The sequence below is a fragment of the Stenotrophomonas sp. AGC87 genome, assembly GCF_057333975.1.
In genome coordinates, this window is record NZ_JBHFHW010000004.1 from 1 (window position 1) to 56406 (window position 56406).

General features: G+C 66.0%; 51 protein-coding genes, 2 tRNA genes, 1 pseudogene and 1 riboswitch (1 of these 55 only partly in view). Of the genes and pseudogenes, 27 read left to right on the forward strand and 27 right to left on the reverse strand.

What is annotated here, in order from left to right:
* Window positions 1–118: 118 nt before the first annotated feature.
* From ACE026_RS00930 to ACE026_RS00945, 4 genes are all read right to left on the reverse strand, one after another.
* A tRNA-Glu gene (locus tag ACE026_RS00930) sits at window positions 119–194 on the reverse strand.
* 53 nt (window positions 195–247) lie between these two features.
* Window positions 248–323, reverse strand: a tRNA-Ala gene (locus tag ACE026_RS00935).
* An 82-nt stretch (window positions 324–405) separates the two neighbouring features.
* Window positions 406–2667 (reverse strand): heavy metal translocating P-type ATPase, encoded by a 2262-nt coding sequence (locus ACE026_RS00940; protein WP_486037667.1) that lies wholly within the window; start codon window positions 2665–2667, stop codon window positions 406–408.
* Between the two features lie 68 nt (window positions 2668–2735).
* Window positions 2736–3134, reverse strand: a complete 399-nt coding sequence (locus ACE026_RS00945) for a heavy metal-responsive transcriptional regulator (RefSeq protein WP_486037147.1) — start codon at window positions 3132–3134, stop codon at window positions 2736–2738.
* A 211-nt stretch (window positions 3135–3345) separates the two neighbouring features.
* Between ACE026_RS00945 and ACE026_RS00950 the strand changes: the two genes are divergently transcribed.
* The 7 genes from ACE026_RS00950 (at window position 3346) to ACE026_RS00980 (ending at window position 12740) form a co-directional block, all read left to right on the forward strand.
* The gene (locus ACE026_RS00950) at window positions 3346–4410 is read left to right on the forward strand and encodes a helix-turn-helix domain-containing protein (RefSeq protein ID WP_486037149.1); all 1065 of its coding nucleotides are present in this window, start codon (window positions 3346–3348) and stop codon (window positions 4408–4410) included.
* A gap of 114 nt (window positions 4411–4524) precedes the next feature.
* Window positions 4525–5325, forward strand: a complete 801-nt coding sequence (locus ACE026_RS00955) for a TlpA family protein disulfide reductase (protein WP_486037151.1) — start codon at window positions 4525–4527, stop codon at window positions 5323–5325.
* Window positions 5326–5364: 39 nt separating this feature from the next.
* A complete protein-coding gene (dsbG, locus tag ACE026_RS00960; RefSeq protein ID WP_486037153.1) occupies window positions 5365–6177 on the forward strand; it encodes a thiol:disulfide interchange protein DsbG in 813 nt (270 codons plus the stop codon).
* Window positions 6178–6664: 487 nt separating this feature from the next.
* Window positions 6665–8098, forward strand: a complete 1434-nt coding sequence (locus ACE026_RS00965; protein ID WP_486037155.1) for a DcaP family trimeric outer membrane transporter — start codon at window positions 6665–6667, stop codon at window positions 8096–8098.
* A gap of 51 nt (window positions 8099–8149) precedes the next feature.
* Window positions 8150–9499 (forward strand): arginine/agmatine antiporter, encoded by a 1350-nt coding sequence (gene adiC / locus ACE026_RS00970; RefSeq protein WP_121037144.1) that lies wholly within the window; start codon window positions 8150–8152, stop codon window positions 9497–9499.
* A gap of 21 nt (window positions 9500–9520) precedes the next feature.
* Entirely contained in the window at window positions 9521–11809 is a 2289-nt protein-coding gene (locus ACE026_RS00975) for an Orn/Lys/Arg family decarboxylase (protein ID WP_486037157.1), read from the forward strand.
* A gap of 28 nt (window positions 11810–11837) precedes the next feature.
* On the forward strand, window positions 11838–12740 hold the full coding sequence (locus ACE026_RS00980) for a cation diffusion facilitator family transporter (protein ID WP_486037159.1): 903 nt from the start codon (window positions 11838–11840) through the stop codon (window positions 12738–12740).
* Window positions 12741–12755: 15 nt separating this feature from the next.
* On the opposite strand, the gene ACE026_RS00985 is transcribed toward ACE026_RS00980, so the two are convergent.
* Window positions 12756–13223, reverse strand: a complete 468-nt coding sequence (locus ACE026_RS00985) for a DUF3806 domain-containing protein (protein ID WP_486037161.1) — start codon at window positions 13221–13223, stop codon at window positions 12756–12758.
* A gap of 146 nt (window positions 13224–13369) precedes the next feature.
* Here ACE026_RS00985 and ACE026_RS00990 point away from each other — a divergent pair, with 146 nt between their 5' ends.
* The 3 genes from ACE026_RS00990 to map all read left to right on the forward strand — a co-directional run bounded on the left by ACE026_RS00990 (window position 13370) and on the right by map (window position 14852).
* On the forward strand, window positions 13370–13801 hold the full coding sequence (locus tag ACE026_RS00990) for a RidA family protein (protein ID WP_486037163.1): 432 nt from the start codon (window positions 13370–13372) through the stop codon (window positions 13799–13801).
* Between the two features lie 74 nt (window positions 13802–13875).
* Window positions 13876–14088, forward strand: coding sequence for a ParD-like family protein (locus ACE026_RS00995; RefSeq protein WP_088433419.1), 213 nt, complete (start codon window positions 13876–13878; stop codon window positions 14086–14088).
* Window positions 14085–14852 (forward strand): type I methionyl aminopeptidase, encoded by a 768-nt coding sequence (gene map / locus ACE026_RS01000; RefSeq protein ID WP_486037165.1) that lies wholly within the window; start codon window positions 14085–14087, stop codon window positions 14850–14852. Before ACE026_RS00995 ends, map begins: the two co-directional genes overlap by 4 nt.
* A 28-nt stretch (window positions 14853–14880) precedes the next feature.
* On the opposite strand, the gene ACE026_RS01005 is transcribed toward map, so the two are convergent.
* Window positions 14881–15657, reverse strand: a complete 777-nt coding sequence (locus ACE026_RS01005; RefSeq protein ID WP_486037167.1) for a LytR/AlgR family response regulator transcription factor — start codon at window positions 15655–15657, stop codon at window positions 14881–14883.
* Entirely contained in the window at window positions 15654–16790 is a 1137-nt protein-coding gene (locus ACE026_RS01010) for a sensor histidine kinase (RefSeq protein ID WP_486037169.1), read from the reverse strand. Before ACE026_RS01010 ends, ACE026_RS01005 begins: the two co-directional genes overlap by 4 nt.
* Window positions 16791–16973: 183 nt before the next feature.
* Between ACE026_RS01010 and ACE026_RS01015 the strand changes: the two genes are divergently transcribed.
* Window positions 16974–17351: a hypothetical protein gene (locus tag ACE026_RS01015; RefSeq protein WP_486037171.1), complete on the forward strand. Its 378-nt coding sequence runs from the start codon at window positions 16974–16976 to the stop codon at window positions 17349–17351.
* Window positions 17352–17387: 36 nt separating this feature from the next.
* Here the strand turns inward: ACE026_RS01015 and ACE026_RS01020 are convergent, their stop codons facing one another.
* Window positions 17388–18305: a LysR family transcriptional regulator gene (locus ACE026_RS01020; RefSeq protein WP_486037669.1), complete on the reverse strand. Its 918-nt coding sequence runs from the start codon at window positions 18303–18305 to the stop codon at window positions 17388–17390.
* A 139-nt stretch (window positions 18306–18444) separates the two neighbouring features.
* Between ACE026_RS01020 and ACE026_RS01025 the strand changes: the two genes are divergently transcribed.
* From ACE026_RS01025 to pnuC, 5 genes are all read left to right on the forward strand, one after another.
* Complete coding sequence (locus ACE026_RS01025; RefSeq protein WP_486037173.1) at window positions 18445–18834, forward strand: RidA family protein; 390 nt, start codon at window positions 18445–18447, stop codon at window positions 18832–18834.
* Window positions 18835–18906: 72 nt separating this feature from the next.
* Window positions 18907–21105 carry an AsmA family protein gene (locus ACE026_RS01030; RefSeq protein ID WP_486037175.1) on the forward strand — a complete coding sequence of 733 codons (2199 nt, stop codon included), beginning with the start codon at window positions 18907–18909 and terminating at the stop codon, window positions 21103–21105.
* 102 nt (window positions 21106–21207) lie between these two features.
* Window positions 21208–22344, forward strand: coding sequence for a phosphotransferase enzyme family protein (locus ACE026_RS01035; RefSeq protein ID WP_486037177.1), 1137 nt, complete (start codon window positions 21208–21210; stop codon window positions 22342–22344).
* A gap of 39 nt (window positions 22345–22383) precedes the next feature.
* Window positions 22384–22479: riboswitch (TPP riboswitch) on the forward strand.
* Window positions 22480–22546: 67 nt separating this feature from the next.
* Complete coding sequence (locus ACE026_RS01040) at window positions 22547–24712, forward strand: TonB-dependent receptor (protein ID WP_486037179.1); 2166 nt, start codon at window positions 22547–22549, stop codon at window positions 24710–24712.
* Window positions 24709–25305 (forward strand): nicotinamide riboside transporter PnuC, encoded by a 597-nt coding sequence (pnuC, locus tag ACE026_RS01045; RefSeq protein ID WP_486037181.1) that lies wholly within the window; start codon window positions 24709–24711, stop codon window positions 25303–25305. Before ACE026_RS01040 ends, pnuC begins: the two co-directional genes overlap by 4 nt.
* 49 nt (window positions 25306–25354) lie before the next feature.
* Here pnuC and ACE026_RS01050 read toward each other — a convergent pair whose 3' ends face one another.
* The 4 genes from ACE026_RS01050 to ACE026_RS01065 form a co-directional block, all read right to left on the reverse strand.
* Window positions 25355–27409 (reverse strand): TonB-dependent receptor domain-containing protein, encoded by a 2055-nt coding sequence (locus tag ACE026_RS01050; RefSeq protein ID WP_486037183.1) that lies wholly within the window; start codon window positions 27407–27409, stop codon window positions 25355–25357.
* A 191-nt stretch (window positions 27410–27600) separates the two neighbouring features.
* Window positions 27601–28530, reverse strand: coding sequence for a hypothetical protein (locus ACE026_RS01055; RefSeq protein WP_486037185.1), 930 nt, complete (start codon window positions 28528–28530; stop codon window positions 27601–27603).
* An 80-nt stretch (window positions 28531–28610) separates the two neighbouring features.
* Window positions 28611–29027 carry a hypothetical protein gene (locus tag ACE026_RS01060; protein WP_486037187.1) on the reverse strand — a complete coding sequence of 139 codons (417 nt, stop codon included), beginning with the start codon at window positions 29025–29027 and terminating at the stop codon, window positions 28611–28613.
* Window positions 29028–29102: 75 nt separating this feature from the next.
* Entirely contained in the window at window positions 29103–30344 is a 1242-nt protein-coding gene (locus ACE026_RS01065) for an FG-GAP repeat domain-containing protein (RefSeq protein WP_486037189.1), read from the reverse strand.
* 263 nt (window positions 30345–30607) lie between these two features.
* On the opposite strand from ACE026_RS01065, the gene ACE026_RS01070 reads away from it, so the two are divergent.
* A complete protein-coding gene (locus ACE026_RS01070) occupies window positions 30608–30946 on the forward strand; it encodes a glycine zipper 2TM domain-containing protein (RefSeq protein WP_486037191.1) in 339 nt (112 codons plus the stop codon).
* Window positions 30947–31056: 110 nt separating this feature from the next.
* Here the strand turns inward: ACE026_RS01070 and ACE026_RS01075 are convergent, their stop codons facing one another.
* Window positions 31057–31797, reverse strand: coding sequence for a hypothetical protein (locus ACE026_RS01075; protein WP_486037193.1), 741 nt, complete (start codon window positions 31795–31797; stop codon window positions 31057–31059).
* Between the two features lie 254 nt (window positions 31798–32051).
* Window positions 32052–35528, reverse strand: a complete 3477-nt coding sequence (locus ACE026_RS01080; protein WP_486037195.1) for an autotransporter family protein — start codon at window positions 35526–35528, stop codon at window positions 32052–32054.
* 602 nt (window positions 35529–36130) lie between these two features.
* Between ACE026_RS01080 and ACE026_RS01085 the strand changes: the two genes are divergently transcribed.
* Window positions 36131–37459: a hypothetical protein gene (locus ACE026_RS01085; RefSeq protein ID WP_486037197.1), complete on the forward strand. Its 1329-nt coding sequence runs from the start codon at window positions 36131–36133 to the stop codon at window positions 37457–37459.
* 35 nt (window positions 37460–37494) lie between these two features.
* Here ACE026_RS01085 and ACE026_RS01090 read toward each other — a convergent pair whose 3' ends face one another.
* The 4 genes from ACE026_RS01090 to ACE026_RS01105 form a co-directional block, all read right to left on the reverse strand.
* Window positions 37495–38496, reverse strand: coding sequence for an NADP-dependent oxidoreductase (locus ACE026_RS01090; protein ID WP_486037199.1), 1002 nt, complete (start codon window positions 38494–38496; stop codon window positions 37495–37497).
* Between the two features lie 64 nt (window positions 38497–38560).
* Window positions 38561–39424 carry an alpha/beta fold hydrolase gene (locus ACE026_RS01095; RefSeq protein ID WP_486037201.1) on the reverse strand — a complete coding sequence of 288 codons (864 nt, stop codon included), beginning with the start codon at window positions 39422–39424 and terminating at the stop codon, window positions 38561–38563.
* A gap of 26 nt (window positions 39425–39450) precedes the next feature.
* Window positions 39451–40239, reverse strand: coding sequence for an SDR family NAD(P)-dependent oxidoreductase (locus tag ACE026_RS01100; RefSeq protein ID WP_486037202.1), 789 nt, complete (start codon window positions 40237–40239; stop codon window positions 39451–39453).
* A gap of 59 nt (window positions 40240–40298) precedes the next feature.
* Window positions 40299–41396 carry an alkene reductase gene (locus tag ACE026_RS01105; RefSeq protein WP_486037204.1) on the reverse strand — a complete coding sequence of 366 codons (1098 nt, stop codon included), beginning with the start codon at window positions 41394–41396 and terminating at the stop codon, window positions 40299–40301.
* A gap of 180 nt (window positions 41397–41576) precedes the next feature.
* On the opposite strand from ACE026_RS01105, the gene ACE026_RS01110 reads away from it, so the two are divergent.
* From ACE026_RS01110 to ACE026_RS01130, 5 genes are all read left to right on the forward strand, one after another.
* Window positions 41577–42158 carry a TetR/AcrR family transcriptional regulator gene (locus ACE026_RS01110; protein ID WP_486037206.1) on the forward strand — a complete coding sequence of 194 codons (582 nt, stop codon included), beginning with the start codon at window positions 41577–41579 and terminating at the stop codon, window positions 42156–42158.
* 258 nt (window positions 42159–42416) lie between these two features.
* A complete protein-coding gene (locus ACE026_RS01115; protein WP_121037094.1) occupies window positions 42417–42686 on the forward strand; it encodes a hypothetical protein in 270 nt (89 codons plus the stop codon).
* 156 nt (window positions 42687–42842) lie between these two features.
* Complete coding sequence (locus tag ACE026_RS01120; protein ID WP_486037209.1) at window positions 42843–43523, forward strand: hypothetical protein; 681 nt, start codon at window positions 42843–42845, stop codon at window positions 43521–43523.
* Window positions 43524–43545: 22 nt separating this feature from the next.
* On the forward strand, window positions 43546–43719 hold the full coding sequence (locus tag ACE026_RS01125) for a hypothetical protein (RefSeq protein WP_486037211.1): 174 nt from the start codon (window positions 43546–43548) through the stop codon (window positions 43717–43719).
* Between the two features lie 61 nt (window positions 43720–43780).
* Window positions 43781–44593, forward strand: coding sequence for a S1 family peptidase (locus ACE026_RS01130; RefSeq protein ID WP_486037212.1), 813 nt, complete (start codon window positions 43781–43783; stop codon window positions 44591–44593).
* A gap of 92 nt (window positions 44594–44685) precedes the next feature.
* On the opposite strand, the gene ACE026_RS01135 is transcribed toward ACE026_RS01130, so the two are convergent.
* Together ACE026_RS01135 and ACE026_RS01140 are read right to left on the reverse strand one after the other, a co-directional pair.
* Entirely contained in the window at window positions 44686–45600 is a 915-nt protein-coding gene (locus tag ACE026_RS01135) for a tyrosine-protein phosphatase (RefSeq protein WP_486037214.1), read from the reverse strand.
* A 17-nt stretch (window positions 45601–45617) separates the two neighbouring features.
* Window positions 45618–47900, reverse strand: a complete 2283-nt coding sequence (locus ACE026_RS01140; RefSeq protein WP_486037216.1) for a TonB-dependent receptor — start codon at window positions 47898–47900, stop codon at window positions 45618–45620.
* Between the two features lie 129 nt (window positions 47901–48029).
* Here ACE026_RS01140 and ACE026_RS01145 point away from each other — a divergent pair, with 129 nt between their 5' ends.
* On the forward strand, window positions 48030–48674 hold the full coding sequence (locus tag ACE026_RS01145; RefSeq protein WP_486037218.1) for a TetR/AcrR family transcriptional regulator: 645 nt from the start codon (window positions 48030–48032) through the stop codon (window positions 48672–48674).
* A gap of 86 nt (window positions 48675–48760) precedes the next feature.
* On the forward strand, window positions 48761–49747 hold the full coding sequence (acuI, locus tag ACE026_RS01150; RefSeq protein ID WP_486037220.1) for an acrylyl-CoA reductase (NADPH): 987 nt from the start codon (window positions 48761–48763) through the stop codon (window positions 49745–49747).
* 13 nt (window positions 49748–49760) lie between these two features.
* Here acuI and ACE026_RS01155 read toward each other — a convergent pair whose 3' ends face one another.
* The 3 genes and pseudogenes from ACE026_RS01155 to ACE026_RS01165 form a co-directional block, all read right to left on the reverse strand.
* Window positions 49761–51068, reverse strand: coding sequence for a chloride channel protein (locus tag ACE026_RS01155; protein ID WP_486037222.1), 1308 nt, complete (start codon window positions 51066–51068; stop codon window positions 49761–49763).
* Window positions 51069–51175: 107 nt separating this feature from the next.
* Window positions 51176–51381, reverse strand: a pseudogene (locus ACE026_RS01160) (nuclear transport factor 2 family protein); the annotation flags it as partial.
* 18 nt (window positions 51382–51399) lie between these two features.
* A complete protein-coding gene (locus ACE026_RS01165; RefSeq protein ID WP_486037224.1) occupies window positions 51400–52470 on the reverse strand; it encodes an aldo/keto reductase in 1071 nt (356 codons plus the stop codon).
* 159 nt (window positions 52471–52629) lie between these two features.
* Here ACE026_RS01165 and ACE026_RS01170 point away from each other — a divergent pair, with 159 nt between their 5' ends.
* Window positions 52630–53514 carry an AraC family transcriptional regulator gene (locus ACE026_RS01170; RefSeq protein WP_486037226.1) on the forward strand — a complete coding sequence of 295 codons (885 nt, stop codon included), beginning with the start codon at window positions 52630–52632 and terminating at the stop codon, window positions 53512–53514.
* A gap of 100 nt (window positions 53515–53614) precedes the next feature.
* Here the strand turns inward: ACE026_RS01170 and ACE026_RS01175 are convergent, their stop codons facing one another.
* The 3 genes from ACE026_RS01175 to ACE026_RS01185 all read right to left on the reverse strand — a co-directional run bounded on the left by ACE026_RS01175 (window position 53615) and on the right by ACE026_RS01185 (window position 54841).
* Complete coding sequence (locus tag ACE026_RS01175) at window positions 53615–53770, reverse strand: hypothetical protein (RefSeq protein WP_167390404.1); 156 nt, start codon at window positions 53768–53770, stop codon at window positions 53615–53617.
* Window positions 53771–53840: 70 nt separating this feature from the next.
* Window positions 53841–54077: a hypothetical protein gene (locus ACE026_RS01180; RefSeq protein ID WP_486037228.1), complete on the reverse strand. Its 237-nt coding sequence runs from the start codon at window positions 54075–54077 to the stop codon at window positions 53841–53843.
* Complete coding sequence (locus ACE026_RS01185) at window positions 54074–54841, reverse strand: YggS family pyridoxal phosphate-dependent enzyme (protein WP_486037230.1); 768 nt, start codon at window positions 54839–54841, stop codon at window positions 54074–54076. Before ACE026_RS01185 ends, ACE026_RS01180 begins: the two co-directional genes overlap by 4 nt.
* 88 nt (window positions 54842–54929) lie before the next feature.
* Between ACE026_RS01185 and ptsJ the strand changes: the two genes are divergently transcribed.
* Window positions 54930–56222: a MocR-like B6 salvage transcription factor PtsJ gene (gene ptsJ / locus ACE026_RS01190; RefSeq protein ID WP_486037232.1), complete on the forward strand. Its 1293-nt coding sequence runs from the start codon at window positions 54930–54932 to the stop codon at window positions 56220–56222.
* Window positions 56223–56224: 2 nt separating this feature from the next.
* Here ptsJ and ACE026_RS01195 read toward each other — a convergent pair whose 3' ends face one another.
* Window positions 56225–56406: the 3' end of a hypothetical protein gene (locus ACE026_RS01195; RefSeq protein ID WP_486037671.1), read on the reverse strand. Its footprint extends 325 nt past the window's final position; 182 of the gene's 507 nt are visible here — the last part of the coding sequence; the start codon falls outside the window, past its right edge; its stop codon occupies window positions 56225–56227.

The window sequence follows — 56406 nt, forward strand, 5'->3', positions numbered from 1 at the left end:
CCTTTGCCTGAGCGAGTGCATCAACACGCACGCGATAAACAGGCGGCCAATGCCAACCGTTGAACGATGCGTAACAAACAAACAGCCCCGACCGAAGTCAGGGCTGTTTGTTTGTAACTGGCGTCCCCACGGGGATTCGAACCCCGGTCGCCACCGTGAAAGGGTGATGTCCTAGGCCTCTAGACGATGGGGACGCACGAAAACTTCAAATTTTGTCACTGCAATCTGATCGGCCTAATGATCGGATTGGTGGAGCCAGGCGGGATCGAACCGCCGACCTCCTGCATGCCATGCAGGCGCTCTCCCAGCTGAGCTATGGCCCCACGTCGTGAGGAGCGAAATCATAGCGACGACGTTTTCGATTGGCAAGAAAAAAGTGAAGAAATAGCGTGATGCAATCCGCTGTCACTCTCCGGGCAGTCGTTGATGGCGCAGCCGCAGTGCATTGCTGATCACCGAGACCGAACTCAGACTCATCGCCACCGCCGCCAACATCGGCGACATCACGATGCCCAGCGGGTACAGAACGCCGGCCGCAACGGGAATGCCGAGCCCGTTGTAGAGAAACGCAAAGCCCAGGTTCTGCCGCATGTTGCGCACGCTCGCGGTGGACAGCTGGCGCGCACGCAGGATGCCGCGCAGATCGCCTTTGACCAGCGTGACCTGTGCGCTCGACATCGCCACATCGGTGCCGTTGCCCATCGCGATACCAACGTCCGCACTCGCCAGCGCGGGCGCGTCGTTGATGCCATCGCCGGCCATCGCCACCTTGCGGCCCTGCGCCTGCAGCGAACGGATCAACGCGGCCTTGTCGGCGGGGCGCATCTCGCCGTGGACGTCATCCAGGCCGAGTTCCCGAGCGACGGCTTCTGCAGTGGCCGCGCCGTCGCCGGTGGCCATGACGATGCGCAGGCCATCGCGGTGCAGCTGCACGATCGCTTCGGCGGTGGAGGCCTTGATCGGGTCAGCCACCGCGAGCAGGCCGCCAAGCTGGCCATCGACGGCGAGGTACATCACGCTGGCCGCGGTGCTGCGCAAGTGCTCGGCACGTTCGCGCAGGGCATCCAGCGCGATACCGTGTTCGTCCATCAACGCGGTATTGCCAAGCAGCAGCTGCCTGCCATCCACCACGCCCTGCACACCCATGCCGGTCAGGGAATCGAAATCGTCCACGCTGGCCAGCGGCATCCTGCGCGCGTGTGCTTCGGCCACGATCGCGGCCGCCAACGGATGCTCGCTGCCCTGGTCCAGGCTGGCCGCCCACTGCAGGATCTGATCGGCAGCGAAGGGCGCCACCGCCTGCACGTCGCGGAACGCTGGCCTGCCCTCGGTCAACGTGCCGGTCTTGTCGACCACCAGCGTGTCGATCTGGCGCAGTGCTTCGATCGCCTCGGCATCGCGGAACAGCACCCCGTGCTGCGCGGCGCGACCGGTGGCGACCATGATCGTCATCGGTGTGGCCAGCCCCAATGCGCACGGGCAGGCGATGATCAGCACCGCTACCGCGCTCAGTACCGCATGCGTCCATGAGGGCGCCGGACCGAACAGTCCCCAGCCGAAGAACGTCAGCACCGCAATCGACAACACCGCCAGCACGAACCAGTACGCGACGGTGTCGGCCATGCGCTGCATCGGGGCGCGTGAGCGCTGCGCCTGCGCCACCAACTGCACGATCTGCGCCAGCATGCTGTCATCGCCAAGGCGATCGGCGCGCACGACCAGGCTGCCAGTGCCGTTGAGTGTCGCGCCGATCACCGCGTCGCCCACGGCCTTTGCCACCGGCACCGGTTCACCGGTGAGCATCGATTCATCGATGGAGGAGCGGCCTTCGACGACCGTGCCATCCACGGGCACCTTCTCTCCCGGGCGCACGCGCACGCGGTCGCCGGGCTGCAGCGCGGCAATGTCGAGGTCTTCCTCGCGGCCATCCTCGCGCAGCACGCGCGCGGTCTTCGGTGCCAGGCCGAGCAGCGCCTTGATCGCGGCGGATGTTTTTGCCCGTGCGCGCAGCTCCATCAACTGGCCGAGCAGCGTGAGCGAGATGATCATCGCCGCCGCCTCGTAGTAGACGCCGACATGCCCGTGCTGCTGGAACGACGGCGGGAACAGACCCGGCGCGACGGTGGCGACCACGCTGTAGCCGTACGCAGCGAGCACACCCGTCCCGATCAGGGTCCACATATTCGGGCTGCGGCTGCGGATCGACTGCGCCCAGCGCTGCAGGAACGGCCAACCGGCCCACAGCACCACCGGCGTCGCCAGGGCCAACTCGATCCACACCCGCAGATCGGGCGCCAGGCCATGCAGCACGGGGGTCATCGCCAGCATCGCCAGGCCCATCGTCGCCACACTCAGCGGCAGGCTCCACCAGAAGCGGCGGCGGAAGTCGGTCAACTCGGGATTCTCGCCCTCATCCAGGCTGGGCATCTTCGGCTCCAGCGCCATGCCGCACAGCGGGCAGGTGCCGGGGCCTTCCTGCACGATCTGCGGGTGCATGGGGCAGGTGTACAGCGTGCCGGTGGGAGCTGGTTCGGCGCTGTGCGATGCCGGATCCAGATAGCGCTGCGGGTCTGCAATGAATTTTCGCCGGCATCCATCGCTGCAGAAGTGGTAGGCGCTGCCGTCATGATGGGCATGGTGGGTCGTGGCGGCCGGGTCGACTGTCATGCCGCAGACCGGGTCGGTGGTCATCCCGGCGCCCGCACGGGAGGCCTTGCTGTGGCCGTGGGTGGCGTTCATTGGCGTGACCCGGTCAATGCGGTCAGGATCGGGCACTGTTCCTGATCGCCATGCCCGGGGCAGGCGTCGACCAGCTGTTTGAGCGCGCCGTGCATCCGCTGCAGTTCGTTGATGCGTTGTTCGATGTCGGTGAGCTTGTTCACCGCACTGTCGCGGATCTGCGCCATGTCCTGGCCACGTTGATCGCTGAAGCCAAGCAGATCGGCGATTTCATCCAGGCTGAAACCCAGTGCCTTGGCGCGGCGGATGAATTGCAGGCGGGTCAGATCGCTCTCACTGAAGATCCGGTAGCCGCCGGCGCTGCGCCGTGCGGCGGGCAGCAGCTGCTGCCGTTCGTAGTAGCGCACCGTGTCGATGGGCACGCCGGCCTGGCGCGCGAGCTGTCCAATGTTCATGAGCACCTCGTGGATGACCGCTCCATTCTGAACCCTGGAGTCTGCTCCAGAGTCAAGCCTTGCTGGAAACCCACTGGGAATTCAGTTGGCGTGAAATTTACAACTAGTTGCATGGTCGTCCCCCCGGGACGCCCGTAGCCTCAGGCCATCTTATGTATCGACCTGTTCTGCCCGGCCCCACGCCGGCAGACACTGTCCCAGGAGAATGGCCATGGACGCACCCCGCAACACGTTGCAGCCGGACCGCCGGCCGGACACGCCGACCCTGATGGAAGTCGCCGTGGTGGAATTCCCCGGCAGCCTGCGTGCCGCCGCCCCGGTCCTCTCCGAGCTGGCCCAGCGGTGCAACCGCACGGTAGCCGCCGGCCGCCGTACCGGCGCACGAATGCTGGTCACCCGGTGGACGATGTCCGCCCGCGGCATGCAGCGGGTTGCCGGGGTGGAACTGTTCGGCGATGCGCTGCCTGCGATCATCGTGGTGCCCGGCAGTGAATCCAGCTGGACCATGGCGCCGCCGGATGAGCGCCTGCTGGCCTGGCTGCGGGAATGCCACGATGGCTGCAGCCTGCTCGCCGGCTGCGACGAAGGCGGGCTGCTGCTGGCCGCTGCCGGCGTGCTGGCTGGGCGCTCGGTCAGCGTTCCCGAACCCGCGCGCTGCCCGGCGTTGCGCACGATGGTGCCCAGCTGGCTGCCCAGCGAACGCACCCTGGTTGATGATGGTGACCTGCTGACCGCCGCGGGCCAGGATGCCTGGAAGTACCTCAGCCTGCGCCTGCTGGCACGGGTGTACGGGCAGAGTGTGATGAACACCGTCATCCAGCAGCTGCAGCTGGTGATCCCGCGCACCGAGCTGGATGATCTGGAACGTTTCAGCCCGAATTTCGCCCACGGCGACCGCTGCATCCTCAAGGCACAGCGTTGGCTGCACGGCATCGCCGCACGCGGTGTGGGGCTGGACGACATCTGCGCACAGGCCGGCCTGGAGCCGCGGACCCTGCAGCGCCGGTTCCTCAAAGCGACCGGCATGCGTCCGATCGAGTACTGCCAGCGCCTGCGCATCGCCAAGGCGCAGTTGTTGCTGCAGGCGGGCGGGCTGGTCGACCAGGTGGCGTGGGCCGTGGGCTACTCCGACCAGAGCGCGTTCCGGCGGCTGTTCCTGCGGATCGTCGGGCTCACGCCGGCCCGCTATCGGCGCCAGGTGGCCGCGCAGCAGCGTGAGCGCGCAGCGGCGCGACCGGGCACCCGGGTACTCGAGCCGATCCGCTCGGCGGCCTGAATCGCGCAACACCGGCACGCTTGATCCATTGACGCCTTGCTGGGACCATGCCGGCGGGCCCGATGCAACAGCCGTCGCCGCGTGGCAGGTCCTGGGCGATGGCGGAGAGAAACGATGATCAGCAGTGTAGGCCCGGTACCGCTTGCGGTCGTGTGGGTGTTGGTGGGTCTGGGCATCGCGATGCTGGTGGCCAGTGTGGTGCGTGCTCCGGCAATCGAGGGCGCACCGCGACCGCGATCGGTGGTGGTGGACATGCTGCTGCTGGGCCTGCTCGCCGGGCGGGCAGGGTTCGTGATCTGGCATGCAGGCGACTATGTGGCCGATCCCTGGGCGGTGCTGCGTGTGGGCGATGGCGGGTTCCTGCTGTGGCCTGCGCTGCTGGTCGGGCTGGGGTGGGGCGGGTGGCGCCTGCGTCGCTGGCCCACACTGCGCCGCCCCGTGGGTGCCGCTGCACTGGCAGGCCTTGTCGGTTGGGCCGTGCTGTCCACGGGCGCCCGCTGGCTGCAGCAATCGCGGGTGTCATTGCCGGCGATCACGCTGACATCGCTGCAGGGCGCGCCCGTCGCGCTTGACGAGACCCGCGGCGAGCCCGTGGTGATCAACCTCTGGGCGAGCTGGTGCGGCCCCTGCCGCCGCGAAATGCCGGTACTGGCACGCGCACAGCAGCGCCATCCTGATATCCGCTTCCTGTTCGTCAACCAAGGCGAGACGCGCGACGAAGTGGATGCCTTCATGGCGGCCGAACGCCTGTCGCTGCGCAATGTGCTGCTCGACGAAGAGGCACGTGTTGCCGAACGGCTGCAGGTACATGCGTATCCGACTACCCTGTTCTTCGATGGGCAGGGCCGGTTGCAGCACCTGCACCTGGGCGAGCTGACAGCCGCCGGCCTCCAATCCAAGCTCGACGACCTGTAAGGGTCGCGGGTCGTTTGTTCCATGAATCCAGGAGTCTCCATGACGTTGAAATCCTCGCGCACGCTGATCACCGCGCTGTCCGCCGCGCTGCTGATCGCACTGGCCGGCTGCAGCCAGGCGCAGACGCCGAAGGCCACGGCAGAGAACGCTGGCGGTGACCGGCCGGCGGTGCTGAAGGGCATCGAGAAGCATGGGTTCGAGGTGATCGGCGAGTTCGACGCACCCGGCGGCCTGCGCGGCTTTGCCGGCGTGGTGGGTGGGCAGCAACCGGCGGCGGCGTATGTGACGGCCGATGGGAAGAACGTCGTGGTGGGCAGTCTGTTCGATGCCAACGGTGAGGATGTGGGCGCCGCGCCGCTGGAGAAGCTGGTGGCCAAGCCGATGTCCGAGCGCTCGTGGAAGAAGCTCGACGAGAGTGCGTGGGGGCGTGACGGCAAGGCCGACGCGCCGCGCGTCGTCTATACCTTCAGCGATGCGAACTGCCCGTACTGCCATCGCTTCTGGGAGGCCGCGCGGCCGTGGGTGGACGCGGGCAAGGTACAGCTGCGCCATGTGATGGTCGGTGTGATCCGCGAAGACAGCCCCGCCAAGGCGGCTGCCATCCTCACCGCGCCCAACCCCAGCGCCGCGCTGCTGGAGAACGAGCGTCTGTTCGACAAGGGAGGCATCAAGCCGGCGGCATCGTTGACGGCGGAGGTCGCCAACAAGCTCGATGCCAATCAGGTGCTGATGATCGAGCTCGGTTTCCAGGGCACACCGGGCATTCTGTTCAAGGATGCCCAGGGAATGGTGCAGCGCCGTTCCGGCATGCCGCAGGGGGATGATATGACCGTGGTGCTCGGCCCGCGCTGAGCACTGACGACCGTAGTGTCACAGCGCGCCGGGCATTGCCCGGCGCGTTGCGTTTGGGTGGCCGGATACCCGCCTGGTAACGGGGGGTGCGACGCGCTGTCGCGTTCGACTTGATTTGGATCAAGGCTGAAAACGCCTGCGCCGCTACGCTTCCCTGCATGCGCTATCTCCTGGATTACCCCGCATGTAGCGGACGCGTGGCCGCCCAGTCAGAAAACTGCCTGAGAACGTTCACGGCACTCTCACTTTTCGATTGTTACTCAGAGCGCTGGCTGCCGCGCCTCAACGCGGCGGTCATCAGGGATGAGGGGATCCCGTGCGAGCGTACCCATGCAGGCGATGTGTCCGATGGCGTGACCGCCACCGACCCACGCGTCGGCAGAGGTCGCGCGCATTGCAGTGCCGGGCTGCGTGCTCACCACCTGCGGCGTTCTGGACGTCAGCCGGTGTGGACCCGCGGGACTGTGTACGGTTCAAGGAGGACGTGATGCGCTTGGCTGTGTTGACGGTCGCATGCGTGGCAGCGTTGGCTGCGGCGCCGGTATATGCGCAGGATTCGGCTGCCGCGTTGCGGCAGGATATCCAGACGCTCCGGCAGACGCTGGAACAGATGGAGCAGCGCCTGCAGGCGATCGAATCGGGGAAACCTCCACCCACCCAGGCGCGGATCGCCGCCCCCGTGGTACCTGGCACGACCGATCTTCCCGCTGCACCCCCGGCCTCGTTGACGGCGCAGGCACAGGTGCCTGGCATGGGCCAGGCCATCCTTCCGCAACGTGACTCCGTTGCTGATCCGTCCACCGCCGCATCCCGCCCGGACAGCGCCGCCGGCCCGACCGATCCCGAGCTGAAAGGCTTCTTCGCGATCCCCAACACCGATACCCTGATCCGCATCGGCGGCTACGCCAAGCTCGATGCGATCGCCGATTCACGCGCGGCCGGCGATCAGGAGCAGTTCATTACCTCCTCGATCCCGGTCGGCAGTGCGCACCGGGATGTCTCCAACTTCACCCTGCATGCCAAGCAGACCCGCTTCAGCTTTGAAGCGCGGCGGCCGACCACCCATGGCAACCTGCGCTTCTATCTGGAGAACGACTTCTTCGGCAGCAGCGACAGCTATCAGTTCCGCCTGCGCCATGCTTACGGGCAGCTCGGCAATACCTACGCCGGCTATGGCTATTCGACCTTCATGGATGCCGACAGCCTGCCCGACACCCTGGATTTCGCCGGGCCGGGTGGGGCGGGCTACCTGCTGGTAGCCGGCATCCACCACAGTTTCGCGATGGGCAAGGGCAACACGCTGACCGTGGCTGCCGAAGATCCGGATACCCAGTTGAGCAACCCTGCCGAGGGGGTCATGCCGGTCGATCAACTTCCGGATATCACCGTTACCGCCCGCATGGAGCGCGACTGGGGCCATCTGCAGTTGGGCGCGGTCGCCCGCAGCCTGGGTTACGACGGCGATGCAGGCGACGGCCGTCGTTTCGCCGGCGGTCTGCAACTCAGTGGCTCGGCCGCGGTGGGCGAGCAGGACCTGCTGCTGTTCGGGATGCTCGGTGGCAAGGGCCTGGCCCGCTATACAGCCGACCTGACCGGTTCGGGCATGGACGCCGTGGTGACCGCCGATGGCCGGCTGCAGGCGCTGTCGCTGTACGGCGGTTTCGTCGGGTACACGCACTACTGGTCGCCGCTCTGGCGTTCCAACCTGATCTACGGCCAGCTCACCAGCGGGCGCAACGAGGCGCTGGCCGCCGATGCGTTCCGGCAGAGCCGCTATGGCGTCTTCAACCTGCTCTGGAGCCCGGCACCGTCCTGGACGATGGGTATGGAACTGCTCTACGGACAACTGGAACAGCAAAGCGGGCAACGCGGCGACACCATGCGGCTGCAGGGCAGCCTGCAATACAACTTCATCAAGTAACTCCCACCGCCCGGCACGACCGGGTCCCTGCCTGGCAAAGGAGCAAACGTCATGGCACAAGCAAAGAAAATCGGGGTCGTCGGCGCCACCTTCCTGGTGGCCGGCAACATGATGGGGTCGGGGGTGTTCCTGCTGCCCTCCAGCCTGGCCAAGATCGGCACCGCCTCCATCTGGGGCTGGCTGATCACCACGGCAGGCGCACTGCTGCTGGCGTTCGTGTTCGCCAAGCTCGGCAGGCTCGCGCCCAAGGCCGGTGGCCCGTATGCCTATGCACGCGATTGGTTTGGCCCCTACATGGGCTTCCAGACCAACACCATCTACTGGTTCGCCAACTGGATCGGCAACGTTGCCATCCCGATCGCGGCCGTGGGTTATTTCAGCTATTTCTTCCCGATCCTGTCCGAGCCGCTGCCGCGCTGCATCGCGGTGCTGGCGCTGGTGTGGGCGCTGAGCTTCGCCAACGTCATCGGCCCATCGTTCGTCAGCAAGCTGCAGACGGTGACCACCAGCTTCGCCCTGGTACCCATCCTGGGTATCGCGATCTTCGGCTGGTTCTTCTTCGATCCGACCATTTTCAAGGGCGCCTACAACGTGTCCGGAGAGTCCAACTTCGGCGCGATCTCCAGTGCGGCGGCGTTGACCCTGTGGGCCTTCATCGGCGTGGAATCGGCGTCGGTGACCGCTGGTGTGGTCGAGAACCCGGAGAAGAACGTGGCCCGCGCGACGCTGGCCGGCGTGTTCCTGGCGGCGATCGCCTACATCGCCAGCTCCTCGGTGATCATGGGCATGGTGCCCAATGGCGACCTGCAGGTGTCCGATGCGCCGTTCGCGCTGGCTGCGGCCAATGCCGTGGGCGGGTGGGGCGGGGCGCTGGTCAGCCTGTGCGCCTTCGTGGGGGCGGCCGGCTCGCTCGGCGGCTGGATCCTGCTGACCGCGCAGAGCGCCAAGGCGGCCTCGGACGATGGTCTGTTCCCGAGCATCTTCAGCAAAACCAACAAGGATGATGTGCCGGTCAAAGGCGTACTGATCGTGGCCGTGCTGATGACCCTGGCGGTGCTGGTCACGTCCACCTCCAAGACCGCCTCGGCCCAGTTCGATGTGATCACCTCCGCGGCGGTCGTGCTGACGCTGCTGCCGTACATCTACTCCTGCGTGGCCTGCTATTTCGTGGTGGAGCGCTCGCACACGCTGGTGCATACCGGCGCGTTCTGGCTGCTGACCAGTGTCACCGTCGTGTACTGCCTGTGGGCGATCTTCGGCTCGGCCGGCAACATCGTGCAGTACGCCTTCCTGTTCGTGTTGTTCATCACGGTGTTCTATCCGTTCTTCAGCGAGGAGCGTCGCCGCCAGCGCGGCCAGCTGCCCGCCCTCGACGCTGCCGTCCGCACGACGCTTTCGTGATCTTCCCCCAGGAGAATCCCTGTGTACTTCAAGTCCCTTGACTACCCGATCATCGTCATCGACGACGACTACGAATCCCCGCGCATCGGCGGCATCCTGATCCGTGCGCTGGTGGACGAGCTGCGCAAGAGCGACCAGCGCGTGCTGTGCGGTCTGACCCTGGCCGATGCCCAGGCCGGTGCGCGCACCTATGTGGCGGCCTCGGCGGTGTTGATCTCCATCGATGGCACCGAGGAGAACCCGGAGCAGTTCCAGCGCCTGCTGGGCTTCCTGCGCGAACAGACGGCCCGCCGCGCCAACCTGCCGGTGTTCCTGTACGGCGAACGGCGCACGATCGAGAAGGTGCCGAGCAAGCTGCTCAAGTTCGTGCACGGCTACATCTTCCTGTTCGAAGACACCAAGAGCTTCATCTCGCGCCAGGTGATGCGTGCGGCCGAAGACTACATGGCCAACCTGCTGCCGCCGTTCTTCAAGGCCCTGATCCACCACACCGCCGAATCCAACTACTCCTGGCACACGCCGGGGCATGCCGGCGGCGTGGCGTTCACCAAATCACCGGTCGGGCGTGCGTTCCACCAGTTCTACGGTGAGAACACCCTGCGCAGCGACCTGTCGATCTCGGTGCCGGAGCTGGGTTCCCTGCTCGACCACACCGGCCCGATCAAGGAGGCCGAGAACGAGGCGGCGCGCAACTTCGGTGCCGACCATACTTTCTTCGTCACCAACGGTACTTCCACCGCCAACAAGATCGTCTGGCACGGCACCGTCGGTCGCGGCGATGTGGTGTTCGTCGACCGCAACTGCCACAAGTCGCTGCTGCACGCGTTGATCATGACCGGCGGCATCCCGGTGTACTTCACGCCGAGCCGCAACGCGCACGGCATCATCGGTCCGATCAGCCTGGATCAGTTCACGCCCGAATCGCTGCAGCAGGCCATCGCCGCCAACCCGCTGGCAAGCAAGGCGTACAAGGCCGGGTCAAAGCCGCGCATCGCGGTGGTGACCAACTCGACCTACGACGGGCTCTGCTACAACGCCGAGAAGATCGCCGAGGAGATCGGCAGCGCGGTCGATTTCCTGCATTTCGACGAAGCCTGGTACGCCTACGCTGCCTTCCATCCGTTCTACGAGAATCATTACGGCATGGCCAAGGGCAAGCCGCGCGAGCAGGATGCGATCATCTTCACCACGCACTCCACGCACAAGCTGCTGGCTGCGTTCTCGCAGGCCTCGATGATCCACGTGCGCAATGCGGCCTCCCGAGAGCTGGATGCGGAGCGCTTCAACGAAGCCTTCATGATGCACACCACGACCAGCCCGCATTACGGGGTGATCGCGGCCTGCGATGTGGCCTCCAAGATGATGGAGGGCGCTGCCGGCGAATCGCTGGTGCAGGAGATGCATGACGAAGCGATCGCCTTCCGCCGCGCGATGCTGCACGTGCGCGAGGACCTCGGCCGCGATGACTGGTGGTTCAGCGTCTGGCAGCCGGACAAGCTGGAGCGCTCGCTGGCCAAGGGCGACGCGCCGGCCCCGATGGTGGCCAAGCGCAGCGAGTGGTACCTGCAGCCGGACGCGCACTGGCACGGTTTCGAGGGCCTGGTCGAGGACTACGTGCTGATCGATCCGATCAAGGTGACCCTGCTGACCCCCGGGCTGTCGATGGACGGCGAAATGGGCAAGCGGGGTATTCCGGCCGCGGTGCTGAGCAAATTCCTGTGGACCCGCGGCATCACCGTGGAAAAAACGAACCTGTACTCGGTGCTGTTCCTGTTCTCGATGGGCATCACCAAGGGCAAGTGGAGCACCCTGGTGACCGAGCTGATGGCGTTCAAGGAGTTGTACGACAGCAACGCGCCGTTGACCCGTGCACTGCCGCAGCTTGCCGCCGAGTTCCCGATCGCCTACGCCGGCTGGGGTCTGCGCGATCTGTGCGATGCACTGCACGCCTTCAACACCGAATTCGGCGTGGCCCAGGTGATGCGCGAGATGTACGTGGACCTGCCCGAGCCGGTGATGACCCCGGCCGAGGCCTACGATCATCTGGTGCGCGGGCAGATCGAACGGGTCGACATCGAGCAGATCAGCGGTCGCATCGCCGGCACCATGCTGGTGCCATACCCGCCGGGCATCCCGACCATCATGCCGGGCGAGCGCTTCGGCGCCAGCGATGAGCCGATCATCCAGTCGCTGCGGATCGCCCGTGAGCAGAACGCGCGCTTCCCGGGCTTCGAGTCGGATGTACACGGGCTTATCATCGACACCGACGGCGATGCGCCGAGCTACAAGGTGGAGGTGCTGAAGGTCTGACGCCCGCGCGGAGGACCCTCGGCCAGCGATGGATACAGCACGCGAGCAGCGGGTCCTCACATTCTCCATCGGGGTGACGATGGCGGTCAGCGCCGTCGGCTTCATCGGCGGCCTGCTGGTGGGGTCGCAGGCCATCCTGTTCGACGGCGTCTACAGCCTGGTGGATGTGGCGCTGACCCTGGTGGCGCTGTCGGTGCTGCGGCTGGTGGCGCGGGAAGAAAGCCCGCGCTTCCAGTATGGGTACTGGCACCTGGAGCCGATGGTGGAGGCGCTTGGCGGGGCGATCCTGTCGCTGGCCTGCATTTATGCGTTGGCCAACTCGGTGATCGGACTGACCACCGGGGGGCATGAGGTCAAGGCCGGGCCTGCGCTGCTGTGGGCCGCCGTACTGTGCGTGAGCAACCTGGCCATGGCGGCGTTCGTGCGTACCCGTGCGAAGCAGCTGCATTCGGCACTGCTGTGGCTGGACGTGCGGGCCTGGCTGCTGAGCGGGTTGATGAGCCTGGCCGTGGTGCTGGCCTTCGCGATCGCCTTGCTGCTGCGCGGTGGCGAGCACGCCCATTGGATTCCCTATCTGGATCCGCTGGTGCTGGCCGCGATCAGTGTCGCGGTGCTGCCGGTACCGCTGCGCAGCGCCTGGAAGGCCATGCGCGAAGTGCTGCAGGTGGCGCCGGATACGCTGGATGCGCGCGTGCAGGCAGTGATGAAGGACTTCGTCGCCGAGCACGGCTATCTGGATTTCACCAGCCATGTGGCCAAAATGGGCCGCATGCGGTTCGTCGAAATCCACATCCTCACTCACCCGGAAACGGTCATCGGCAACATCGGCAATGTGGATCGGCTGCGTGATGAGATCGCCGAGCGCCTGGATGCGCGCGGCAGTGAGTTCTGGTTGACCATCGATTTCACGGCCGATCCGGCCTGGACCTGAGGCCGGGGACGGAACTCAGGGTCGCCCCAACAGGCGGCGCCACCAGGGCACGGGCGGCGTCGGGTCGGGCAGGTGGGCCGGGGGCAGGCTGGCCCAGATGGGCTCGAAGAAGGCGATGTCCCCGTTGTCCGGGGCCATCCGCTTGGAGACCGAAGCCACCGGGAACAACTTGAGCTTGGCGGGGCCGACCACCACCGCGTCGGTGCCGTAGGCGTCGGTCTGCATGCGCCAATCGCCGCCGCGATGGGCTATTACGTAATCACCGAAGAGGATGCCCAGGCCGCACGCCACGACGTTGTCGGCAGGGCGCTGGGCGACATCGTCGGCCTTCCAACGCCGGAAGGCCGTGTCCAGCGCGTTCGGGGTGACCTCGCTCGTGCCGGCATAGATCGTCAGCAGTTGTCGGCCCAGATCCCTGGATTCCTGTGCCCACGCGCTTTCCCGGTCCGAAAACCCGGCCAATGCCACGTCCTTGTCGCTCATGCGGTTCTCCGGATGCCCGGTCGCGATTCTGGCAGCTCTTTACGGGCAATGCGACGGCGCATCGCAGCGTTGCAAGACGCGCCGTTGACCTCAACCGCAGTTGAGGCCGGAGACTGCGCACTCACTCCCCGACGACATCTCCCCCCATGTTGACCGATGCCCCTGTTGCGCCCGCCGGCCTGTTCGGCTTCATCAATCCGTCCGGTTTGTACGACCCGACCGCGAACGGCTATTCCCACGTTGCCGTGGTGCGGCTGCCGGCCCGCGTGATCCACATCGTCGGGCAGGGCGGGGAGACCGCCGATGGCGCACTGTCGCCGCGCTTCGAGGCGCAGGTCGCCCAGGCGCTGGACAACCTCAGCCTCGCACTGGCGTCGGCCGGTGCCACCCTGGCCGACGTGGCGAAGCTGACCGTGCTGGTGGTGGATCACGATCAGGACCGGCTCGGCATTCTGTCGGATCAGATCGGCCGCCGCTGGCCGCTGGGCCGTGCGCCGACCTGCACGCTGATGCCGGTGCCGCGGCTGGCACTGGAGGGCATGCTGTTCGAGATCGAGGCGACGGCGTACACCGCCTGAGCGATCCGGGGCGGGTCTTTTCATGCGATATACGAAACATATATGATGTGTATATCACTTCAGAGGGCTCGCCCATGGGCATCGTCAACATCGACGACGAACTACACGACAACCTGCGCCGCGCCAGCGGCGTCTCGGGTCGCTCGATCAATGCCCAGGCGGGGTTCTGGATCAAGATCGGGATGCTGTGCGAGATGAATCCTGGTATGAGCTACCAGGAGATCGTCAGCCGTGAACTGCGTGCCGCCGGTGTCGAGCCCGGCGCGTTGCGGGTGGCCGAAGCATGATCAAGACCGCTGAAGAACAGGCGCTGATGCGCGCATCCGGACGCCTGCTGGCACAGGTGTTCGAAGCGCTGGACGAGCTGTCGCTGGAGGGCATGAGCACGCTGCAGGTGAACGACTGGGTCGAGCATTTCATCGTCGATCAGCTGCACGCCCGCCCGGCGAGCAAAGGCCAGTATGGCTTCGCTTACGTGCTCAATTCCTCCATCGACAACGTGGTCTGCCACGGCGTGCCCTCAGCGGATGTGATCCTGCGCAGCGGCAGCATCGTCAATCTGGACATCACCCTGGAGAAGGGCGGCTACATCGCCGATTCCAGCAAGACCTATCTGATCGGCGAGGTGGACTACGCGGCCAAGCGGCTGGTGCGTGTGACCCGCGAAGCGATGTGGAAGGGGATCGGCGTGGTGCGCCCGGGCGCGACGCTGGGCGACATCGGTTTTGCGATCCAGCAGCATGCAAAAGCGCATGGCTACAGCGTGGTGCGCGAATTCTGCGGTCATGGCATCGGCCAGGAGATGCACGAAGAGCCGCAGGTCCTGCACTACGGTCGGCGTGGCGATGGGCTGGAACTGGAGGAAGGCATGACCTTCACCATCGAGCCGATGATCAACCAGGGCCGCGCGGCGATCGACATGAGCGACGACGGTTGGACCGTCACCACGCGTGATGGAAAGCTCTCGGCGCAGGCCGAGCACACGGTGCTGGTGACCGCCGATGGAGTCGAAGTACTGACGTTGCGGGCAGACGAGCGCATGGTGCGCTGACGCGGCCGCCGTACCTGGCTCGGCGGCCTCATTCGCTACGTGTGGACACCAGCTTGAGGAACGCCTCGTTCTGATACCGGCTCATGCGCAGCTGCTGGCCGGTGTCCATGGTCACCACGTGGTGGCCGTTGAACCACGGATGGATCGCCTTGACCCGGCGCACGTTGACGATCGCCGAGCGATGCACGCGCGCGAAATGCCGCGGATCCAGCCGCGCGGCGAGGGTGGTCATGGTCTCGCGCAGCTCGTGCACGCGGTCCACCAGATGGATCTCGACCGTGTTGCGTGCCGCCTTGATCCAGACGATCTCCTCCACCGCCACCAGCACCACATGCTCATCGACCCGCACCGGGATGCGCTGCAGGTAGTCGTCCCGTTGGCGCAGTGCATCCAGAGCCTGCAGGATCTGCGCCGAGGCCTGCGTGCCCATCGCGCTTGACGCCGACACCCGGGTTTTGGCCCGCTCAAGCGTTGCGGCAAAGCGCTCGCGGCTGAACGGCTTGACCAGATAATCCACCGCATTGGTCTCGAAAGCCTTCACGGCGTACTGCTCGTAGGCAGTGACGAACACCGTGGCCGGCATCCGCGCCGCGCCGATGGTGGCCACCACGTCCATGCCGTTGATCGCCGGCATCTGGATGTCCAGGAACACCAGGTCCGGTGAGTGGCTGCGGATCGCGCCGACCGCCGAGATGCCATCGCCGCATTCGCCGACGATGTCGATCTCGGGATCATCGCGCAGCAACCGCACGATCGCGTGCCGCGCGATGGGCTCATCATCGACCACCAGCACGGTCAGGCTCATGCTGGCGCGATCCCCGGTGTTGTACCCGGGGTGAATTCGGGTGCCTCGTCGGGACTGTCCAGTTCACGGAACGGCACGCGGATGCGGCAGGCCACGCCCTCTGGCCAGAGCATGTCCAGCCGGACATCGGCGGCATCGCCGTACAGTTCCTTCAGGCGCAGGCGTGTGTTGGACATGCCGATGCCGTGCCCGGCCGATGCGGTCGGTTCGGCCGAGAGGGTGCTGTTGCGGTTGCGCACTTCGATGCACAGCGTGTCGCCATCGCGGCGGGCCTCGATCTCGATGGTGTCGCTGCCCACGCGCTGGCCGATGCCATGGCGTAGCGCGTTCTCCACCAGCGGCTGCAGGATCAGGCTGGGCACCGCGCAGGCCAGCGTGTCCGGGGCGATATACGTGCGGGTGGTGAGCCGATCCTTGAAGCGGGTGCGCTGGATGCCCAGGTACAGCTCGATCAGGTCCAGTTCCTGGCGCAGGCTGATTTCCTGGCCGTCGTAGTCTTCCAAGAAGGCGCGCAGCAGTTCGCTCAGGCGCAACAGCATGTCTTCGGCCGAGACCTTATCCTCGTCGAGCAGGGTAATGATCGCGTGCAGCGTGTTGAACAGGAAATGCGGCTGCAGCTGGGATTTGAGCGAGAGCAACCGCGACTGCGCCAGCTCGGTGGCCAGCTGGCTCGCCTCCAGTTCGCGGCGGGCCTTCTCGCCGTGGAAGTGGATGGCCTGCTGGATCGCGAACAGGGTCCAGTAGGTCAGCAGCCCGATGGCGAAGTGCTGCTCCAGGAAGTAGCCCAGCTGCTCGAAGAAACCGCTGGGCTCGAACAGGGTGGAGACCATCGCGCCCACGACCATGGCGATGAACGTCATGCCGACGCTGGCCACCACCTGTGCGCCCAGCCCGTGCAGGCGCCCGCTGCCGCGTACCGGAAAGCGCTCGGCGAGGCGGAAGACCGTGGGTGCCAGGGCAGCCCAGGTGTACCACTGGATCAGCGACCACCGCAGGAGATCCCAGAGGGGTTGTTGGCTGTTCGGCAGGCCGGCGTTGATCGAGGTCTGCAGGGCGAACACCACGGCCACCGCCGTCCACAGGGCGAGGTAGCGGGACAGGCGGATCCGGGTGCTGCCGAGGCGAATGTACATGGTGGATTCCGGGCCAGGCGCTTCTGGCGACGCTCATCTTAGGCAGGCGGCGGGAGCGCGGGAAGCGCCAAGACGGCCCATTACGATTGGCCACGTCGTGGCGACGATTCGTCCCGGATCGGTTGGCGGATCCGGCCGGCGGGCGCGTGATGCGGGTGTCCATCACCTGCCTGGAGCACCACCATGATCCTGATCCGCCCCCTTCTGCTCGTTTCGTTGCTGCTCGCCGGTACCGCCCACGGCGCAGAGACGCGTTACCTGGGTCTGCTCAACCGGGCGCACGACAGCGTGGTGACCCTCGATGTCGCGGCTGCCGGCACGGAGGCGTTCTTGCCCCGGTCGATCGATATTCTTGCGGGTGGCGGCGGCAGCACCATGATCCGCCTGGCCGACGAAGGCTGCCGGTTCGATCTTCGTGTCGCGTTCCGCAACGGACGACGGGTGGTCTACCGCGATGTGGATGTCTGCAGGGGCGACACACTGGTCATCGCACCGCTGAAGAAGACACCCGGTGATCATGCGGTCGCGCTGGAACCAGGGACGCCAACGCGTGGCCGATAGCAGAGGGGCGCGGCGAGTGCCGTTCGCCGTACGCGCTTACGGACGCAGACGCGGCATATGCTGCTCCACCAACGTCGCGACCCAGTCGATGAACACCCGCAGTTTGGCGCTGACATGCCGGTTCGGGGGAAACGCAAGATGCAGCGGCATCGCATCGATGCGCCACTCCGGGAACAGCCGGACCAGCTCGCCCGCGACCACATGCGGGGCGGCCATGTAGTCGGGGAGCCACAGCGCACCCAGACCCGCCACGCCCGCGGCGAGATACGCATTGCCATCATCGACCGCAAGCAGGTGGTGCCCCTTCACCGTGACCTGTTCATCGCCCCGCTGCAGGGTGTAGGGCAGTACCGTGCCACTGCGCGAGCGCAGGTAGCCCACCACGCGGTGTGGGGCCTGCTCCAGGTCCTGCGGATGGGCGGGTATGCCTGCCTGTTGCAGGTAGGCAGGCGAGGCGTGGATGGCCGCCGGCAGATCGCCGATATGGCGGGCGACCAGCGATTGATCCGTGATTTTTCCACCCCGGATCACGCAGTCCACATTCTCGTCGATCAGGTCCACGTGGCGATCGCTGACGCCCAGATCGAGCTGGATCTCCGGATAGCGGGCAAGGAAGTCGGGCAGGGCGGGCACCAGCACCAGCCGCGCGAATGGGGCGGGCACGTCCACCCGCAGGCGCCCGCGAGGAACCGCCGCCGCGGTGGACAGGCTGGTTTCAGCGTCGTCGATGTCGGCCAGCAGCCGGATCACCCGGGCGTAGTAGGCCGCGCCGTCGGCGGTGACGTTCACCTGCCGGGTGGTGCGGTTCAACAGCCGTACCCGCAGCCGGGCCTCCAGGTGCTGGACCAGCTGCGTGACCGTGGTGCGGCTCATGTGCAGCGTGTCGGCGGCCTTGGTGAAGCTGCCGGTTTCAACCACCCGGGCGAAAGCCTGCATTGCGTCGAACCGGTCCATCTGCATTCCAATGGGGCTGATTGTTTGGATTCTACAAACAATGTTGGCGAGGAGGCCGCGTTTATCACGCGCCCCTGCCGATCTACTGTGGCGCTTCATTCTTGACGGGCCGTTCGTCGGCCCTGGGCAGAGGTTGACCATGGCAACACGTGAAGTCGTTTTTCCGCCGGGCCGCCAGGCCCTGTACGAGCGCAACCGCTACTCGCCGGCAGTACGGTCCAATGGCTTGCTGTTCGTGTCCGGCCAGGTCGGCAGCCGCGAGGATGGCTCGCCCGAACCCGAGCTGGAGGCGCAGGTGCGGCGTGCGTTCGACAATCTCAATGCGGTGCTCGGCGCGGCCGGCTGCACGTTCGATGACGTCGTCGACGTGACGGTGTTCCTGGTCAATCCCGAGCAGATCTTCGAGCGCGTGTGGGCCATCGTTCCGGAGTACTGGGGCGAGGCGCCGTATCCCACGCTCACCGGTATCGGCGTGACCTGGGTGTATGGATTCGACGTGGAGATCAAGGTGATCGCGAAGCTTCCGTAGCACGCCTTCACGCGGTCACGGCTGCATCTTGCCGATAGTGGGCCGTCATCCTGCTTCATGTTGCGGACCCACATGCCCCTGATTCCCGAGCGCGTGCAGCGCTGGCCCCGGCCGTGGCGCGTGGCGTTGCTCTCGCTGCTGGCGCTCTATGCGCTGTACCTGCTGGCGGGCAATGTGTTCCTCAATACGCCGCTGTTCGATGCGGTCACCAACCGCAAACCTGAAAAGTTCACGATGCAGACCGGGCCGGCACTGACCCTGATGCCTGGGCAGGCCGTGGTCTGGAACATCCGCATGCGCGGCCAGGCCAATCGAACGCAGTATGTGTTCCGTGCCGACCGGGCGAGTGCCTGGATCGATCTGCCGGCGCTGTTGCGCAAGGAAGTGCGCATTCCGCGCATTGATGCCACAGGGGTTGAAGCCGAGGTCGAGCGGGTCGAACAGGCCATCCCACCGCCCCCGCGGGGTGACCGTGGCTGGACGCTGCGGCTCGATGCGATCCACAGCGACACCATCCGCAGTGGGCGCTTCGGCAAGTTGCTGATCGTTGGCCAGGGGCGCGGCAATGTCGGTTTCCTCAAGCAGCTCAAGGGCGGGCCTTCGGAGCTGTTCGATTCCACGGCGGGCTTCGATGATGCCCAGGTCAGTTTCGACGGGGTCAACGTGCTGGACGATGCCCATATCGCCGCGCGCTTCCATTTCCCGCGGCACTATCGTGACGACGCGCCGGGATTGCAGAAACTCGGGATCACCTGGGCACAGCTGCAGATCGACGCGCGCAGCCAGGGCCTGCGCATCGATACCGGTGGCCCGCATGTCAAGGTTGGCAGCGCGGTTTCCAACGCGCGCCTGACCGCGGATGTGACGCTGGAGGAAGGCGCGCTGCGACCGGGTAGCCGGCTGGTCTGGCGGCTGCCCCTGCATGCGGGGGTACATGCCGATGACCGCGGCCTGCTGTCGTTGCAGCTGGATGTGGCGCAGGACATGCGGGTCCAGGCGCGGCTCCCGCGGGACCCGGAAACGGGCAGCGAACTCAATGCCGATCTGCGCGTGACCGGACGGAAGATTCCGTTCCAGGCGCCGGCCGAGCTGCTTCCGCGGCTGTCTGGCAAGGTGCAGGGCGCCTGGCAGTTCCAGTCGCTCAACTGGATCAGCGATCTGTTCGTGAAGAAACCCTGGTTCCACCTCGACGGCGGTGGGCTGCTCAAGGCAGACGTCATCATCGCCGACGGTCAACTGGCGCCGGGCAGCACGGTGGATATCCCGCAGGTGGCCGCCGTGGCCGAGGTTGCGGGGGTGCGGATGCGCGGTGACGCCCACGCACAAGGCCGGATCGTGGAAGGCGAACCGCCGCAGGCGGAGCTGCAGGTGCAGATCCCGCGCTTCCAGGCTGCGCCAACCAACGCGCCGAAGGCGGTGTTGTTCGATGGCCGCCAACTGGCGCTGACCCTGCGCGGGGACGCGCGGTTGAAGCAGTTGAGCGACGGCATGCGCGCCCAGCTGCGCTTCGCCGATGCGCGGGTGCCCGACCTCACCGCCTACAACCGTTATCTGGGAAACGACAACGTGCGCCTGCTCGGCGGTACCGGTCTGCTCAGCGGTGATGTGTCGCTGGATGCCTCCGGCCGGGTCGGCAAGGGCAGTGCCGATCTTCGTGGCACCGGGGCCCGGCTCAGCGTGGCGGGCATCGCGATGCGCGGCGATGCGCAGCTGCAGGCGCGTCTGCAGCGTGCGGATTTCGACAGCCGCCAGTTTGATCTCGGTGGCACCACGGTGGACCTGCGCAACATCCACGTGGGTGATGAAAAGAGTGACGGGCGTTGGTGGGGCAAGGTGGCGATCCGCAGTGGCCACATCGATGCGGCCGCGCCGTTCCAGGTGGATGGCCTGGCCGACCTGCGCCTGCGCGATGCCGGGCCGTTGCTCGGCGTGTTCGCCCAGCGCAGCGAATACCCGCGCTGGGTGCTCGGCATGCTGGATTCCGGGGAGGTGCAGGCCAGTGGGCAACTGCGCTGGCGCAGTGGCGAGCTGATCGTGGAGGATCTTCAGGCCGAGAACGAGCGACTGTCCCTGCAGGCGCGGCTGGATCTGAGCCATGGCAAGCGCCGTGGCGATCTCTACCTGCGCTGGGGCGTGCTGGGGGCCGGCATCGAGCTGCAGGGCGAGCAGCGCAAGTGGCACCTTGCCGGGGCCCGCGACTGGTATGCCGAGCAGCCCCGGCTGCTGCCGGCCACGCCCGCCGCAACGAAGCAGGGTGACGGCACGCGCTGACCGGACGCATCTGTTCCCCCTGGCCGGGCGTGGCTTGGTATCCTCGCCGCGCCCACTGTCTGGTGACAGCGTGCCTCTCGCCGTCATTGATCCCGTCATCCCATGAGCAACAGCACCCACCGCGTCCAAGGCCTCAACAACGATGAGGTGGCCGCCGACTGGCCCGCCATCACCGACCGCGAGATCACCTGGCTCAGCGAACGCTTCGCGCCGCTGGCGGGCGCGTGCCGGCTGCTGTGGCACAGCCCGCGACCGATGTCCGCCGCGGCCATTGTCGAGAGCGACGCGGGCCGGGTGTTCGTCAAGCGCCACCATGGCAGCGTCCGCACCGCGGCTGGCCTGGCCGAAGAGCATCGTTTCATCCAGCACCTGGCCGATCACGGCGTGCCCGTCGTCGAGGTACTGCGTGACCGCGATGGCGCCACTGCGGTGGAGCACGAAGGGTGGACCTACGAACTGCATGGTGTGGGCCATGGCCAGGATCTGTATCGCGATGCGCCCTCCTGGACGCTGTTGACCGACACCGCGCAGGCGCACGAAGCAGGCCGGATGCTGGCCAGGCTGCATCTTGCATCGGCCAGCTACCACGCGCCCCAGCGCAACACCCACCTGCTGGTCGCCCGCGATGACCTGATCCGTGCCGCCGATCCCATCGCCGCCCTCCAGACCGGGCTGGACGATCGCCCCGGGTTGGCGGCCTATCTTGCGCGCCAGGATTGGCAAGCCGATCTGCAGCGGGCGGTGCTGCCATGGCATGACGGCCTGGCCGAGCGGCTGCAGGCCGAACCGCGCCTGTGGGCGCACAACGACTGGCACGTGTCCAATCTGCTATGGCGCCAGGACGGCAGGTCCACCGTGGTCGATACCGTGCTCGATCTCGGGTTGGCCTCACCGACCAGTGCCTTGTTCGATCTGGCCACCGCCATCGAACGCAACGCCATCGCCTGGCTGGCGCTGGAAAGCGGCGAGGCGGCGGTGCGCGTGGATATCGCGCTGGCCCTGCTGGCCGGCTACCGCGGGATCGTGCCGCTGTCTGCCGAGCGCGTACACCTGCTGGCCGATCTGCTGCCGATCGTGCAGCTGGATTTCGCGCTCTCGGAAGTGGAGTACTTCGAGGCCGTGACCCACTCGCCGGCCAATGCCGACGTGGCGTACCACACCTTCCTGCTGGGGCATGCTGACTGGTTCAGCAGCCCGGCAGGGCAGGGCCTGCTGAAGGCGCTGCACGCCGCCGCCTGAGGGCAGGCTCGCAAATCCGTACGGTTTGTAGTGAAATAGTCACAGAAGCGGGGGTGCCTGGCGAAACCAGGCTGAGAGAGTCCCTTGGAACCTGATCCGGTTTGCACCGGCGTAGGGAGCTTTGAGCAGCAGGCATACCGCCGTGATGGGTCGGTGCGCGTGCGCGCCTTCGCTTCGTCTCCCCCAGCTGATGACGAATCGAATGAACCGTTGCTTCCGCCCCACGCTGTTGTCCGCCGCCCTCTGCGCTGCGCTGCCTCTTCATGCCAACGATCTCGCGGACGCGCCCGAGCGCTCGCCGACAGAGCTTGCCGCCGTGCGCGTGCAGGCTCATCAGCCGGCGGCCACCATCACGCAGACCAGCAGTTTCGGCGCGGGTGACTGGAAGAGCACCCCGGCGTCGGTGAACGTGCTGGATCGCGACCTGCTGGACAGCCGCCAGGTCCGGACGCTGTCCGAGCTGGCCAGCAACGATGCCTCGCTGGGCGACAGCTATGCACCGGTCGGTTACTACCAGAACATCGCGATCCGCGGTTTCCCGCTGGATACCGGCACCGGGTATCGCTTCAATGGCTTGGCCATCACCGGCGAGCAACGCCTGGCGCTGGAGAACATCCAGTCGGTGGAAATCCTCAAGGGTGAGGCCGGCCTGGCCGCCGGTGTAATGGCCCCGGGTGGCATCATCAATTACGTGGGCAAGCGCCCGGCCGAGGTCCGCAACGTCACCCTCGGCACCGATTCGGAAGGCTCGCGCTACACCGCGGTGGATCTCGGCCATTGGCTGTCGCCGCGTTTCGGCGTGCGCTTCAATGCCGCTTGGGAAGACACCGATTCCTACATCGACCATGCCGACGGCCGCCGCAACTTCTACTCGCTGGCTACCGACTGGCTGATCGGCGAACGCGGCAAGCTGGAAGTGGATGCCAACTACCAGACCAGCGCGCAGCGCTCGGCCTCGGGCTATCAGCTGCTGGGCGCCACCGAGCTGCCGCGCGGCGTGGACCGCAAGCACCTGCTGGGCTACCAGGCCTGGCAGCGACCCGTCGGCATCGACAGCACCAACCTGACCGCGCTGCATACCTACGATTTCAGCCCGAGCTGGCAGTCGCGGGTATCGGCCAGCTACAGCCGCTCGGTGATCGACGACAACGTCGCCTTCGCCTACGGCTGCTACTACGCCGCCGGATGCGCCGATGGCAGCGTGCCGGGCAACTACTTCGCGCCCAACGGCGATTACGACATCTACGATTACCGCAGCCCGGACGATACCCGCCGCAACCTGGAATTCCGTGGCGAACTGCGCGGCAGTTTCGCCACCGGCGATATCCGGCACGAGCTGAGCGTGGGTGCGGACCGTTTCGAGCGCACCGTGGACAAGCGCCGCAACGTCAACGAATACGTGGGCACCGCCAACATCCACGATGCACAGGTGCCGCAGTTCGAACCGTCGCCGCTGATGCCGGGCCCGTCCGCGCGGCGTCTGGACAGCGCGCAGACGGCGGTATTCGCACTGGACCGGATGAGCTTCGGCGATTGGCAGTGGCTGGCCGGTGGGCGTTTCGTGCGCCTGGATGAGCGTGCCTACGACAAGCGTGGCAACCCCGAGCGGCACAGTCGCCTGTCGCGCTTCCTGCCGCAGACCGCGCTGGTCTGGAAGGCCACCGATGAGCTCAATGCCTATGTGAGCTACGTGCGGGGCATTTCGCTCGGCCAGGAAGCGCCGTTCTGGACCTCCAATGACGGCGCGTTCCTGCCCGCGGTGCTGTCGCGCCAGACCGAAGTGGGCGTCAAGTATGTGCCCAGCGATGCGCTGACCCTGGGCGCGGCGCTGTTCCGCACTTCGCAGCCATTCCAGTACGCCAAGCCGGATGGCAGCGAGGCGGGCTACACCTTCGTCGAAGAAGGGCAGCAGACCCATACAGGGCTGGAGCTCACCGCGCAGGGCCAGCTGACCGAGCGCCTGTCGCTGAGCGCCAGTGCGAGCGTCCTGCGTGCCCGTGCACGCGATGCCGGCACGCCGGAGTACGAAGGCCATCAGCTGATCAACGTGCCCAAGACGCGCGCCACCGTGCATGCGCAGTACCAGCTGCCGTTCGTGACCGGCCTGGGGCTGACCGGTGGTTGGCGTTACGCGGCCTCCAACGTGGCCACTGCCGATGGTCGCGTGAGCGCACCGGCCTACAGCGTGTTCGACGCCGGCCTGCGCTTCAAACATCAGGTGGGTGAGCATCCGGTGACCTGGAATCTCTCAGTGGACAACCTGTTCAACCGCTTCTACTGGCGTGACACCGGCAGCAGCTCGGGTGACTACTACCTGTTCCCGGGCGCGCCGCGTCAGGCCCGGTTGTCGGTGACGTTCGAGCTATGAACCCAGCGATCCTGGAATGGGCGGCGGCTGGTGTCAGCATGCTCGGCGTGTGGCTGATGACGCGCCGGGTGCCCCTTGCCTGGCCGGTCGGTCTGATCTCGGTGGCACTGTATGCGCTGGTGTTCGCCGAGGCGCGGCTCTACTCGGACACGCTGCTGCAGATCGTCTTCGGCGGCTTCCTGGTGTACGGCTGGGTGCGCTGGCGTGGCCAGGTCGAGCACGATGGTCGGGTCGCGATCATGCCGCTGGCGCGGGTGGCCATGTGGCGTGACCTCGGCATCGGCGTGGCCTTCGGGATTGCGCTCGGCGCGGCGATGCACTTCCTCACCAATGCAGCGTTGCCGTGGCTGGATGCAATGCTGGCTGCGTTGAGTCTGGTCGCCCAGTGGTGGCAGGCGCGGCGTCACACGGCCGCATGGTGGCTGTGGATCCTGGTCGACGTTGTCTACGTGGGCATGTACATGGTCAAGTCACTGCACGTGACCGCCGTGCTGTATCTGGTGTTCGTCGGCCTGGCGGTGATGGGCCTGCGTGCATGGACGGTGGCGCGCAACGACGCGCTGCTCCACAACGTAGAAGGGCGGCGCGGATAAACTCCGCGCCGCCCTTCGTCACCTCAGGCCTGCACTCGGCCCGGCGCGGTCAGAACCGCGCCGTGGCACCCACGAAGAACGTGCGTGCGCCGCCGTCGTAGTCGTTGCCTTCTTCGATGGTGGAGACGTCGCCCAGGTTGAGCACGCCGGCACGCAGGGTCAGGCTTTGGTTGACATCGAAGCCGGCGACCAGGTCCCAGGTAGTGTAGGCCTTGGCGAAGGTCGAACTGGAGGTGGACACCAACTGTTCACCGATGTGCTGCGCGCTCAGGTTGAGCGACCAGTCATCACTGACCTGCCAGTCCAGCGAGGTATTGGCGGTGAGCTTGGGCACCACCAGCAGGTTGGAACCGGTGGTGCGGTTCTTCGATTCCAGCATGCGCGTGGCGTTGGTGGTCCAGGTCAGGTGCTCATGCAGCGGCACGGTGATGCTGGCTTCCACGCCGCGGGTGCGGGCTTTTTCCACGTTCTGCGCCACCGTCCACCAGAAGCCGTTGACGAAGCTGCTGGTCTGGCCGGGGATATCGCGCAGCGGGACCTGCTGGATCTTGTCGTCGAAGTCGGTCAGGAAGTAGGTGGCCGAGGCCAGCCAGCCGTTCTTGTCGAAGCCGACACCGATCTCATAGTTGGTACTGGTTTCCGGCTCCAGGTTCGGATTGCCGGCCATGTAGCAACCGGTGGTGCCATCGGCGCTGACCGAGCGGCTGGTCCAACCTTCCACGGTCAAGGCGGTGCAGCCGCGGCCGCCGGACTGGGTCGCCGCGCCGGCCGTGCCCTGCTTCAGCGTTGGCGCGCGGAAGCCCTGCGAGACACCGCCACGAACGGTCCATGCATCGGACGGATGCCAGACGCCGTAGACGCGCGGGCTCAGGTTGTCGTCGTAGTTGTCGGTGTTGTCCCAGCGCAGGCCGACAGTGAGGATGAACCGCTCGTGCAGGGTGATGTGGTCTTCAGCGAACAGCGCCCAGGAATCGGCTTCGCTGGTCGGGGTGATCCGGCCGGTGCCGGTCCAGGTCACCGGCACGGTGCCGATGGTGTCGCTGTTTTCCAGCTCTTCGCGCCTCCACTGGCCGCCGATGTTCAGGCTCTGCTCGAAGCCCCAATGGAAGCTGCGGGTGAACGCGGTATCGAACACCGTCTCCTTGGAGTGGTTGCCGACGGTGCTGCCCTTGTCTTCGTAATCGTTCTGGACGAGCGTGGTCTTGGAGGTGGCGGCATCGCCATAACGGCCATCATGCTTGATCGCGTAACCGGTCTGTACCAGCTTGGACAGGCCCCATGCGCCGACGTCACCGGCACCGCGGTTGCGTTGCTCGCCGCGCGAGGCTTCAAAGCCCACGGTGTGGTCATCGTTGACGCGCCAGTTCAGCAGCGCGTTGGCATTCTCGGCCTTGTTGCCCGGCGTCTGATACTCGCCGCGGTCCGATTCGCGGTCGGTCACGTTGGCACCGATGCGCAGGCCCAGGTTCTGCGTCAGCGGGCCACTGAACAGCCCGCCCATCTGCAGCGTGTTACCGCGCGTGGAGGAGTCGGGCTTGCTGTAGTTGTAGGTGACCGAGCCACCCCATTCGTTGGCGATCTTGCGGGTGATGATGTTGATCACCCCGCCCATCGCATCCGAGCCGTACAGCGAGGACATCGGCCCGCGGACCACCTCGATGCGCTCGATCATGTCCGGCGAGAGCCAGTTCAGATCCTGCGGACCCAGGTCATCGCGGTAGTTCACGCCGGAAGAATTGCCCTGGCGGCGACCGTCGATGAGGATCAGGGTGTACTGCTCGGGCAGGCCGCGCAGGCGGATCTTGGACTGCGCGCCAGACAGTGCATAGCCACCGGTCACGCCGGGAACAGTGCTCAGCAGTTGGCCGATGCTGCTGACCGGCTTGCGTTCGATCTCCTCACGGGTGATCACGCTGATGCTGGCCGGGGCGTCCTTGATCCACTGCTGGGCGCCGGTGGCGGTGACGACCACGGTATCCATCTGGCGGGGTGAGGCGGCTGCATCCGCAGCGGCGTCGGCATGCGCATGGCCGGCCAATACCAGACCAATGGCGACGGCGAGCGTGGCGCCGGAACGACGGGAAGAAGGGGAGGGGTGCGACATCGCGAAAGTACTCCATGGCTATGGGAGCCCGCTGGCGATGGCTGGGGACGTCCGTGTGGGGGTTTCAAGTAATCTTAACAATCGTATCACGAACCATTCGCATTTGAAATGTAGCGATACACAGCGATATCGACGGATGCCGTTATTGCTGTGCGGGATCGATCACGAGAAACCCATGACGGCCGTGCGGCTCACTCCACAACACTCAACTGCCGGGCAAGGCTCGGCCGCAGTGCCAGTTTGTGGGTGATGCTGGTGATGGTCCGGCGCGGGTCGGTCGGGTGCGGCCGGGAGGCGGTGCTGCTTCTTCCCTGGCGCCACAGCCCGAACATCACGATCTCCGCGCCCACCGGGAAGGACTTCAGCCATGCGGCATCGGTGTGCCCGACGCTGACTTCGTAGAAATCCCGGCGGTCGGTCACGCCGGTGTGCTGATACTTCGGGGCACAGTTGAGGAAGGTGACACCATGGGGATCACCGGGCTGTGGCGTGCGATGTGACCGCACCGTCCCGAGCAGGGCCAGCGGCAGCTCACTGGATGCGGCGCCAAGCCGTTCCCATGCTGCGTCGTAGCGTTCCTGCCCGTAGAGGAAATTCGCCCAATCGACCCGCTTCTTGCCCAGGCGCAGGGTCAGCTGCGCGGTCAGCAGCGTGTCGTCCTCGCACATCGCCTGCAGGATCAGCAGGTCGGTGAGGGTGCGCAGGTAACCGTCGAGCGGTGCGTCTGCCGGGACAAGGGTCGGCCCGGCGCTGCCCCGCTTCAGGGCCTGCTGGAGGATCAACAAACGCAGCTCATGCCGGCCATCGCCCAGCGCAGGCAGGAACTCGGGATCGGTTCCGCTGGCGAGCAGGGTCTGCAGATGTGAGGGAGCGTTGTAGCGGCACCCTGGCAGATGCTCAGCCCCCTTGTTCAACGCGATGTACGCAGGCACCGCGGCGGGAAGGGCACCGTCGGCACCGCTCCTGTCGTGCGCCGGGACGAATCGGACCGGCACGTTGCAGCCATCGCAGAGCAACGTGGGCAGGGTCTGCTGCGCGTCATGGCGCTTCTGCAGGTCGGCCAACCGGTGCAGGGTGCCGTGCGTTCCCACGGCCTTGCGCATCTTGATTCCGCGACTCATCTGCAACCACTGCTTCGTTCAATGGCGACCATCATAGTCGCTTGGATCAATTGCCCTGCGTCGCGAACCGCAGTGCCTGCTCAGCCCGGGTAGGAGGGGAAGCGCTGATCCGGGTGCGTCTTCTTCCATTCGGTGTGGGCCACGGTGCCCTCCCACGCAAGGAACGCACCGGGAATGCGCCCGCGGCCGGACCAGGTGGCACCGCTGTGCGGCAGCCAGAAGCGCGGTGGCAGTGCTTCGCGGGGGATCTTGGCCGGTTTGGCGCGCGTGGCGGGGCTGGCCGACCCCGCGCTCGCTACGGCAGCCTGGATCCTGCGCTGTTGTTCCGGGCTGAAATCGGCGTAGGAGGAGGTGAGCAGCAGCAGTGCGCGCTCGAACGCCTCCTTCGTGGCGGCCCGCAGCAGCGCGCTTTCGTCCATTCCCGATCGCGCGACCGCAGCTGCCAAGGTGGCTTTCATCTTTGATGCGGAGGAGGCGGTGGAGGGCTTACGGGGCATGGGATTCCTGAGAAGGAGGGACGGACGGAGGGCACGATAGCAAATGCCAGCGTGAAGCCATCGGTTTGCGCAGGTTTACTCGTCGATCCTGTTGCCGCTCAGCAGCAGGCGGGCCTGCGACTGCCACCCGCCAATGAACAGATCCGGCTTGCCATCCCCATCCAGATCACCGCGCGCCATGCTCCAGCTGCGTCCCACCGTGGTGCGGGGGATCACCGAGGCAGTGACGTCGGTGAAGTTGCCCTTCCCATCGTTCTGCCAGGCGCGAACCTGCAGCGGCACGAAGCCGGGTACCTCAATCGCGCTGACCACCACGTCCGGATGGCCATCCTCGTTGAAATCCACCACCGTCCCGCCCCAGCTGGAGAAACGATGCGCGGGCAGACGTGCGGCGGTCTCATCCTTGAAACGGGCGTCGCCTTGATTGATCAGCAGGCGCGTCTGCGGATTCTTGTCCCAGGCTTGGTTGTTGCTGGTGAGGTTGAAGAAGACCAGATCCAGCCGCCCATCGCCGTTCGCATCGAACGCATGGACTTCGCGCGTCTCGGTGGGAATCTGCGCTCCCAGGCGATCGGTGGCATCGGTGAAGCGGCCGCTGCCATCGTTGATCAGCAGGCGATTGATGGGATCCTGGCTGGCAATGGCCATGTCCAGATCGCCATCGCCATCCAGATCGGCCAAGGTCATGCCTTGCGCCTGCACGTTGATCGAGGGCAGGTGGGTGGTAGTGGCATCGATGAAGTAGCCCGGGCGTGCGCGGTCATTGAGCCAGAGGAACGGTTGCGCCACACCGGGTTTGCCCTCCGTCGTGTTGCCCACCACGATGTCGGGCAGGCCATCGCCGTTGACATCGCCGATGGCGACGCCGTTGGCCTGGCTCATCGCAGGAAGGCGCTCGCTGACCCGTACGAATCCACCCTTGCCGTCACCCAGGAACAGGTTGTGCTGCTCGGTGTCTTCAGCGATGAACAGCACATCGATATGGCCGTCACCATCAACATCGGCCACGCGTACATGCTCGTTGTCGCCGGTGATCGTGCCGAACGCATCCGGCGCCTGTGTGAGCTTGCCGGTGCCATCGTTGAGATAGAGCCGGTTGGCGCCATTCTCCACCGCCACCGCGACATCCAGATCGCCATCGCCATCGGCATCCAGCAACGCCGCATCCAGTGCATGGAGGTCCGCGTCGGGGGGAACGTGGGTGGCGGTGACGTCGGTAAACACGGTGCCCGACGGTTGCGACGGGCCAGCGCACGCCGTGACGGAGACACCGAACAGGGAAGCGGCGAGGGCGAGGGAGGGGATCGTTGAGGGCATGCGGCTCGGGCTCCGAAGCGGTCGTTGAGTGCGCCCGTTGCGAGGGACACGCATGCCACTTTAGGGGCGCTGGCGTCGGCTTGGCGCGACGGCATGGCCCCACCAAGCTGTACTTTCGCCAAACTGAACAGGGGGCGGTTCATCCGCGGGTGCGCAATGTTCCGGCAATCTTCGGCCACCAGATTCGATTCCACACCGATACGTTTGGAGGATCCAACGATGCTCACCTCAACCGCTTTCAGCTTCCGTGGCCTGGCCTGGCCATGGCACTGGCTCTGACCGCTGGCGTCATCGCCGCGGGCGATGCCTCCGCGCTGTCGCGCAAGGACAAGAACACACTGGTGGGTGCCGTCGTAGGTGGCGTCGCGGGGCACGTGCTCTCCAACGGCGACCCGATGATGACCGCAGGCGGCGCAGTGGCCGGCGGCGCGATCGGCAATGTGACCACCAAGGATCGCCGTGACAACCGCGACTATCGCTATGACCGCGATCGCCGTTATGACCGCGACCATCGTTACGAGCGCACCAGCCGCCACGATCGTCGTCACGACCAGCGCCGTTGGGACCATGACCGCCGCAACCACAACCGCGGCTGGCGCTGATCGGAGCAGAGCGGAACCCTGCCGCGGCCACCGATTCGGGTGCATGCCCCCCGTTCCGTTTAAAGGCGCGCGCTGATGCCACCGCAGTGATGCGGTGAGTGGCATGACGGTCATTCGCCGCGCGTTGCCTCAAAGCGGTAGGGATTGCCCTGATCGGCAAAGTGCAACACATAGCGCGCAATGCGTGTCTTGCCATCGGACAACACATAGTCCACCTGCAGGCCGTGTCGAGGGTGTTCCTGCTCAGCACCGAGGTAGGTGTTGCTCGGATAGCTGAAGCCGTCATGGGGCGCTTCCCGTATGGCTGCACAGGTGGCAAACAGCGGCGGCAGGGTGTACAGGCGCTCACCATGCAACAACAGCACCGCTGTGTAGCGGACGGCTGTGCCACTGCTTGAGTAGCGCATATCCAGGCAAACCGACGTGCCGCGCTGCCAGGCCGTTACGGCGGTCAGGTTCTCCGGGTCGATCGGCGTCTCGCTGCGCCACTGTGGTGACGCCAGGTTCACGGCGCGGCTCAGGGGCCAGCGCCGCGTCCCCACCATCAACGTTTGGCCATCAAAGGCAACATCGAGGCCGCCCTTGGGCGGCGTCATGGGCAGATCGCCGGGCGTGGTCCACAACGGTTGGTCGTACCGGCGCAGCGCCTGGTGCATGGAGGTCACCCAGATGCAGTGCCGGGGTGATTCCGTGCAAGGCATGGCCAGCGACGTTCCCGATTCCGGAAACAAGGCACCGCCGAGCGACCGGTAGAAATCGCCATAGTTGGTAAAGAAAACAGGTTCGGCCTGGGCCGCCGCCGGCAGGCACACGCTCAGCAGGACAGCCAACGCACGGGGGAGGGGGGACATTGTGCATTCCATGCGGGTAGTGGCATCCAGGATCTTGGATCTTGCGCAGTGCAGGCGAACCCGCGGAAGTGAGCGGGCACAGGATGATCAACGAGGCATCGACGATCCGCAAGGCGGGGTGCCGCGGCGCCCGTGCTCACCGGATAGGGTGGCGTCCAGTCGGGCGCGCGTCTGCTCCTGGCCGATGACAGACAGCGCAATCGGCGTTGCACAGGGGTTATTCAAGCGATTACCGCATCTGTTCGTGCGATGCCCTACCACTGCCAACGCATGCCCAGCTTTCCGTTCCATGATGATTCTTCGCCATCGAAGCTCCACGTGTAGTCAGCATCCGCGAAGAGATAGCCGACGGCACTCACCTGCCAGGTGCCGCCGACGCCAACTTCACCCCAACTGTCGCCGAGGTCGGCGGTGAAAGGTACGTAGCCGCGTGCACTGGAAAATTCAGTGGTTGGCGAACCGCTGAACTGGTGCCAGGCATTGGCGCGGATCCACCAACTTGTCGCTCGATCACCTGAGTCTGCCGCTCGCTGGCCGAGCCGGCTCAGCCGTATTCCCAATCTGCCAACGCTAGCGTCGTCATCCCTGTATCGTACCCGCGCGGTCGAGTCGACAAGGTCGTCCAGCGCGGTCTTCTGCCAGATGACCTGGGCTTGCGGCTCCATGCGCCAGCCTGGCTTCGACATGTCGCCGATTCGTTCCGCGCCCAGCAACCAGGGCCAGCCCACTTCCACGGACGCCAGCACGCCGGTCCCGTTGGTGAATATGTCCGGCAGCCGGGTGGATTTGGCTCGCATGTCATACCAGGTGTACTGCGCCACCGAGTCCACATAAGCACCACGGGGCGAAAATGCTGTCCAGTACGCGCCGACGGTGCGCGCGTCGAATTCGTCGGTGCCGGCATGGAAATCGTAGTCGAGCAGATTGTGCCGCACCCTCCCGCGCGCCTTGCCGTAGGCCAGGTAACCACCGGCATGCTGATGGCTGCCGTCCTCGCTGATGGAACGGTAGAGGTCTACGCCCACTTGCAGCACATCAAACGCGTAGTCGAACCCAGGCCCTCTGCTTCCATATATGCCCTGGTTGCCTCCGTCGCGTTCGCCGTCGTGGTGCAGTGCCCTGACCCACGCGCCGCCAACGCCAGCATCGCGTGAGGAGGCTCCGCGCTGGCTCAGCAAGTGCTCATCGCCCACCCGCTCATGCAGCGTGTCAACAACTGCGCGCGCGTAGATGGCTGCCATGGAGGGAAGGGCAGCAGCCAAGGACACTTCTTGCCGATATGCCGGCGGCACGGGGGGCTCGGGCGGTGGCGGCGGCGGATCCGGTGGTGGCACCGGCGGCGGCGGAGGAGGCGGAGGAGGAGGCGGTGACGGGCATGGGGGCGAAGGCGCGCCCGCGGCCCCGCAGTCCAGGGTGGAGCGTAGGTACCAGTTTTCGGCCGAGCTGCCGTCAACGCTGCCCCGCCGCAGTCCATACTCGTATGGCCCGGCCACTACCGGTGTCGTGAGCGCGAACGCTGTGCCGCTGGTTGACCCACCATTGACCGCATCCACCACGAGAATGCCGTTGCCGACGGTGACGTCGCCGAGCCCACCTGCATTACGCGCCACGAGGATCGAGCTACCGGACGCGGCGCCACCGTCTATCACCAGCCGGTCGGACGGTGACCCGTCACCGCCCAGAAGCGTGTTTATCTCCAGTGTGCCGCCGACGCCGGCGTAATTTCGCGTGGTCAGCGTGGTGCCGGGCAGTGCGTCTGCACCGAAGATGATCCGCCCAGCATTGGCAACGCCAGCGACGGTCTGTGAAAAACCGTTGAGATCAAGCATCGCGGCAGCTGCGACGGTCACATCCGTGTTGGGGCTGAAGGTACCTGCCGCACCGGCCTGCAGTACCCCCGCATTGACGCGGGTGTCCCCACTGTAGGAGTTGGCCGTGCTGCTCAACAGGGTAGTGCCGCTGCCGATCTGGTCGACCCCACCGGTACCCGATATCGCGCCCGCGAATGCGCTCACGTTGGACCGGTTGAAGACAAGCAGCCCATTGTTGGTGATATCGCCCACAAGCGCGCCCGATGTGCCGCCATTGCCTATCTGCAACGTGCCGGCCGAGATCGTGGTGCCCCCGCTGTATGTACTTCCAGCGGTCAGAACCGTGGTTCCGGTCCCGACGTGATTGACGTTGCCCGTGCCAGAGATGGCGCCGGTGAATGTATGTATGTCGCTCCGGTTGAATGCCAGCGTACCGTTATCGGTGACGTCGCCGACGATGGAGCCGGCCGCACCGCCATTGCCAAGCTGCAATGTGCCCGACGCGATTGTGGTACCGCCGGTGTAGGTGTTGTCGGCAGTCAGGATGGTGGTACCGGCCCCCAACTGGTTCACCACACCGGTGCCTGAAATCACGCCGCCAAAGGTGTAGACGTCACCCCGGTTGAACGCAAGCGTCCCGTTATCGGTGATGTTGCCGACGACCGATCCGGCAGCACCGCCGTTACCCAGCTGCAAGGTGCCACCGGAGATGGTGGTGCCGCCGGTGTAAGCCTTGTCGTTGGCGAAGATGGTGGTCCCGGAAAGAACGCTGACCGCGCCAGGGCCGTTGATGGCGGGGACAAACGTATGGTCGGCTGCGGTGTGGTTGAACACAAGCAGGCCGATGCCAGGGCCAAACTCGACGGAGGTGGCAGCCAGGGTCCCTGGCGCGGCGGCTGCTGCGCCGGCCTGTGCACCAATGTTGACAGTGCCCCGACTTCCGGTGCGTGCAGCCACGTAGATGGAGCTGGCGCTGGCAGTTGCACCGTCAGCAACGGTGAGCGCACCTGTACCGAACAGGCCGACATAGACACCGCCGCTGTTGTTCCAGTTGGTTTGAGCGCCAATCAGTGTGACCACGCCAGAGCCGGACGCGCCATTGCCAATGAACACGTTCCCATTGTTGTTGACCGTCCCGCCGTTCTCAATCGCGAGCGTGCCCGAACCGGCGGTTCCTACGCGCATGCCGGTTGTCTGCACTACCGAGCCAGAACCATTCACAGTGACTGCGCCCGACCCATTCGCGTTGCCACCAATATCCAGGAAGCTGGTGGAGACACTTGCTCCGTTCAGGACCGCGAGCGTGCCCCTTCCTGCACTGCCTACCGTGATGCTGGCAGTGTTGGTCCGCCAGAGTGAGCCCGGCCCGTCAATTGTCACGGTACCTGAGCCAGTGGCGCTATTGCCAACGAGCCCGCCCGCCGTGCTGACGACTTGGGCGCCGCCCTGAATACTGAGTGTGCCCGTTCCAGCATTGCCGACGATGAGGGCATTGCCTGATGAGTTCCACGCGGCGTTGAGGCCGCTTACGGTCACCGCGCCATTCCCGGTCGCCAAGTCCCCAATCGTGTTTCCAATTCCGTTGAAGGAGAAGCCACTAACGACTGTAGCGCCTCCCTGGATGTCCAAGGCTCCGTCGCTGGAGTAGCCGATGGTCAGCCCTCCAGCGGTGTCGTTGCCAATTGGCGCTGTTGCTGGAGAATTGCCGAACAGGACCTGGTCGATTCTGCAGCCGCCGGTCTGCCCTGCGCAGGTTGAAACCTGCGCTTGGGCCATATCCGAACTGAAAAATATGGATAGCGCGATGAGTGCTGCAGTAGTGTCCGACCACCGCAACAAGTTACGTCGTGGGGCACAGCCGAAACCGATACCAACGCCAACAATGTTGGAGATCGAGGAGGATGCTCCGTCAATTCTCATGATTGCTCTCTCCGATCGCTGGCATCTGGCCGGGGGCAATGGCCGAGAATGGCTGCCGAACCTTCTCCCCGTCTTGCTTCGTGTGTATCAAACGGTGGCGCGACCGCTTGCTCAGTCGGAAAGCCGCTGGCGGGGGAGTGGGCGAGGTGCAACGCCCCTGTTTGGGAGGCCAAGCTGTGAGGCTTGTCATTGCGAACAGCCATGCAGCCTCTCCAATGAAGAGCAGCGACAGACCGCCGCTGGCAGTACTTCAACTGCGTGCAGGTTGTCACCAGTAATGCGAGTCTGGCGATGCACCTTTCGCTACACAACCGCAATACTTGCGAGCAGCCGCCAGTAAAACTACTGCGCCGCTGAGCAGGACGCACTGCCTGAACCGCTCAGGCAATGGCCGGCGGCACGGGACGTCCACGTCGACTATTCGTGCGAGTAGGGGCCTGCACCATGGCTGGCTGTTCTTCGGAAATGGCCGTACGGCAACAGCCATGATGGCGCCGCGAGGATTAGAATCGGCAGAAACCTGACATGCAACTGTCCGAAGCAGACCTGTGTCGTGTCGCAGATCATGTCCGGCAACCCGCCGTCAAGGAGACGCGCCTGCAATGACTAGGATGTCCATACGCACTTTCCGTGCAGCTGCGATTGCCGTTGCTGGCCTGATTCCGTTTGCGGCTTCGGCTTCGGCTGCGGTGCAGCCGCCGGGGTTGGAAGAAGCGCTGCGACGCGTGGCGACGGTCGCGCAGGTGCCCGCGTCGAAGCAGGCGGCAGAAGCACTTTGGGGAGTGCCGCTGGATGCCCCTGTGGTGCTGCATGACCGCGTCACCGGAACGAGTTGGCGTCGAAACGTCGCCACGGGGGATGTGGAGTCTGTCGTTCTGCGGAAGGATCAGCCGCCTGCGAATACATGCATTGATATCGACGGGGCCTCCAACGTGCTGTTGATTCTGCCGCTGCCTGCGGACAACGACGGACTCGCGACCCTGTTCTGGCATGAACAATGGCACTGCGTGCAGGCCATGTTGGGGCTTTCGGCTTCCGAAGGCGATACAGCGCATCTTGATGGTGAGCTTGGCCGGATGGCGTTGCGGTTGGAGATGCGTGCGTTGGCGCAGGCGCTGTCCGCGTCCGATGATCGTGATGCCCGGCCGCATGTCGCCGCAGCGCTGCAATTCCGGGCACTTCGTTCTGCGGGCTCGGCGTCGGGCACCCGGGTGCTGGGCGAAGAGGCGAGGGTTGAACGCAATGAGGGCCTTGCCGAGTACACGGGCCGCCGGGTCGCGGCGGCTGCCAATGGGGGGAACATGGTGCCGGCGTTGGTCAAGTCTCTGGCTGCAGCAGATGCCTCACCGAGCTTTGTCCGATCGGCGGCGTACGTGACCGGGCCGGCGTACGGGATGTTGCTGGATCGGCGGTCGCCGCACTGGCGCAGCGGGCTGTCGCCCGCGTCTGACCTGCCGGCACTGCTGGCCGAACAGCTGGGCACGCCGCTCAGCGCGACCGGGGCGGAAGGTGTCGGTCGCCGTTACGGGATGGACGAGGTACGTGCCCAAGAACATGAGCGCGCCAGGATCCGTGAGCAGCGCAGTGCCGGGTATCGCAAGCGGTACCTCGGTGGGGATGCGGTTCGGCTTCCACTGAGTAAACCGTCCGCGTCGTTCGATCCGCGCGCGCTCTTTCCCCTGGACGAGGTCGGCACGGTGTACACACCGCTCACGGTACGTGACGAGTGGGGCGAGCTGACGGCGGAATCGGGTGCGCTGATGTCAAAAGACTGGACACTTGTCACGCTGAGTGGCGGTGAGGTTACCGGTAGTGCCTCCAACTGGACTGGGCCGGGCTGGACGCTCGTTCTCAACGCGGGCTGGCGTCTCGAGAAGGAATCAGATGGCTGGCGTTTGACGAATGTGCAGGGCGGCGATGTCCACCGGTAGTGAGGCTCGGCAGCGATGAGAGGCTTGGTGGCGACCTACCGCATCTCCACCACCACCTTGCCCTTGGCCCGGCCACTCTCGACATGGGCCAAGGCGCTCTGGGTCTCCTGGAACGGGACGACCCTGTCGATGACCGGACGGATCGCACCAGCCTCCACCAGCGAGGTGATCTCGCCCAACTGCTGCCCACTGGCCCGCATGAACACGAAGGTGTAGGTCACACCCTTCTGCCTGGCCTTGCTGCGGATGCCATGGCTGAGCAGGCGCATCACCTGCTTGAGCGGCCAAGCCAGTCCGCGTGCCGCAGCAAACGCGGGCGTGGGTGGCCCCGAGATGGAAATGAGATGCCCGCCCGGCTTGAGGATCTGCAGCGAGCGGGTCAGTTCATCCTTGCCGAGGCTGTTGAGCACCACATCGTAGTCACGCAGTTCCGTCGCGAAATCCTGCTGTTTGTAATCGATGACGACGTCTGCGCCGAGATCCTTCACCCATGCGACGTTGGCGGTACTGGTGGTGGTGGCCACGAAGGCGCCCAGCTGTTTGGCCAGCTGGATCGCCACCGTCCCGACGCCGCCGGAGCCGGCCTGGATGAAGACCTTCTGCCCGGGTTTGAGCTGGGCGGTTTCGACCAGCGCCTGCCATGCGGTCAGTGCGACCAGGGGCAGCGAGGCGGCCTCCACCATGGTGAGGTTGCCGGGTTTGAGCGCCACCGAGGCAGCATTGACCGCAATGAACTCGGCGAACGTGCCGATGCGATCATCGTCGGGACGGGCATACACCTCATCGCCGGGTTTGAAGTGGTGCACCCCGGCGCCGACACTTACCACCGTGCCGGCCATATCGTTGCCAAGAATCAGCGGCAGGCGATAAGGCAGGATCAGCTTGAACTCCCCGGTGCGGATCTTGGTGTCCAGCGCATTGACGCTGGCCGCGTGCACGTGGATGAGAACATCGTCATCGCGCAGCGGAGGCTGTGGGGCGTCGCCGATGCGGCCGGTCTCCTTTTTGCCATAACGGTCGATGAGGAAGGCTTTCATGGGCGGTGTGTCTCTGGTTGAGGGGTGCCGTCGGGCTGCAGGGCAGGGAACGTGGTGGGGCGCATCAGTTATCGAGGAACGCTAGCGCGTCCCGTACAAATTCAGCGTGATACTGGAAAATCCCGCCATGACCGGCGTCGTCGTAGAGGACCAGCGTCGCATCGGGAATGCGGTGCGCCAGATCGCCACTGTTGGGCGTGGGGACCATGATGTCGCTGCCCCCATTCGCGATGAGCACCGGGATACGGATGTCACCCAGGTTCTGGGGCGATTGCCTGCCCCACGCGGTGATCGCCTTCAGTTGCCGCAGGAACGCCCCGGGTGAGGCTGGCCTGTCGCGATCATTCGTGCGTTCCTTCAACCGTTGCAGGAACGCGGTGGCCGCCTGTCGGCTGCGGGCGCTGGCGGTGAAGAACAGGTAGTACTTGGGATCGCGCCGCGTCACCAGGCCTTTGAGGATCAAGGGCCAGGACACGCGGCCCACCCGGTCGATACCGCGGCCACCCGCCGGCCCGGTGCCGGTCAGGATGAGCCGACGCACCAGGTCAGGCGCATCCAGCACCACCTGCTGCGCAACGAAGCCACCGAGCGAGAAGCCGAGCAGATCGACGCGACCCAAGCCCATCGCGCGAATCAGCGCGATCGTGTCCTGCGCCATTTCCGCGACGGTTACCGGTGCTTTGCCACCTGATCCTCCAATGCCACGGTAGTCGATGGCGATGACCCGATGCCTGCTGGCCAGGCCATCCACGATGCGCGGGTCGAAGTTGTCCAGCACCGCGCCCCAGTGGTTGAGCATGACCAGCGGGATGCCGTGCTGCGGCCCCAGTTCGCGGTATGCGAACCGGGTGCCATCGACCTCCAGCGAGCGGGTCGGTGCATTCTCGAACGAACGTCTGGAGTCGGGGAGCGTGCCGGAAAGCGTCATGGTCGCGTACCTGTGGGGTCAGGGTTTCACTCGGTGGGGCGATAGCGTTCCGCCGCCTGCGCCTGCCGGATGTCCGAGAGCAGGCCCTGACGGGCGGCCTCCAGCGTGTCCCAGCGTTCGGCCACATGCAGCGGTGGAATCGTGACGGTCTCGCGGCGATCAAAGCCGACCAGCGCCGCATCAACCAGCTCGCCGACATCCATCACCTCCGACAGCGTGTTGATGTCGATACCGGCCCGCTCCCAGATCTCGGTGCGCGTCGCCGCGGGCAGCACGGCCTGCACATAGACGCCCTTGGGCGTCAGCTCCAGGCTCAGTCCCTGCGACAGGAACAGCACGAAGGCTTTGGTCGCACCGTAGACGGACATGCCGAACTCCGGCGCCAAGCCCACCACCGAGCCGATGTTGATGATCGCGCCTTCGCCAGCGCTGGCCAGCCGTGGTGCAACGGCAGCGGCAAGGCGGGTCAGGGCGAGGGTGTTCAACGTGATCAGCTGTTCGATGCTGTCGGCCGACTGCTCGGTGAAGCCGCCGGATTGGGCGATGCCCGCGTTGTTGATCAGGATGCCGATGCGGGCATCGTCGCGCAGGCGGGTTTCAACGGTGGCGAGGTCGGCGCGCTGGGTGAGGTCGGCCGGAAGTACGTCGATGGCAACGCCGGTGTCGTGGCGCAGGCGCGTGGCCAGTGCGTCCAGCCGCCCCGTATCGCGCGCGACCAGCACCAGATCGTGGCCGCGGCGCGCGAAACGTTCGGCGTAAACGGTGCCGATGCCGCTGGAGGCGCCGGTGATGAGGACAGCAGGGAGCAGGCTCATGGTGTGTCTCTTGAAATGTAATGGGGGAACGGGGATGCAGCGCGGCAATGGCAACGGAGTTACTGCGCGAGCGTGTCGGTCAGGCCGGGGTAGTCGGTGTAGCCTTCCGCGCCGCCGCCATACAACGTGGCCGGGTTCAGGGCGTTCAAGGGCGCGCCGGTTTTCAGGCGTTCGACCAGATCCGGATTGCTGATGAAGGCACGGCCAAAGGCGAACAGGTCGGCCTTGCCACCGGCGAGATGCGCGTTGGCCAGCTCCAGGTCATAGCCGTTGTTGGCCAGGTAGGTGCCGGTGAAACGGCGGCGCAGGCCGTCGTAGTCGAACGGGGCGACATTGCGCTGGCCGCCCGTCGCGCCTTCGACCACATGCAGGTAGACGACGCGCAGCGCGCTGAGCTGATCGACGATGTAGTCGTACTGCCGCTGCGGATCGCTGATGGGCGCGATGGCGTTGGCCGGCGAGACCGGCGAGAGGCGCACGCCGGTGCGATCGGCGCCGATCTCAGCGGCTACGGCCGCAGTGACCTCCAGCAGCAGGCGTGCACGGTTTTCGATCGAGCCGCCGTAGGCATCGGTGCGCTGGTTGGCGCCGTCCTTGATGAACTGTTCGAGCAGGTAGCCGTTGGCACCGTGGACTTCGACACCGTCGAACCCAGCGGCGATCGCATTGGCGGCGGCCTGACGGAAGTCGTTGACGATGGCCGGCAGTTCGTCGATCTCCAGTGCACGCGGCTCGGACACATCGACAAAGCCGTTGTGGACGAAGGTCTTGGTCTGCGCCCGGATGGCCGAGGCGGATACCGGCGCGGCGTTGCCGGGCTGCAGATCCACGTGCGAGATGCGGCCCACGTGCCACAGCTGCACGAAGATGCGCCCGCCGCGCGCGTGCACGGCGTCGGTGACCTTGCGCCAGCCATCGATCTGATCCTGCGTGTAGAGGCCGGGCGTGTCCTGGTAGCCCTGGGCCTGCGCCGAGATCTGGGTGGCCTCGGTGATGATCAGGCCGGCCGAGGCGCGCTGGGCGTAGTAGGTGGCGGCGAGCGGACTGGGCACCAGGCCGGCACCGGCGCGGTTGCGCGTCAGCGGGGCCATCACGATGCGGTTGGCCAAGGTCAGCGGGCCAAGGGGGTAGGGCTGGAAAAGCGTCGAGGTCGTCATGGTGGATGCGGGGTCGTGATCGTTGAGGGGCGCGCGGGCGGGCGGGCAGGCAGTGCCGTCGCCTGGAGTCACTCAATGATGATGACCGTCATCTTAGATGTCAACGGTTTGATGATGATGGTCATCTATCCGTGGTAAAATGCGCGTCTATCGAGGCAGAACGTCAAGAGACAACCCGTCATGAAGGTCACCAAGGCACAGGCGCAGGCCAACCGGGCGCACATCGTCGACACCGCCTCCACGCTTTTCAGGGAGCGGGGCTACGACGGGGTGGGCGTGGCAGACCTGATGGCGGCCGCGGGCTTTACCCATGGCGGCTTCTACAAGCACTTCGGCTCCAAGGCCGACCTGATGGCGGAGGCGGCGAGCTGCGGCCTGGCGAAATCGGCCGATGCCGCGGCCGACATGGACCTGGCGAGCTTCATGCGCTACTACCTGTCCCGTCAGCATCGTGATGCGCTAGGGCAGGGCTGCACCATGTCGGCGCTGTGCACCGACGCGGCGCGTCAGCCGGATCCGGTCAAGGCGGCCTTCGCGGCAGGTATCGAGACGCAGCTGGCCGTCTCTCCCTACCCGGAAGGGCATGCCGACGGCCCCACGTCCGAACAGGCACGTGCGCGGCGCATCGCGTTGATGGCCCAGGCGGTCGGCGCGATGGTGTTGTCCAGGTCCTGCCCGGACGACTCGCCGCTGGCGGACGAGATCCTGGATGTGTGCCGGGCGGATGTGCTGGCGCGGCTGCCTGGTGTGCCCACCGGCTGACGGGTGCTGGCCCAGATCCGCAAAGCGCAGCACGTGGCGTGCGCTCAGTGATGAAAAAGCGTGCAGGTTGCCGCGCGCTGGCCTCACTGCTTGGTTCGCCTGACCGGGCCTGAAAATCGGACGCTGCGTCTTTTACCACGCCGGTGGCAGCCCATCATCACGCTCCCTCTACGTCTCCCAGCTTCAACTGAATGCCGGTCATGGCGCTGGTGAAAAGGCCGCTATAGTCCGAACACCCCAGACAAAGGAGGCACTGCAATGTTTCTGACCACAAAACAAATGACGACGGCGCGTACGCTGGCTGTGGCAATCATCGCTACCGTAGGCCTCAGTTCCTGCGCCACGTACAAGGACGAGTTCGCAACGATCAACTCACGCCTTGATCAACTCGACACGAAGGTGCAGGGCGCGGCCCAGAGCGCCGAATCGGCCAATCAATCCGCGCAGCAGGCCAACCAGCGTCTGGATCAGATCGAAGGCCGTGTGCAGCAGCTCGAACAGGCGCCCCGCCGCAAGCCACGCGGTTGATCGCTCGTGCTCCGTGTGTGAGCAACGTTTGAATCGACAACGGGTGGCCTACGCAGGCCACCCGTTGTCGATGATCGTGCAATCGTCATTGCAAGGAAGTGTCCCATCCGTACGCACTCTTACCCCGTAGTCCTGGCCCTTCGCGGCGCACTGACCATGGCGCTGGCGCTGGCAAGCATCGGCGTGGCAAACGCCGAGGATGCGGCTGCGCAGCCGACAGCCGCTGTCGATGAACTCCCGCCAGGCCAGGAAGTATCCAACACCGTGATCGAACTCGCGGGCTGGGTTGTTGCCACCAAGGACAGCCAAGGCTATCCGTTCGCAATCATGGACAAGGCCGCTGCCCAGGTGCTGGTCTTCGATGGCGAGGGCCGGCTTCGCGGCGCGGCGTCCGGGCTGTTCGGCTCGGCCCCCGGTGACCACACGGCCCCCGGTATTGCCGGTCTTGCGCTTCGCGAGATTCCGGGTCGGGACCGTACGACGCCTGCAGGTCGCTTCGTGGGCGGCTACGGCCCGTCGATCGATGCCGGTCGCGTGCTGTGGGTGGATTACGAGTCCGCCGTCTCCATCCACCCGACGGCGATGGGCGTCCCGGCCGAAAGGCGCGTGGAACGTCTGGCATCGCCCTCGCCGGACGACAACCGCGTTACCCATGGCTGCATCAATGTGTCGCCAGGGTTCTACGAGCAGGTCATCCAGGCGACATTCGAGCGGGGCGGGGTGTTCTACGTCCTGCCGGACAAAGCATCGATAGCGGAGACCTTCCCGGAGTTCGCGAAGAGCCGTGCGGCGGCGCAGGGCGACGAGGGAACCCGGGCTGGCCCTGCCGGCAAGTGAGAGGCGCATCGCATCACGGTGCATGCCGTTCGAAGTGAGCTTCAAGCACGTTGATGTTTCCCTCGACGACGACAGCAGCCACGTAGCCATCCGGCCGGATCAGCAGCCACTCACCCGGCTCCAGGTGGGGGTGACGCTGGACCAGGCATTGTTCCGGCTGCTGGTGGTGATCGAACGCGTCGGGCCGGAGCCGTAACGGTACCCGCGCGTCGCAGGGCATCTGGACCCCGCTGTCTGAACCTCACAAGGCATCACCAATGAAGGGATTTCTGTTGATCGGGATGCTGCTCGCAGTGTCTTCGAGCGCCCATGCCATCGTCGTCCGTCATGACGTGGATGATGCGCAGTACCGCGTTTCCGCCACCGAGTTTCCCGCCCTCGTGGACATGCCCGGCGAGGGCCACGGCGCGTTGATCGCACCGCAGTGGGTGCTGACTGCCGCGCACACGCTGCCGATGCAGGCCGATCTCAAGCAGGTGATGATCAACGGTACTGCGCGGGAGGTCGAGCAGGTGGTCACCCATCCCGGCTACAGGACACTGCCGCAGACGTTGATCGATCAGGCCATGGCCAGCGGTGAGGCGATGCTCATCGTGGTGTTTCTCGCCTCGGGCGATGATGTTGCGCTGATCCGGTTGAAGGCGCCGGTCACCGATGTGGCGCCGGTGGCCCTTTACGGCGACAGCGACGAAGCCGGTCAGATCGCGAAGATTCTGGGAAAGGGCGCCACGGGTACCGGCGCTACGGGGCATTCGCCCAACGGCCCCAACCGCACCGAGCTTCGCCGCGGGTTCAACCGGATCACCAGTGCCTACGACCGCTGGCTCTGCTATGTCTTCGATGCACCACCCGAAGCGCTGCCGCTCGAGGGTGCGCTGGGCAACGGTGACAGTGGCGGGCCGGTGCTCATCGAGCACGATGGCCAATGGCTGCTGGCCGGGCAGGGGTCGTGGAAAGTCGTCCAGGGCAATGTGCTGACGGCCCGGCCCGGGCGCTATGGTCAGGTGACCTGCAACGTGCGCGTGAGCCACTATCGGGACTGGATTCAACGCGTGATGGCCGGGCCGTAGCGTGCGACCGGTGACGATTCGATCCAGGGGGCTGCGCTTTCAGTGCGTCACGTGCGGGCCATCCGTGGCCGACACGCGGCATGCTGGGTAGATCAGCCCGCCTGACCCAACCGCATTTTCAACTGATCGATCTCCGCCTCGCTGACGCCGATGGACTTCAGATAGCCCTCGGCACCACCGTACTGCGCATGCAGAGCGGCGAGAAACATCTCCATGTTCTCCGGCGCGGTGCCAGCCATGCCGGCCATCTTCCTGCCGATCTCAGGGTTCTGCTTGATCAGTTCCATGATCTGCGCGTTCATTGCGCTGTCCTTGGGCTGGCCCTCGAGGTAATGCGCGGAGATCGCATAGTTGTGCACGATGTCCGCCCGGGTTACCCCCGCCAGGTCGAGTAGCAGCCCGGCAATGATGCCGGTGCGGTCCTTGCCGGCGGTGCAGTGGAACAGCACGGTGCCATCGCGCTCCGCCGCGATGCGCTGGAAGACCTGTTTGAACTGCGGCTGGCTGTGATCCAGCCACTGCACATAGGCCGCGCCCAGCGAGTCGGGGAAGGTGGTCATCATTTTCTGCAGGTCCATCTTCTCGGTGCCCATCAGCGAGGTGCGCTGGTAGGCGAAGCGGGCGTCGGTGGCCAGCAGGTCCGGCGACTGCGCCTGCTCATCGGCGGTACGCAGGTCGATATCCAGCGTGACGCCCGCAGCGACCAGGGCGTCGCGGTCGGCGGGGGTCAGGCGGCCCAGGTCCGAGGTGCGCACGAAGGCACTGGCCGGAATCGGCCCATGGGTGCCTTGCAGGCCCGCAAAGGTGCGCGTGTTCCAGGCGCCCTGCAGCGGGATGACGCGCTGCGCATCGGTGGCAACCGGCTGCACGTTGGTGCTTGCCGCGGTGGCGGGCGCGGCGGCGGCGGTATCGGTGCTGGGCGAGCGGGCCAGTGCGAGGCCGGCGCCAGCGAGCATCGGCAGGCTGAGGGCAACGGCAAGGGCAAGGTGGGTGCGGCGAAGGTGCATCGGGATCTCCAGGGCGATCAGAAGGTGACGGTAACGTCCAGGCCGTAGGTGCGCGGGTCATTGAAGATCCCGCTCTGGCCCAGTGAGGCGTTGTTGAGCTTGTAGAACAGGTGTTCTTCGTCCAGCAGGTTGCGCGCCCACAGCGAGACGGCCATGCTCGAGCCCGTGCTGTTGAGGGGGACGTCGATCAGGGCAACACGGGCGTTCACGATGAAGGAACTGTCGGTGAGCATCTGGTCGTACTCGCTGGTGTAGTAACCATCGGACCAGTTGCCGTCCAGGTGGAACTTCAGCGCGGAGAAGTTGGCGAACGGCACCAGATAGTCCAGCGACACGCTGCCGGCGTTCTTCGGCGCCAGCAATGGCTGCACCGTGACCTGCACGCCGGCGCCGAACGGGTCGACCGCGCTCTGCGCATCGATGCGGGTGTAGGCGTAGTTCAGCCCCACGGTGAAGTTGTCCACCGGCATCACGTTGAACTCCAGCTCCGCACCGCGTGAGGTGCCATTGCTGAGTGCGTTGGTGGTGACCATCGTGGTGCGGGTTTCACCGCTGTTGGGATCGAATGGCAGCGAGAAATCCATCTGCTTGTGTTCGATCTTCGAATCGAACAGGGCCAGGTTCAGGCGCGCGCGGTTGTCCCAGAACTGCGACTTGAAGCCGAGCTCGAACGCCGTCACTTCTTCGGGCGCGAAGGCGGTATAGGTGGTGGAGCGCGAGTTGGCGCCGCCCGCCTTGAAGCCGGTACTGTATTTGGCATACACCATGGCGTTCTCGCCCAGGTCGTAGGCGATGTTCACCATCGGGTCGAAACGGCCCCACGCATCGTCGAAGGCGAGATCCTTGGCCGCCCCATTGACGATGTACAGGCTGCCCTTCTTGTCGTCGCGCGTGTAGCGGCCACCGGCGGTCAGGTGCAGGCGTTCGAGCGAGGCCGGCGTCCAGGTGGCCTGGCCGAAGATACCCAGGCTGTCGGTCCACGCCTTGCTGGCGCGGTCGATGCGCACGTTGCCCAGGTTCAGCGGGTTGGTGGCCGGGTTGAGCGTATAGCTGTTGCCGCCCGGGCCCCACAGCAGCATGTTCGGCGTCTGCGCGTTGTCGCCAGCGGTTTCGTGATAGTAGAAGGCACCGGCCAGGAACTGTACCTGCGAGGTGGTGCCGATCAGCTGGAATTCCTGGCTGTACTGGTGCTGGTAGACCTGGGCAAGGCTGTAGCGGCCGAAGGGCGTGTTCGGGCCACCGTAGGCGGAGATTGCGTCGACCAGCCCCATGTCGAACTGACCTTGGGTCAGCTCACGGTAGGAGGTGATCGACTTCAGTTCCAGGCTGTCGCTCAGGGTCCAACCGAGGTTGAGCAGGTGGCCGCTGGTGCGGCCGATGTTGTCTTCCTGCGGGCCACCGAGGATCGCGGAATCGCGTCGGTCCTCACTGGCGCCTGCCTTCTGCAGCGGGCTCACATAGGCGCCGGGCACCAACAACTGCGTGTGGTACGGCGTGGTGGCATCGTAGGAGCGGTCAAACGCATACAGCGCGGAGAAATCTTCGCTGGGCTGCCACAGCGCGCTGAAGCGTGCGCCGCGCTTGTCGTAGCTGTTAAAGTCGTGCTCGCCGCGCATCGGGTTGTTGGTGGTGCCGCCGCGCTTGGCCTGCACCGCATCGATCTTGACGCTGACATCGCCCACCTTCGGCAGGTCCAGATGCAGGCCCGTGGTGTAGCCACTGTAGTTGGAGACGCCTGCACTGACGCTGCCGCCAAACTCGCCGGTGGGCTGTTTGGTGACGATGCTGATCGCGCCGCCTTCGGTGTTGCGGCCGAACAGAGTGCCCTGCGGCCCCTTCAACACCTCGATGCGCTCCACGTCGTACAGCATGCTGCCCAGGCCCTGTGCGCGGCCCATGAACACCCCATCGACATACACGCCGACACCGGCATCGCGCGCGGGCTGGTTGGCATCACCGGAGGCTCCGATGCCGCGGATGCCGATATTCAGCGCCGAGCTGCGCGTTGCGAACGGGGTGACCCGCAGCGACGGGATCGAGCCATCGGACAAGCTGCCGAGCGAGATCGCGCTGCGGTCCTTCAACGCTTCGGCATCCACCACGGAGACCGATATCGGGGTGTCCTGCAGATTCGTCGCACGCTTCTGGGCAGTGACGACAACCTGATCCAGTGCGACCACATCGCGCGCGGCGGCATCGGCGGTCCCGGTTGTCTCCGCGTCGTTGGCGAGGGCGAGGCCGGGCAGGGCGGTGGCGATGGCGAGGGCTAACAGGTGACGGTGCAACGGGGCGTGGCGCATCGGCGGGGTTCACGGAAGGAAGGGGGCCGGCGCAGTCTGGGTGTGCGAAATGACAGATGAATGACCGTTCATTCATGCCCGGGTTTGCCGTACCATCGGTGCTCAACTGGACGCCCTCTACGACGAGCAATGACGCTTACTCCCCTATCCGGCGCCCCCGCCGAAGACGCTGCAGCGGCGCGTGCCGAAGCGCAGCGCCAGCGGATCCTGGACGCCGCGCAGCGCTGCTTCATCGCCCGTGGTTTCCATGCCGGCTCGATCAGCGATATCGCCGCGGAGGCGGAGATCAGCCAGGGCCTGATGTACCGCTACTTCGAGAACAAGCGCGCGCTGATCCTGGCCTTGATCGAACGGCAGCTCGCCTACGACCAGGACGCGATCGGCCATATGCCGGCGGCGGCCGATCTGGTCGACGGGCTGCTGCGCTGCTATCAGCTGTGGGCGCGGGGCGAAACGCTGGAAACCCGTGGCAATGCCATCGCCAATGTGGCGCTGTATGCGGAGATCACCGCTGAAGCGCATCGCGATCCGGTGATTGCCGAGGTGCTGCGCCGGCACGACAGGAAGACCAGTGCGGCGATCGCCGCGTGGTTGCGGCAGCACGACATCGCGCGCGGCCGCACGCCCGAAGACACCGACCTGGAACGCCGCACGTTGTTGATGCGGCTGCTGGTGGAGGGCCTGGCGATGCGCGCGGTACGCGATCCGGATGTGGCCGCCGACACGGTGCGGGCGCTGCTGGCAGCCACGATCGCAACCGTGCTGGGGGAGTAAGCGCAGCGATTTAACGCGTCGGTACGGCCAGGTGCGCACACTGGTCCTGTCTGCACTGTCCCTCATGCACAGGAACCGGAGATCCCATGTCCTTCAACGCCCTCCTTGCGACCAAGACCGGCGATACCATCACGGCCGGTGTCGTCCCGCTGACCGAGCAGGATCTGATGCCCGGCGACGTCACCGTTGCCGTGGAGTACTCCACGGTGAATTACAAGGACGCCCTTGCGCTGAGCGGGCGCTCGCCGGTGATCCGCACGTTTCCGCTGATTCCCGGTATCGATCTGGCCGGTGTGGTTGAAACATCCACCCACCCGGGTTTTGCGCCAGGCGATCGCGTGCTGGTCAACGGCTGGGGCTTGAGCCAGACCCACCACGGGGGCTATGCGCAGAAGGCGCGTGTGCCCGGCGAGTGGCTGGTGAAGATTCCAGCGGCATTTTCCAGCCGCGATGCGATGGCGGTCGGTACCGCCGGCTACACCGCGATGCTCTCGGTACTGGCGCTCGAGCACGGCGGGGTGAGTCCCGATCACGGCGATATCCTGGTCACCGGGGCCAACGGCGGCGCCGGCTCCATCGCGATCGCACTGCTGTCCACGCTGGGCTATCGGGTGGTTGCATCGACGGGCCGGCTGGAGGAGTCCGCGTATCTCAAGGCGCTGGGTGCGGCCGAGATCATCGATCGGGCGACCCTGTCCGCGCCAGGTGCACCGATCGCCAAGGAACGCTGGGCCGGTGCGATCGACGCGGTGGGCAGCCACACGCTGGCCAATGTGCTGGCGCAGACGCGCTATCGCGGCGTGGTGGCGGCCTTCGGATTGGCCCAGGGTGCGGATCTGCCGGGTTCGGTGCTGCCTTTCATCCTGCGCAACGTGACGCTCGCCGGCATCGATTCGGTCAACGCGCCTTACGCCGCGCGCGAGCAGGCCTGGACGCGCCTGGCTGCCGATCTGGACCTGGGCAAGCTGGCGCGCACCACGCAGATGATCGGTCTGGCCGAGGTGCCGGCGCTGGCCGACCAGGTGCTGCAGGGGCGTGTGCAGGGCCGCACCGTGGTCGACGTCAACGCATGATCCTGTCGCGGCACTAAGGCGGGTGGGGGCCCGGCAGCTGCTTGACCAGCTGTTCGGCCATGGCCTTGTAGATCGGCACGCGGCACACGAGGCCGGAGACGCCACGCGCGATCAGCACGGTGGCCAGAATGGGCAGCAGCATATCGCTGCTGTCGGTCAGCTCCAGCGAGATGACCGCCGAGGTCAACGGTGCCTGGGTCACGCCGGTCAGGTAGGCACACATCCCCAGCAGCACGAAGATGCGTTCATCGACCGAAGGCATGAGGGCGGCGAGGTTGTGGCCGAGCCCGGCGCCGACGGCCAGGGCGGGCGAGAACAGGCCGCCGGGAATACCGGCGACGTAGGAGACCAGATTGGCGACAAGCTTCATCAGGCCGAACTCGTGACCCACCGAGGGCGCTCCCTGCACCAGTCCCTTGGCCTGCTCGTAGCCGGTGCCGAAGGCCCCTGCGCCAAACGCTGCGCCCAGCAGCACCAGGGCGAGCCCGCACAGCGCCGCCAGCAGGACCGGATGGCGCTGGCGCAGCGTGCCCAGCCAGCGTGGTCTGCCTTCCATGGTCAGCAGCACGGCTTTGGCGAACAGGCCGCCAAGCAACCCCGCGACGGTGCCGCACAGCACGATCGCCAGCCAGGCCTGCCCCAGCGGCAACGTGGCAGTCACCTTGCCGAAGTACGTGTAGTTGCCGAGCAGGCCCAGCGACACCACGCCACCCACGATGACGGCGGTGAGCAGCGTGCCGGAGAAGCGGTGCTCGAAGCGGCCGCTGAGTTCTTCGATGGCAAACACGATGCCCGCCAGCGGGGTGTTGAAGGCCGCCGCGATGCCGGCTGCGCCGCCGGCGAGCAGAAAGTGGGACAGCTCTTTCGGATCGCGGAACCCGAACCATCGCCCGAACATGTACATGACGCTGGCACCGACGTGCACGGTAGGGCCCTCCCGGCCCACCGAGGCGCCCCCGAGCAACGACAGCGTGGTCAAGGCGAGTTTGCCTGCCGATACGCCCAGCGAGAGATTGTCACGCCGGAACGTGGGCGTCGGGACCTCCAGGGCCGCGATCACCTGCGGAATCCCGCTGCCGCGGGTGGGCTTGAGCGCGCCACTGGTCAGCCACGCCAACAGCGCGAACACGGTTGGCGTAAGCAGCAGCGCCCACCAGATCGAGTGGGCGATGATCGACTGGAAGACCCGGAAGGCCGCATCGCTGGCCTTGGCAAACACGATCGCGACCAGGGCGACAGCCACGGCACCGCCCCACAGGGCCGCACGGCGCTTCCACGCGTCTCTGGACAGGAGAGGGCGTTGAGGGTCTGGTGAGGTCATGGGGCGGATTATCCCACGGTGATTCGCCGGGCCTTTTCACCCAATCTGTCGGTTTGCGCTTTCAAACGCGGGTGCCAGCGCGGTGCCCGGGCAGGCACGCTGCGCGATCACGTGCCGGGCGTATCCGTGCCGGGCAGGCGGCGGAGGACAGCGTCGTAGGGAACAAGGTCGAGGAAGGCAGTGACGTCGACCGCCTTGCCTGCGCGCATCCGGAATATCCAGACGTAGTCGTTGTGATACGGCCCGCCTCCCGAGCCACCGCGTTGCCGGTCCACTGGATGATCACGTGCTCGCCGTCCGCCCAGATCTGTCGGGAAGAGGCTGCCATGGCTTACCTCCGCCCGCTGAGCGTGGCGGTGCCGAAGATCAACTGCTGGGCCATGGGCCGGCCGATGAAGCGGGCGGGGAAGATCGGTGCCGGTGCACTGGCCTCATCCAACCGGGCCAGATGCGCCTCGCTCAGCACGACGGTGAGGGCGCCAAGATTGTCTTCGGCCTGCGCCACGGTGCGTGCGCCGATGATCGGCGAGACCACCGCGGGGTTGGCCAGCGTCCAGGCAATGGCCACCTGCGAGCGCGTCACGCCCAGTTCCTCCGCCACCTCACCCACCACTGCGGCGATGGCCAGCGCGCGCTCGTTGAGATGGCCGATCGAGGCGATCACCCCTTTGCGGCTGCTTGCCACGTCCGCACCATTTTCGTCGGAGAGATCGGCGCGGGTGTACTTGCCGGTCAGGATGCCACCCCCCAGTGGCGACCACGGCAGAACCCCCAGACCCATCGCCTGGGCCATGGGCATGAGTTCGTGCTCCACGGTGCGTTCGACCAGGCTGTACTCGATCTGCAGCGCGATCAACGGCGACCAGCCGCGCAGGTCCGCCAGGGTCTGCAGTTCGGCGACGCGCCACGCCGGGGTGTTGCAGATGCCCAGATACTGGACCTTGCCGGCGCGGACGAGATCGTCCAGCGAGCGCATCACTTCGTCCGGGCGGGTGGTGAAGTCCCAGGCGTGTACGTACAGCAGATCGATGCGATCGGTATCCAGCTGGCGCAGGCTGGCTTCCACCGAGCGCACCAAGTTGTAGCGGTGGTTGCCGCCGGCATTGATGTTGGCCGGGTCGCGTGCCATGGTGAACTTGGTGGCCAGCACCAGCCGGTCGCGCTGGGCCTTGGCGAAGCGGCCGAGGATGCGTTCGGCGGCGCCGTTGGTGTAGTTGACCGAGGTATCGATGAAGTTGCCGCCGCGGTCGACGTAGGCATCGAAAATCCGCTGGGCTTCAGCGTCATCGGCGCCCCAGCCCCAGTCGGCGCCGAAGGTCATCGTGCCCAGCGAGAGGGGGGAGACGCGCAGCCCGGAACGGCCGAGCAGGCGGTAGTGATCAAGCGAGGCAGGGGACGTCATGCGAAGGATCTCCGGGGCGGGCAGGGCGGTGCCTGCGTGAGCGCCCATTGTTCTGGCGCGTCGCGTTGACCCGGTAGCCGGGTCCTCCGGCATGCTTGCACGATCGTACAAACACGACGGACGATGTCGACCTGTCCTGCCGCGCCCATGGAGACCTGCATGGCCCCGCTCGCGTTGTTCCGTGATGCCATCGCCCGGCATGCACCGCGCGACGGCACCTTCGCGTGCCGGCTGCCCGGGGTGAAGCTGATCCGTTGCAGCACCGCGACGCTGCCCATGCCGGTGATCTACGAGCCCACCGTGTGCTTTGTCGCCCAGGGCCGCAAGCGTGCCCTGCTCGGGTCGAGCGTTTACTACTACGATCCGAGCCGTTATCTGGTGGCGTCGGTCGGGCTGCCGGTGATGGGCTCGGTGATCGAGGCGACCGCGACGCAGCCGTATCTGAGCCTTCAGGTCGATCTCGATGCGGCGGTGCTGGGCGAGCTGGCGCTGCAGTATCCGCAGCCCGCCGGCGAGCCAGCGGTCGCCGCGGGCCTGGCGCTCGACACGATGACACCCGGGCTGCTGGATGCCGCCACGCGACTGGTCTGCTTGCTGGATTCACCGGACGACGCCGAGGCGCTGGGGCCGCTGGTGCTGCGCGAGATCCTCTATCGGCTGTTGACCGGCCCCAACGGCAGCGTGCTGCACGCGATCACCCGCGGCGACAGCCGGCACGGCCAGGTTGCCCGCGCGATCCTGTGGATCCGGGCGAATTTCAGTGGTGTCTGGCGTACCGATGAGGTGGCGCGCGTTGCGGGCATGAGTCGCTCGAGCTTCCATGCCCATTTCAAGGCGGTCACGGCGATGAGCCCGCTGGACTTCCGCACACAGTTGCGGATGCAGGAGGCGCGCCGGCTGATGGTCAATGATGGTCTGGATGCGGCCGATGCCGGCCACCGGGTGGGCTATGGGAGCCCCTCACAGTTCAGCCGGGACTACTCACGGCTGTTCGGCATGCCACCGGCAACGGACGCGCAGCGGCTGAGGTTGGCGGAGGGGTGAGCGTGCCGGTGCTTGCGCGATGACATCGGGAGGAGCTGCGGGACACCGTGGTGTGGCCGCACTCCCATGATGCCCGCGATGTAAGCGGAGCGACCGTCGGTCAGACCGGGGCGAAACCGCGGGTGGTCTTCTTTTCGTTCTTTTCCGCCTTCTTTTCCTTGGCGGTCTTGGCAGGTTTCTTTTTCTGCTCTTTCTGTTTGTTCAGGCCTTTGGCCATGGCGACGCTCTCCAGGTGGGTTGCAACGGAGGCGAGCATGGCACATCCGGTGTCGGCCGGTGCATCGGCGTGCGGTGGGGGCTCTGAAGTGAACCCGGGGTGCGCCCGTTCATGGCGCAGGGATATCCCGATAGACCGCCTCGCTGCTCAGCACCTTCAGTCCGTCCGGGCCACTGTGCAGCAGCCGCTGCTCACCGACCACCTGCTGCCATTGCAGGCCGAAGCCGTCCGCTTCGGGCAGCCGGGCGGCCAGCGCGATGAGGTGCTCATGTGCCTGCGGGCCTTCGCTGTCGAACTGGCCCCAGCGTTGGCCGTGGCAATGGATGATCAGGCGATAGCCGCTCATGTCGGGGTCGGCCAGTAGACACTGTCCGGCGTCGAACGCGCGCCGAAGATGGCCTGGCCCACGCGCACCACGGTCGCGCCTTCTTCGATGGCGATCTCGACATCACCTGACATGCCCATGGAGAGCTCCTCCAGGCTGATGCCCGTCGGCAGGGTGGGACGCAGCCGGTCGCGCAGTTCGCGCAGGCGCGCAAAGCACGGGCGCACCTGTTCCGGATCCGAGGAGAACACCGCCAGGGTCATCAACCCGCGCACGTGCAGATTCGGAAACGCTGGCAATTGCTGTACGAAGTCGGCGACCTCGATCGGGTCCAGGCCGTACTTGCTGTCTTCGCCGGACGTGTTGACCTGCACGAACACATCCAGCGTGCGCTGCTCCAGTTCCAGCCGCTGATCCAGTGCCTGTGCCACGCGCAGGCTGTCCAGTGCCTGGAACTCGCTGGCGAAGCGTGCGACGTCACGTGCCTTGTTGGTCTGCAGGTGGCCGATCACCGACCAGCGCAGGCCGGGCAGGTCGGCCATCGCCGCGGCCTTGCGCTGGGCTTCCTGCACCTTGTTCTCGCCCAGCTCATGGCAGCCGGCCTCCCACGCCAGGCGCAGGCGGGCTTCATCGACGGTCTTGCTGACCGGCAGCAGGCGCACGCTGGCCGGGTCGCGGCCGGCCAGTGCGCAGGCGCGGGCGATGCGTTCGCGGACCATCGCCAGGTTGTGGCGGATCTCGTCGACAGTGGTGGCCTGGGGCCAGGTGGGGGCAGCGATGGGCATGGGGAGCTCCGGAAGCGGGGACGGCTGCACGGCGGCGGCGCACGTGCAACACTGTCCCGTGACGATGGATATATTGGCATAGGACAAAATGAAAATCACCGGCCAGACCGCCAGTGCGGTGTTCGAGAGCATCCGCCAGCAGGTGCTCAGTGGTGCGCTGGGACCCGGGCAGCTGCTGCCGCCGGTCCGCGACCTTGCGCTCGCGCTGGGGATCAACCGCAACACGGTCGCGTCCGCGTACAAGCGCCTGGATGCCGCAGGGCTGGCCCGCACCCAGGGCCGGCGAGGCACAGTGGTCAGTGCGCGGCCCAGCCAGGGTGCGCAGGAAGGCACGCAGCCGGGTTCGGCGCTGCAGGATCTGGCCAGTGGCAACCCGGACCCGCGCTGCCTGCCGGATCTGCGCGCACTGCTGCCGGCGCGGCCGCCCCGGTTGTATGGCGCACCGACCATCGATCCGGCGTTGGCCACTCTCGCGCATCAACAACTGGCCGGCGATTGCCCAACCGGGTATGTGCTGGAACTGGCGCACGGCGCGGTGGATGCGATCGAACGGGTGCTGGCGTGCTGGTTGCTGGCGGGGGATCCGGTGGCGGTGGAAAACCCGTGCTTCCTTGGCAGCCTCAACACGCTGCGGGCCGCCGGTTACGAAGCGCTGGCGGTGGCGATCGACGATGAAGGCATGCAGGTCGAGGCGCTGGAACAGGCCTTGGCCGCAGGCGCACGGGCGGTGCTGCTGACGCCACGTGCGCACAACCCGACCGGTGCCAGCCTCAGCCGGCGCCGTGCGCGGGCCCTGCGCCAGGTGCTGGAACGCTATCCGCAGGTACTGGTGCTGGTCGATGACCATTTCGCATGGTTGTCCCGGCAGCCGTATCACGCCGTGATTCCGCCAACGACCCGGCGCTGGGCGCTGCTGCGCTCGCTGTCCAAGTCATTGGGGCCGGACCTGCGCCTGGCGTTGATCGGCTGTGATGCCGACACCGCGGCACGGCTGCGCCTGCGGATGGCGCCGGGCACCGGTTGGGTCAGCCATCTGTTGCAGGACGCGGCCGCCGCAGCGCTGGGGTCTTCGCGGGTGGCGGCGCGGATGAAGCGGGCCGGGGACGATTACGTGGCGCGCCGGGAGCTGCTGCGGCAGGCGCTGCAGGAGGAAGGCATCGCGGTGGGCGCGCAGATGGACGGTCTGAACCTGTGGCTGCCGCTGGCGCGCGACAGCCAGCCGCTGGTGATGGCCTTGGCCCAGCGCGGCTGGCAGGTGCGCGGGGGCGAGGTGTTTTCGGTCCATGCGCCGGTGCACGGGCTGCGGATCACCACGGCCACGCTGACCACCACCGATGCAAGGCGCTTCGCCAAGGATCTGCGCGACGCGTTGGCGGCTTGAGCTCAGGGCGCAGCGGCGGCGTTCGGGCTGACGTAGTGCGTCTGTTCGTCGTCGTTGAGGAAGATCAGTTCCGGTTTGCCCTGCCAGGAGGTCAGCATCGCGCCGGTGCTGTTCTGGTGCTTGACCACCAGGGTGGCGCCGCGATCCGGGTTGGCGGTGACCTTGAACACCTCGGTGGTGCCGG

Bases quoted from the DNA above. Each gene is read 5' to 3' on its own strand.
- ACE026_RS00940 (WP_486037667.1), bottom strand. From the start codon at position 2,667: ATGACAGTCGACCCGGCCGCCACGACCCACCATGCCCATCATGACGGC.
- ACE026_RS00945 (WP_486037147.1), bottom strand. From the start codon at position 3,134: ATGAACATTGGACAGCTCGCGCGCCAGGCCGGCGTGCCCATCGACACG.
- ACE026_RS00950 (WP_486037149.1), top strand. From the start codon at position 3,346: ATGGACGCACCCCGCAACACGTTGCAGCCGGACCGCCGGCCGGACACG.
- ACE026_RS00955 (WP_486037151.1), top strand. From the start codon at position 4,525: ATGATCAGCAGTGTAGGCCCGGTACCGCTTGCGGTCGTGTGGGTGTTG.
- dsbG (WP_486037153.1), top strand. From the start codon at position 5,365: ATGACGTTGAAATCCTCGCGCACGCTGATCACCGCGCTGTCCGCCGCG.
- ACE026_RS00965 (WP_486037155.1), top strand. From the start codon at position 6,665: ATGCGCTTGGCTGTGTTGACGGTCGCATGCGTGGCAGCGTTGGCTGCG.
- adiC (WP_121037144.1), top strand. From the start codon at position 8,150: ATGGCACAAGCAAAGAAAATCGGGGTCGTCGGCGCCACCTTCCTGGTG.
- ACE026_RS00980 (WP_486037159.1), top strand. From the start codon at position 11,838: ATGGATACAGCACGCGAGCAGCGGGTCCTCACATTCTCCATCGGGGTG.
- ACE026_RS00985 (WP_486037161.1), bottom strand. From the start codon at position 13,223: ATGAGCGACAAGGACGTGGCATTGGCCGGGTTTTCGGACCGGGAAAGC.
- ACE026_RS00990 (WP_486037163.1), top strand. From the start codon at position 13,370: ATGTTGACCGATGCCCCTGTTGCGCCCGCCGGCCTGTTCGGCTTCATC.
- ACE026_RS00995 (WP_088433419.1), top strand. From the start codon at position 13,876: ATGGGCATCGTCAACATCGACGACGAACTACACGACAACCTGCGCCGC.
- map (WP_486037165.1), top strand. From the start codon at position 14,085: ATGATCAAGACCGCTGAAGAACAGGCGCTGATGCGCGCATCCGGACGC.
- ACE026_RS01005 (WP_486037167.1), bottom strand. From the start codon at position 15,657: ATGAGCCTGACCGTGCTGGTGGTCGATGATGAGCCCATCGCGCGGCAC.
- ACE026_RS01010 (WP_486037169.1), bottom strand. From the start codon at position 16,790: ATGTACATTCGCCTCGGCAGCACCCGGATCCGCCTGTCCCGCTACCTC.
- ACE026_RS01015 (WP_486037171.1), top strand. From the start codon at position 16,974: ATGATCCTGATCCGCCCCCTTCTGCTCGTTTCGTTGCTGCTCGCCGGT.
- ACE026_RS01020 (WP_486037669.1), bottom strand. From the start codon at position 18,305: ATGGACCGGTTCGACGCAATGCAGGCTTTCGCCCGGGTGGTTGAAACC.
- ACE026_RS01025 (WP_486037173.1), top strand. From the start codon at position 18,445: ATGGCAACACGTGAAGTCGTTTTTCCGCCGGGCCGCCAGGCCCTGTAC.
- ACE026_RS01030 (WP_486037175.1), top strand. From the start codon at position 18,907: ATGCCCCTGATTCCCGAGCGCGTGCAGCGCTGGCCCCGGCCGTGGCGC.
- ACE026_RS01035 (WP_486037177.1), top strand. From the start codon at position 21,208: ATGAGCAACAGCACCCACCGCGTCCAAGGCCTCAACAACGATGAGGTG.
- ACE026_RS01040 (WP_486037179.1), top strand. From the start codon at position 22,547: ATGAACCGTTGCTTCCGCCCCACGCTGTTGTCCGCCGCCCTCTGCGCT.
- pnuC (WP_486037181.1), top strand. From the start codon at position 24,709: ATGAACCCAGCGATCCTGGAATGGGCGGCGGCTGGTGTCAGCATGCTC.
- ACE026_RS01050 (WP_486037183.1), bottom strand. From the start codon at position 27,409: ATGTCGCACCCCTCCCCTTCTTCCCGTCGTTCCGGCGCCACGCTCGCC.
- ACE026_RS01055 (WP_486037185.1), bottom strand. From the start codon at position 28,530: ATGAGTCGCGGAATCAAGATGCGCAAGGCCGTGGGAACGCACGGCACC.
- ACE026_RS01060 (WP_486037187.1), bottom strand. From the start codon at position 29,027: ATGCCCCGTAAGCCCTCCACCGCCTCCTCCGCATCAAAGATGAAAGCC.
- ACE026_RS01065 (WP_486037189.1), bottom strand. From the start codon at position 30,344: ATGCCCTCAACGATCCCCTCCCTCGCCCTCGCCGCTTCCCTGTTCGGT.
- ACE026_RS01070 (WP_486037191.1), top strand. From the start codon at position 30,608: ATGGCACTGGCTCTGACCGCTGGCGTCATCGCCGCGGGCGATGCCTCC.
- ACE026_RS01075 (WP_486037193.1), bottom strand. From the start codon at position 31,797: ATGTCCCCCCTCCCCCGTGCGTTGGCTGTCCTGCTGAGCGTGTGCCTG.
- ACE026_RS01080 (WP_486037195.1), bottom strand. From the start codon at position 35,528: ATGAGAATTGACGGAGCATCCTCCTCGATCTCCAACATTGTTGGCGTT.
- ACE026_RS01085 (WP_486037197.1), top strand. From the start codon at position 36,131: ATGACTAGGATGTCCATACGCACTTTCCGTGCAGCTGCGATTGCCGTT.
- ACE026_RS01090 (WP_486037199.1), bottom strand. From the start codon at position 38,496: ATGAAAGCCTTCCTCATCGACCGTTATGGCAAAAAGGAGACCGGCCGC.
- ACE026_RS01095 (WP_486037201.1), bottom strand. From the start codon at position 39,424: ATGACGCTTTCCGGCACGCTCCCCGACTCCAGACGTTCGTTCGAGAAT.
- ACE026_RS01100 (WP_486037202.1), bottom strand. From the start codon at position 40,239: ATGAGCCTGCTCCCTGCTGTCCTCATCACCGGCGCCTCCAGCGGCATC.
- ACE026_RS01105 (WP_486037204.1), bottom strand. From the start codon at position 41,396: ATGACGACCTCGACGCTTTTCCAGCCCTACCCCCTTGGCCCGCTGACC.
- ACE026_RS01110 (WP_486037206.1), top strand. From the start codon at position 41,577: ATGAAGGTCACCAAGGCACAGGCGCAGGCCAACCGGGCGCACATCGTC.
- ACE026_RS01115 (WP_121037094.1), top strand. From the start codon at position 42,417: ATGTTTCTGACCACAAAACAAATGACGACGGCGCGTACGCTGGCTGTG.
- ACE026_RS01120 (WP_486037209.1), top strand. From the start codon at position 42,843: ATGGCGCTGGCGCTGGCAAGCATCGGCGTGGCAAACGCCGAGGATGCG.
- ACE026_RS01125 (WP_486037211.1), top strand. From the start codon at position 43,546: ATGCCGTTCGAAGTGAGCTTCAAGCACGTTGATGTTTCCCTCGACGAC.
- ACE026_RS01130 (WP_486037212.1), top strand. From the start codon at position 43,781: ATGAAGGGATTTCTGTTGATCGGGATGCTGCTCGCAGTGTCTTCGAGC.
- ACE026_RS01135 (WP_486037214.1), bottom strand. From the start codon at position 45,600: ATGCACCTTCGCCGCACCCACCTTGCCCTTGCCGTTGCCCTCAGCCTG.
- ACE026_RS01140 (WP_486037216.1), bottom strand. From the start codon at position 47,900: ATGCGCCACGCCCCGTTGCACCGTCACCTGTTAGCCCTCGCCATCGCC.
- ACE026_RS01145 (WP_486037218.1), top strand. From the start codon at position 48,030: ATGACGCTTACTCCCCTATCCGGCGCCCCCGCCGAAGACGCTGCAGCG.
- acuI (WP_486037220.1), top strand. From the start codon at position 48,761: ATGTCCTTCAACGCCCTCCTTGCGACCAAGACCGGCGATACCATCACG.
- ACE026_RS01155 (WP_486037222.1), bottom strand. From the start codon at position 51,068: ATGACCTCACCAGACCCTCAACGCCCTCTCCTGTCCAGAGACGCGTGG.
- ACE026_RS01165 (WP_486037224.1), bottom strand. From the start codon at position 52,470: ATGACGTCCCCTGCCTCGCTTGATCACTACCGCCTGCTCGGCCGTTCC.
- ACE026_RS01170 (WP_486037226.1), top strand. From the start codon at position 52,630: ATGGCCCCGCTCGCGTTGTTCCGTGATGCCATCGCCCGGCATGCACCG.
- ACE026_RS01175 (WP_167390404.1), bottom strand. From the start codon at position 53,770: ATGCTCGCCTCCGTTGCAACCCACCTGGAGAGCGTCGCCATGGCCAAA.
- ACE026_RS01180 (WP_486037228.1), bottom strand. From the start codon at position 54,077: ATGAGCGGCTATCGCCTGATCATCCATTGCCACGGCCAACGCTGGGGC.
- ACE026_RS01185 (WP_486037230.1), bottom strand. From the start codon at position 54,841: ATGCCCATCGCTGCCCCCACCTGGCCCCAGGCCACCACTGTCGACGAG.
- ptsJ (WP_486037232.1), top strand. From the start codon at position 54,930: ATGAAAATCACCGGCCAGACCGCCAGTGCGGTGTTCGAGAGCATCCGC.